The 57671-nt window shown below is 28.3% G+C and carries 66 protein-coding genes, 1 pseudogene, 1 riboswitch and 1 other annotated feature (1 of these 69 running past the window's edge); of the genes and pseudogenes, 10 read left to right on the top strand and 57 right to left on the bottom strand.

All coding sequences use genetic code 11. The features are described 5' to 3' along the window. The 12 genes from CHL78_RS06250 to CHL78_RS06195 all read right to left on the bottom strand — a co-directional run. On the bottom strand, positions 1–1993 hold the 5' portion of the coding sequence (locus CHL78_RS06250) for an ABC transporter permease (protein ID WP_094369422.1). The gene continues 86 nt to the left of window position 1, outside the view; only the first 1993 of its 2079 coding nucleotides appear in the window; it begins with the start codon at positions 1991–1993; the stop codon falls past the left edge of the window. Continuing rightward, positions 1993–2748: an ABC transporter ATP-binding protein gene (locus CHL78_RS06245; protein WP_094369421.1), complete on the bottom strand. Its 756-nt coding sequence runs from the start codon at positions 2746–2748 to the stop codon at positions 1993–1995. The genes CHL78_RS06250 and CHL78_RS06245 overlap by 1 nt, the downstream gene beginning before the upstream one ends. Before the next feature lie 121 nt (positions 2749–2869). Next, positions 2870–3865, bottom strand: a complete 996-nt coding sequence (locus CHL78_RS06240) for a sensor histidine kinase (RefSeq protein WP_094369420.1) — start codon at positions 3863–3865, stop codon at positions 2870–2872. Then, positions 3840–4535, bottom strand: coding sequence for a response regulator transcription factor (locus CHL78_RS06235; protein ID WP_094369419.1), 696 nt, complete (start codon positions 4533–4535; stop codon positions 3840–3842). The genes CHL78_RS06240 and CHL78_RS06235 overlap by 26 nt, the downstream gene beginning before the upstream one ends. Before the next feature lie 215 nt (positions 4536–4750). Then, the gene (locus tag CHL78_RS06230; RefSeq protein ID WP_094369418.1) at positions 4751–5425 is read right to left on the bottom strand and encodes a DNA alkylation repair protein; all 675 of its coding nucleotides are present in this window, start codon (positions 5423–5425) and stop codon (positions 4751–4753) included. A gap of 252 nt (positions 5426–5677) precedes the next feature. Beyond that, complete coding sequence (locus CHL78_RS06225; RefSeq protein ID WP_094369417.1) at positions 5678–6991, bottom strand: Na+/H+ antiporter NhaC family protein; 1314 nt, start codon at positions 6989–6991, stop codon at positions 5678–5680. Positions 6992–7188: 197 nt separating this feature from the next. Then, positions 7189–7442, bottom strand: a binding site (T-box leader). 121 nt (positions 7443–7563) lie between these two features. Beyond that, complete coding sequence (gene sstT, locus CHL78_RS06220) at positions 7564–8787, bottom strand: serine/threonine transporter SstT (RefSeq protein WP_094369416.1); 1224 nt, start codon at positions 8785–8787, stop codon at positions 7564–7566. Between the two features lie 192 nt (positions 8788–8979). Beyond that, positions 8980–9390 (bottom strand): PH domain-containing protein, encoded by a 411-nt coding sequence (locus CHL78_RS06215; protein ID WP_094369415.1) that lies wholly within the window; start codon positions 9388–9390, stop codon positions 8980–8982. Between the two features lie 137 nt (positions 9391–9527). After that, positions 9528–9812: a hypothetical protein gene (locus CHL78_RS06210; protein WP_094369414.1), complete on the bottom strand. Its 285-nt coding sequence runs from the start codon at positions 9810–9812 to the stop codon at positions 9528–9530. A 127-nt stretch (positions 9813–9939) separates the two neighbouring features. Further along, entirely contained in the window at positions 9940–10722 is a 783-nt protein-coding gene (locus CHL78_RS06205; RefSeq protein WP_094369413.1) for a hypothetical protein, read from the bottom strand. A gap of 197 nt (positions 10723–10919) precedes the next feature. Then, the gene (locus CHL78_RS06200) at positions 10920–12326 is read right to left on the bottom strand and encodes a glycoside hydrolase family 1 protein (protein ID WP_094369412.1); all 1407 of its coding nucleotides are present in this window, start codon (positions 12324–12326) and stop codon (positions 10920–10922) included. A gap of 90 nt (positions 12327–12416) precedes the next feature. Next, positions 12417–13820, bottom strand: a complete 1404-nt coding sequence (locus tag CHL78_RS06195) for a PTS transporter subunit EIIC (RefSeq protein ID WP_094369411.1) — start codon at positions 13818–13820, stop codon at positions 12417–12419. Positions 13821–14067: 247 nt separating this feature from the next. After that, positions 14068–14154: riboswitch (cyclic di-GMP riboswitch) on the top strand. A 242-nt stretch (positions 14155–14396) separates the two neighbouring features. Here CHL78_RS06195 and CHL78_RS06190 point away from each other — a divergent pair. Continuing rightward, positions 14397–15191 (top strand): hypothetical protein, encoded by a 795-nt coding sequence (locus CHL78_RS06190; RefSeq protein WP_094369410.1) that lies wholly within the window; start codon positions 14397–14399, stop codon positions 15189–15191. 59 nt (positions 15192–15250) lie between these two features. Here CHL78_RS06190 and CHL78_RS06185 read toward each other — a convergent pair whose 3' ends face one another. From CHL78_RS06185 to CHL78_RS06165, 5 genes are all read right to left on the bottom strand, one after another. Beyond that, a complete protein-coding gene (locus CHL78_RS06185) occupies positions 15251–16027 on the bottom strand; it encodes an ABC transporter permease (protein WP_116041264.1) in 777 nt (258 codons plus the stop codon). Between the two features lie 15 nt (positions 16028–16042). Then, complete coding sequence (locus tag CHL78_RS06180) at positions 16043–16972, bottom strand: ATP-binding cassette domain-containing protein (protein ID WP_094368660.1); 930 nt, start codon at positions 16970–16972, stop codon at positions 16043–16045. 551 nt (positions 16973–17523) lie between these two features. After that, entirely contained in the window at positions 17524–18663 is a 1140-nt protein-coding gene (locus CHL78_RS06175; RefSeq protein ID WP_243446385.1) for a deaminase domain-containing protein, read from the bottom strand. A 246-nt stretch (positions 18664–18909) separates the two neighbouring features. Then, positions 18910–19272 (bottom strand): hypothetical protein, encoded by a 363-nt coding sequence (locus tag CHL78_RS06170; RefSeq protein ID WP_094368661.1) that lies wholly within the window; start codon positions 19270–19272, stop codon positions 18910–18912. A 122-nt stretch (positions 19273–19394) separates the two neighbouring features. Then, on the bottom strand, positions 19395–20138 hold the full coding sequence (locus CHL78_RS06165; protein WP_094368662.1) for a metallophosphoesterase family protein: 744 nt from the start codon (positions 20136–20138) through the stop codon (positions 19395–19397). 266 nt (positions 20139–20404) lie between these two features. Here CHL78_RS06165 and CHL78_RS06160 point away from each other — a divergent pair, with 266 nt between their 5' ends. Together CHL78_RS06160 and CHL78_RS06155 are read left to right on the top strand one after the other, a co-directional pair. Further along, complete coding sequence (locus CHL78_RS06160; RefSeq protein ID WP_094368663.1) at positions 20405–20677, top strand: ArsR/SmtB family transcription factor; 273 nt, start codon at positions 20405–20407, stop codon at positions 20675–20677. Between the two features lie 118 nt (positions 20678–20795). Next, positions 20796–21152, top strand: coding sequence for a permease (locus CHL78_RS06155; RefSeq protein ID WP_094368664.1), 357 nt, complete (start codon positions 20796–20798; stop codon positions 21150–21152). A gap of 349 nt (positions 21153–21501) precedes the next feature. On the opposite strand, the gene CHL78_RS06150 is transcribed toward CHL78_RS06155, so the two are convergent. Further along, positions 21502–22359 carry an alpha/beta fold hydrolase gene (locus CHL78_RS06150; protein WP_094368665.1) on the bottom strand — a complete coding sequence of 286 codons (858 nt, stop codon included), beginning with the start codon at positions 22357–22359 and terminating at the stop codon, positions 21502–21504. Between the two features lie 323 nt (positions 22360–22682). Here CHL78_RS06150 and CHL78_RS06145 point away from each other — a divergent pair, with 323 nt between their 5' ends. Next, on the top strand, positions 22683–23270 hold the full coding sequence (locus CHL78_RS06145) for a TetR/AcrR family transcriptional regulator (RefSeq protein ID WP_158540644.1): 588 nt from the start codon (positions 22683–22685) through the stop codon (positions 23268–23270). Between the two features lie 69 nt (positions 23271–23339). Here CHL78_RS06145 and CHL78_RS06140 read toward each other — a convergent pair whose 3' ends face one another. Further along, the gene (locus CHL78_RS06140; RefSeq protein WP_094368673.1) at positions 23340–24554 is read right to left on the bottom strand and encodes an MFS transporter; all 1215 of its coding nucleotides are present in this window, start codon (positions 24552–24554) and stop codon (positions 23340–23342) included. A 477-nt stretch (positions 24555–25031) separates the two neighbouring features. On the opposite strand from CHL78_RS06140, the gene CHL78_RS06135 reads away from it, so the two are divergent. Next, complete coding sequence (locus CHL78_RS06135) at positions 25032–25916, top strand: methyltransferase domain-containing protein (RefSeq protein ID WP_243446384.1); 885 nt, start codon at positions 25032–25034, stop codon at positions 25914–25916. A gap of 235 nt (positions 25917–26151) precedes the next feature. Here CHL78_RS06135 and gshAB read toward each other — a convergent pair whose 3' ends face one another. From gshAB to CHL78_RS06075, 12 genes and pseudogenes are all read right to left on the bottom strand, one after another. After that, positions 26152–28455, bottom strand: coding sequence for a bifunctional glutamate--cysteine ligase GshA/glutathione synthetase GshB (gene gshAB / locus CHL78_RS06130; RefSeq protein WP_094368667.1), 2304 nt, complete (start codon positions 28453–28455; stop codon positions 26152–26154). Further along, positions 28448–29767: an MATE family efflux transporter gene (locus CHL78_RS06125; protein ID WP_094368668.1), complete on the bottom strand. Its 1320-nt coding sequence runs from the start codon at positions 29765–29767 to the stop codon at positions 28448–28450. Before CHL78_RS06125 ends, gshAB begins: the two co-directional genes overlap by 8 nt. A gap of 45 nt (positions 29768–29812) precedes the next feature. Next, positions 29813–29944: pseudogene (locus tag CHL78_RS21475) on the bottom strand (gamma-glutamyl-gamma-aminobutyrate hydrolase family protein); the annotation flags it as partial. 402 nt (positions 29945–30346) lie between these two features. Further along, the gene (locus CHL78_RS06115) at positions 30347–30565 is read right to left on the bottom strand and encodes a hypothetical protein (RefSeq protein WP_094368669.1); all 219 of its coding nucleotides are present in this window, start codon (positions 30563–30565) and stop codon (positions 30347–30349) included. Positions 30566–30634: 69 nt separating this feature from the next. Next, positions 30635–30886 (bottom strand): 4Fe-4S binding protein, encoded by a 252-nt coding sequence (locus CHL78_RS06110; RefSeq protein ID WP_094368670.1) that lies wholly within the window; start codon positions 30884–30886, stop codon positions 30635–30637. Positions 30887–30910: 24 nt separating this feature from the next. Next, the gene (gene trxA, locus CHL78_RS06105) at positions 30911–31222 is read right to left on the bottom strand and encodes a thioredoxin (protein WP_094368671.1); all 312 of its coding nucleotides are present in this window, start codon (positions 31220–31222) and stop codon (positions 30911–30913) included. 35 nt (positions 31223–31257) lie between these two features. Continuing rightward, positions 31258–31737, bottom strand: coding sequence for a C-GCAxxG-C-C family protein (locus CHL78_RS06100; protein WP_243446383.1), 480 nt, complete (start codon positions 31735–31737; stop codon positions 31258–31260). A gap of 33 nt (positions 31738–31770) precedes the next feature. Beyond that, on the bottom strand, positions 31771–33591 hold the full coding sequence (locus CHL78_RS21040; protein WP_116041261.1) for a TRC40/GET3/ArsA family transport-energizing ATPase: 1821 nt from the start codon (positions 33589–33591) through the stop codon (positions 31771–31773). Position 33592: 1 nt separating this feature from the next. Beyond that, positions 33593–33901 (bottom strand): arsenite efflux transporter metallochaperone ArsD, encoded by a 309-nt coding sequence (gene arsD, locus CHL78_RS06090; RefSeq protein ID WP_094368231.1) that lies wholly within the window; start codon positions 33899–33901, stop codon positions 33593–33595. 156 nt (positions 33902–34057) lie between these two features. Further along, positions 34058–35152 (bottom strand): ACR3 family arsenite efflux transporter, encoded by a 1095-nt coding sequence (gene arsB / locus CHL78_RS06085; protein ID WP_094368230.1) that lies wholly within the window; start codon positions 35150–35152, stop codon positions 34058–34060. Between the two features lie 91 nt (positions 35153–35243). Then, complete coding sequence (locus tag CHL78_RS06080; protein WP_094368229.1) at positions 35244–35987, bottom strand: metallophosphoesterase family protein; 744 nt, start codon at positions 35985–35987, stop codon at positions 35244–35246. Positions 35988–36004: 17 nt separating this feature from the next. Next, positions 36005–36391, bottom strand: coding sequence for an ArsR/SmtB family transcription factor (locus tag CHL78_RS06075; protein WP_094368228.1), 387 nt, complete (start codon positions 36389–36391; stop codon positions 36005–36007). Between the two features lie 314 nt (positions 36392–36705). Here CHL78_RS06075 and CHL78_RS06070 point away from each other — a divergent pair, with 314 nt between their 5' ends. The 3 genes from CHL78_RS06070 (at position 36706) to CHL78_RS21605 (ending at position 38032) form a co-directional block, all read left to right on the top strand. After that, on the top strand, positions 36706–36888 hold the full coding sequence (locus tag CHL78_RS06070) for an ArsR/SmtB family transcription factor (protein ID WP_199534003.1): 183 nt from the start codon (positions 36706–36708) through the stop codon (positions 36886–36888). A gap of 153 nt (positions 36889–37041) precedes the next feature. Continuing rightward, positions 37042–37536: a permease gene (locus tag CHL78_RS21610; protein WP_330408588.1), complete on the top strand. Its 495-nt coding sequence runs from the start codon at positions 37042–37044 to the stop codon at positions 37534–37536. Continuing rightward, entirely contained in the window at positions 37523–38032 is a 510-nt protein-coding gene (locus CHL78_RS21605) for a permease (protein ID WP_330408591.1), read from the top strand. Before CHL78_RS21610 ends, CHL78_RS21605 begins: the two co-directional genes overlap by 14 nt. 264 nt (positions 38033–38296) lie before the next feature. Here the strand turns inward: CHL78_RS21605 and CHL78_RS06060 are convergent, their stop codons facing one another. The 14 genes from CHL78_RS06060 to CHL78_RS05995 all read right to left on the bottom strand — a co-directional run bounded on the left by CHL78_RS06060 (position 38297) and on the right by CHL78_RS05995 (position 49122). Then, positions 38297–38839: a GNAT family N-acetyltransferase gene (locus CHL78_RS06060; protein WP_094368227.1), complete on the bottom strand. Its 543-nt coding sequence runs from the start codon at positions 38837–38839 to the stop codon at positions 38297–38299. A 121-nt stretch (positions 38840–38960) separates the two neighbouring features. Further along, positions 38961–39458 carry a hypothetical protein gene (locus tag CHL78_RS06055; RefSeq protein WP_094368226.1) on the bottom strand — a complete coding sequence of 166 codons (498 nt, stop codon included), beginning with the start codon at positions 39456–39458 and terminating at the stop codon, positions 38961–38963. Between the two features lie 88 nt (positions 39459–39546). Beyond that, a complete protein-coding gene (locus CHL78_RS06050) occupies positions 39547–40365 on the bottom strand; it encodes a class I SAM-dependent methyltransferase (RefSeq protein WP_094368225.1) in 819 nt (272 codons plus the stop codon). A 178-nt stretch (positions 40366–40543) separates the two neighbouring features. Beyond that, the gene (locus CHL78_RS06045) at positions 40544–41659 is read right to left on the bottom strand and encodes a DUF4179 domain-containing protein (RefSeq protein ID WP_094368224.1); all 1116 of its coding nucleotides are present in this window, start codon (positions 41657–41659) and stop codon (positions 40544–40546) included. Positions 41660–41671: 12 nt separating this feature from the next. Continuing rightward, positions 41672–42193 (bottom strand): sigma-70 family RNA polymerase sigma factor, encoded by a 522-nt coding sequence (locus tag CHL78_RS06040; protein WP_094368223.1) that lies wholly within the window; start codon positions 42191–42193, stop codon positions 41672–41674. A 258-nt stretch (positions 42194–42451) separates the two neighbouring features. Continuing rightward, on the bottom strand, positions 42452–42841 hold the full coding sequence (locus CHL78_RS06035; RefSeq protein ID WP_330408587.1) for a VOC family protein: 390 nt from the start codon (positions 42839–42841) through the stop codon (positions 42452–42454). Between the two features lie 42 nt (positions 42842–42883). Then, complete coding sequence (locus CHL78_RS06030; RefSeq protein WP_094368221.1) at positions 42884–43594, bottom strand: hypothetical protein; 711 nt, start codon at positions 43592–43594, stop codon at positions 42884–42886. Between the two features lie 119 nt (positions 43595–43713). Continuing rightward, a complete protein-coding gene (locus CHL78_RS06025; RefSeq protein ID WP_094368220.1) occupies positions 43714–44655 on the bottom strand; it encodes a hypothetical protein in 942 nt (313 codons plus the stop codon). Between the two features lie 192 nt (positions 44656–44847). After that, positions 44848–45738 carry an SPL family radical SAM protein gene (locus CHL78_RS06020; RefSeq protein ID WP_116041259.1) on the bottom strand — a complete coding sequence of 297 codons (891 nt, stop codon included), beginning with the start codon at positions 45736–45738 and terminating at the stop codon, positions 44848–44850. Positions 45739–45863: 125 nt separating this feature from the next. Beyond that, the gene (locus CHL78_RS06015; protein ID WP_094368219.1) at positions 45864–46991 is read right to left on the bottom strand and encodes a DUF4037 domain-containing protein; all 1128 of its coding nucleotides are present in this window, start codon (positions 46989–46991) and stop codon (positions 45864–45866) included. Between the two features lie 61 nt (positions 46992–47052). Continuing rightward, positions 47053–47898 (bottom strand): GNAT family N-acetyltransferase, encoded by an 846-nt coding sequence (locus tag CHL78_RS06010; RefSeq protein ID WP_094368218.1) that lies wholly within the window; start codon positions 47896–47898, stop codon positions 47053–47055. 110 nt (positions 47899–48008) lie between these two features. Then, complete coding sequence (locus tag CHL78_RS06005) at positions 48009–48218, bottom strand: PspC domain-containing protein (protein WP_094368217.1); 210 nt, start codon at positions 48216–48218, stop codon at positions 48009–48011. Positions 48219–48240: 22 nt separating this feature from the next. Further along, entirely contained in the window at positions 48241–48639 is a 399-nt protein-coding gene (locus CHL78_RS06000) for a ribosomal maturation YjgA family protein (RefSeq protein ID WP_243446382.1), read from the bottom strand. A 9-nt stretch (positions 48640–48648) separates the two neighbouring features. Beyond that, the gene (locus CHL78_RS05995) at positions 48649–49122 is read right to left on the bottom strand and encodes a DUF2975 domain-containing protein (RefSeq protein WP_094368216.1); all 474 of its coding nucleotides are present in this window, start codon (positions 49120–49122) and stop codon (positions 48649–48651) included. 408 nt (positions 49123–49530) lie between these two features. Here CHL78_RS05995 and CHL78_RS05990 point away from each other — a divergent pair, with 408 nt between their 5' ends. Continuing rightward, positions 49531–50205, top strand: coding sequence for a hypothetical protein (locus CHL78_RS05990; RefSeq protein WP_094368215.1), 675 nt, complete (start codon positions 49531–49533; stop codon positions 50203–50205). Between the two features lie 64 nt (positions 50206–50269). On the opposite strand, the gene CHL78_RS05985 is transcribed toward CHL78_RS05990, so the two are convergent. From CHL78_RS05985 to CHL78_RS05955, 9 genes are all read right to left on the bottom strand, one after another. Further along, complete coding sequence (locus tag CHL78_RS05985) at positions 50270–51313, bottom strand: BtrH N-terminal domain-containing protein (protein WP_094368214.1); 1044 nt, start codon at positions 51311–51313, stop codon at positions 50270–50272. Positions 51314–51466: 153 nt separating this feature from the next. After that, on the bottom strand, positions 51467–51754 hold the full coding sequence (locus CHL78_RS20530; RefSeq protein ID WP_147295799.1) for an SH3 domain-containing protein: 288 nt from the start codon (positions 51752–51754) through the stop codon (positions 51467–51469). Next, positions 51699–51845, bottom strand: a complete 147-nt coding sequence (locus tag CHL78_RS20670) for a hypothetical protein (RefSeq protein ID WP_158540643.1) — start codon at positions 51843–51845, stop codon at positions 51699–51701. Before CHL78_RS20670 ends, CHL78_RS20530 begins: the two co-directional genes overlap by 56 nt. A 153-nt stretch (positions 51846–51998) precedes the next feature. Then, the gene (locus CHL78_RS05980; RefSeq protein WP_094368213.1) at positions 51999–52256 is read right to left on the bottom strand and encodes a Mor transcription activator family protein; all 258 of its coding nucleotides are present in this window, start codon (positions 52254–52256) and stop codon (positions 51999–52001) included. A gap of 63 nt (positions 52257–52319) precedes the next feature. Further along, positions 52320–53024, bottom strand: coding sequence for an ATP-binding protein (locus CHL78_RS05975; RefSeq protein ID WP_243446381.1), 705 nt, complete (start codon positions 53022–53024; stop codon positions 52320–52322). After that, complete coding sequence (locus CHL78_RS05970; RefSeq protein WP_094368212.1) at positions 52993–53946, bottom strand: DnaD domain protein; 954 nt, start codon at positions 53944–53946, stop codon at positions 52993–52995. The genes CHL78_RS05975 and CHL78_RS05970 overlap by 32 nt, the downstream gene beginning before the upstream one ends. A 12-nt stretch (positions 53947–53958) precedes the next feature. Next, positions 53959–54348: a hypothetical protein gene (locus CHL78_RS05965; RefSeq protein ID WP_094368211.1), complete on the bottom strand. Its 390-nt coding sequence runs from the start codon at positions 54346–54348 to the stop codon at positions 53959–53961. After that, the gene (locus CHL78_RS05960; RefSeq protein ID WP_094368210.1) at positions 54323–55126 is read right to left on the bottom strand and encodes a phage antirepressor; all 804 of its coding nucleotides are present in this window, start codon (positions 55124–55126) and stop codon (positions 54323–54325) included. Before CHL78_RS05960 ends, CHL78_RS05965 begins: the two co-directional genes overlap by 26 nt. A gap of 15 nt (positions 55127–55141) precedes the next feature. Then, positions 55142–55357, bottom strand: coding sequence for a LexA family protein (locus CHL78_RS05955; protein WP_094368209.1), 216 nt, complete (start codon positions 55355–55357; stop codon positions 55142–55144). A 240-nt stretch (positions 55358–55597) separates the two neighbouring features. Here CHL78_RS05955 and CHL78_RS05950 point away from each other — a divergent pair, with 240 nt between their 5' ends. After that, the gene (locus CHL78_RS05950; RefSeq protein WP_116041257.1) at positions 55598–55783 is read left to right on the top strand and encodes a GNAT family N-acetyltransferase; all 186 of its coding nucleotides are present in this window, start codon (positions 55598–55600) and stop codon (positions 55781–55783) included. A gap of 190 nt (positions 55784–55973) precedes the next feature. Here the strand turns inward: CHL78_RS05950 and CHL78_RS05945 are convergent, their stop codons facing one another. Genes CHL78_RS05945 through CHL78_RS05935 form a run of 3 tightly spaced genes read right to left on the bottom strand, consistent with a single transcriptional unit; the run spans position 55974 to position 57553 of the window. Next, complete coding sequence (locus tag CHL78_RS05945; RefSeq protein WP_094368208.1) at positions 55974–56492, bottom strand: NUDIX hydrolase; 519 nt, start codon at positions 56490–56492, stop codon at positions 55974–55976. A gap of 34 nt (positions 56493–56526) precedes the next feature. Next, positions 56527–57036, bottom strand: a complete 510-nt coding sequence (locus CHL78_RS05940) for a GNAT family N-acetyltransferase (RefSeq protein WP_094368207.1) — start codon at positions 57034–57036, stop codon at positions 56527–56529. After that, on the bottom strand, positions 56990–57553 hold the full coding sequence (locus CHL78_RS05935) for a GNAT family N-acetyltransferase (RefSeq protein ID WP_094368206.1): 564 nt from the start codon (positions 57551–57553) through the stop codon (positions 56990–56992). Before CHL78_RS05935 ends, CHL78_RS05940 begins: the two co-directional genes overlap by 47 nt. Positions 57554–57671 lie beyond the last annotated feature (118 nt).

Below are 57671 nucleotides of genomic sequence, written 5' to 3'. Positions count from 1 at the left end.
ATTTTCTCATAAGCAACTCTGTCATGCCAGAATTTGATACCATCACATACAAGAAGTATAATCCCAATCCTCCACCTACTACTATAGGTACAAAGAAAGTTATGGCCAACTCCTTACTTATCATAGATACAGCTTCTTTTTCTAACACACCTATTCTGTATAGAGATGTCATTCTCTCTTTTTCATCTTGTATATCTGATAGAACTTTATAATATAATACTACTCCATTGGCTATTACAAATAATATACCTATAAACATCATAGTAAATAACATCATGCCATTATTATCTAATTGCAATTTAACTAATTCTTCTTTGTAAATAGGTCTATAGTCTTCTCTTACAACTCTTTCGCCTTCTCCATCTATTCCAAAAATATTTCCTTCATTCCAATAAGAATCATCAAAGCCATTTTTATCTCTTAAATAATTCAATAAATTTTCAAAAACTTTATCTCCATTTTTAATATTTATTAAATGAGCACTCTTAAATGAAGTTTCGCTTAAATTGCTTTTTAAAAAATCATAATCACTATCATCTATAACAAGTGCTGAATATGTTGATAGAATTGATGTAGCTCTAGCATTTATAAATGGAACATTTTTTTCTTCTTTTATATTTTTACTGTCTAAGTATAAAGATGAACTTGTTCCTGCAATTTGTTTATAGTTTTCTTTGCTTAGTTTATAATTATTTCCTGCTGATACTATTTGTACTTCTTCTAGTTGATTTTCATCCATAACAGTTAATATACTCGATTGATGCTCATAATCCATTTTTTCATTTGCAACTGTTATATACATACTTTCATTTGGATTTAAGTTAATATCAGATTTCATATGCATGTTGTAATTACTTTCACTTATAAGAATCCTTTTGTCATCCCAAAAAGTTAAAACATCCTTTTCTTCTTTAAACATAGGAACTTCTATAAATTCTAATACATTATATTTTTCTATTTTATTTTTACTTTCTCCTAAAGCATCTTTTACTTCTTCTTTTTCTACTTTATTGTATTTATCACTTTCAATAAACATAATATCATAAGGATTATCTAAGTTTACATATTCTTTTGAAGATGAATAAATAGAATAACTATATCCTACATAAAACATCGCACCAGCCATTAATAGCGAAAGTATATACAAGAGGTTTCTATAATCTAAAAATCTATGTGATAGACTTGATAAAACTAACAAATTATTATTGTATAGCTTTGGAAATTTATGAAGTATTTTTTTAATCAATGATATAGAAGAGCCCAGTAGCATATAAGGACATATTAATAACAAAAATACAAATACACCTATCATATATGATTGTTCTTTGAAAATTTCTCTTAACATTGTTTTTGGAAGACAATACATTGATATTACTAATAATATTAAGCTTATAAAACCTACTGTTATATTAGCATTTCCTATTCCCCTTTTCTTGTCTGCCTTTATTGCATCTATTATTGATACTCTTTTTATATAAAATATATTAAAAATAATATTACCTATGAATATTAGTACAAATACTCCTATGCTTAATAAAAAACTTTTATAATTCAAATCATAGACAATATTAGTATCTACTAATATTTTGTTTAATCCCATATAGAATAATCTTCCAAATACACAACCACTTATAATTCCTGTGATTAACGATGCTACCATTACACCAAAATTCTCTATTAGTATAAGTTTTATCAAATCTTTACTAGTCATTCCTAAAGTAAGATACATACCAAACTCTTTACCTCTGTTTTTTAAGAAAGATATATTAGTGTATGTTATAAAAACTATAGAGAATAATGTTATACCCATTAGTGCCATATTAACAGTATAATACAAAGAAGATGTTCCTACTTCCTCTACAATCGCAGAATTAAACATTAAGCTTCCATACATAAATAGCATGGCTATAATTAGTGAATTAACAAAATAAAAAGATATGTATTTTTTAAAATTATGAGAAAAATTCTTTTTTACTATAGAAGAAAAAGTCATTAGTTTTCCCCTCCTATAACGCTTTGAACCTCCAGTATTTTATCAAAGAATCTCTTACGATCTCCATCTGACGTAATTTCCATTTTTACTTTACCATCTTTTATAAAAATAATTCGCTTACAAAAAGATGCTGCAAATGGATCGTGAGTTACCATTAGGACTGTACTATTTATTTCATTATTCATTTTTGATATTGTGTTCATTATAGTATTTGCAGACTTTGAGTCAAGATTTCCAGTTGGCTCATCTGCAAATATAATCTTAGGGTCATTAATAAGTGCTCTTGCTGCTGCAACTCTTTGTTTTTGCCCTCCTGAAATATTATAAGGATACTTTTTCCCTAGATTTTCTATATTAAAAAATCTCATAAGGTTGTCCACTCTTTTTTCAATTTCATCTGGACATTTCTTATCTAGTATTAGTGGTAATGATATATTTTCTTTCACGTCCAAGCTATCTAGTAAATTAAAATCTTGAAATATATAACCTATATTTTTTCTCCTAAACAATGCTAAATTATCTTTTTTTAACTTACTAATATTTTGATTATCTATTATTGTTTCTCCTGATGTACTTTTATCAACCCCAGATAATATATTTAGTAAAGTAGTTTTTCCACTACCACTTGGTCCCATTATTCCAACAAATTCACTCTTATTTACAGTAAAACTTATTCCATCTAATGCAGTTACCTCCTTTGCACCTTTATAGCTACTATAGACTTTAGTCAAGTTGTTTATCTTTAATATTTCCATCTTTGTGTTGCTCCCCTCATTAATTTTCATAAGTACTTATTACTTATAAAATTAATATATAGTAAAATCCATAATCCTCAAATTGATTTCACTTACAAAACCTTACATTTATGAAAGCTTTCTAAAATATGATTTTTATAATAGTACCAACATTAGTTGTTGACTCAATCTCAATCTTGTGACCAAGCTTTTGTGATACAAGCTTAACCATATAGAGACCAATTCCTGTAGCATTTCTATCTTTTCTCCCATTATTTCCTGTAAAAAATGGGTCAAAGACTCTTGGTAAATCTTCTTTAGATATTCCTACTCCTGTATCTTTTATAAAAACTATTGTTGTATTGTTATTATTCTTATAACTTATTTCAACTGTATCTCCGCTTTTAGTTTTAGAGTATTTTATGGCATTTGATATTATTTGCTCTATTATGTATGAACACCATTTTTTGTCAGTATACACATATACATCATCAGGTATATTTACCTTTGGAAATACACCTTTATATATAAAATCTCTTTTTTTAGAATTTACTACACCATTTACTAATTCTCTTAAACTACATCTACCGGTTATGTAGTCTCTAGAGAAGTCATCTAATCGTAATAGATTTAAACATTCTTCAAGGTTTTTCTTAAGCATGTTATTTTCTTCTTTAATATCCTCTATACTTTTGTTATTTTCATTATTAATATTACTTTGCTCACAAGCTAAATCAATTACAGTTATCGATGTTTTCATATTATGAATCCACTGAGAAAATAAAGTTTCTCTTTCTTTTATTTGTTGGTTTAAGGTATATATTTTATTTTGATAATCTTGGTGAATTTCACTAATATTATTTAGAATCTCTTCTTCTGAGTATGTTAAATTACTTCCATCGTAGTTTGGACTTCTTTTACTATCGTATAATTTTTCTTGAAAGCTTTTGTATCTAATAACTTCAATAGAAAAGTAAATAGATACTATGAAAGCACTTAATATTAAAGGATATATAATCTCGCTATTATCAAATAATAGATAGTAAAAAAATATGATTACTATTGTGTTTATTGCATATAACAATAAATCTCTAGATTTTGTTTTTGCAACTTTAGTTATTAGATTTATTAAATACATATCCTACCCCTCTTTTAGTTACGATTGTATTTTCTATTCCTAAATCGCTTAACTTCTTCTTTACCCTTGTCATATTAACTGTTAGAGTATTATCATCAACAAAACTCACATCATCCCACAATGCTTCTAACATTTCTTCTCTTGTAATAATCTCTCCCTTTTTACGAATGAGTATATTTAAGAGTCTATACTCATTCTTTGTAAGCTCTACTATTACATCTTTATATTTAAGTTTCATACTTTCATGAATTAAACTCAACTCATCATTACTTTTGTTTATCTCATATTCATCAATTTCAGTCTCTTTATATTCATTTATTCTTCTGAGTAATGCATTTATTTTGGCAAGCAATATACCTACTACAAATGGTTTTGTTATATAGTCATCTGCACCAAGTTCCATCCCCCTTATCTGCTCTCCTTCATCACTTCTTGCTGAGAGTATAATTACTGGTGTAGTATAGATTTTTCTTATAAGTCTTAAAAAATAAAATCCATCAAATTTAGGCAAGTTAATATCTAATATAATTAAATTTGGATTTACTTCTCTTACCCTGTCCATTACATTATCAAAATCCTCTATTGTTTCTACACTGTAATCATATGCTTGTAAATATTCACTTATATATTTTTTTAATTTTATGTCGTCTTCTATTAATAAAATATTCATAATTTCCTCCAATTTATACATATCTGACTTTATTATACTTTATCTGATAAATCCGTAGTAATTTTTTCTAAATTTGAAACAATAAAAATTCGCTCTGATCAACATGTTGGCGAACCACTTTTATTTTATCAGATAAAAAATAAAAAGGAGTTGTCCTTAAATGATAATTAATCATATAAATACAACTCCTTTTTGAGTATTAACTTACTACTGCTCTATTTTCTTTTACTTAGCCCCACTTTTATCCATTCTGGAGCATAACTTGAATAACAACCTTTTGCAACTTTTATATCTTTATAAACTCCTAGTTTTTCACCCATTTGTATACATCTTTCTGTGTAATCGTCATGCTTGATACCTATCTCACACAAAGTACGATTCATTGCAAATTGTGTAACATCTGAAGCCTCTTTAAGATTAGCTTCTACTTGTTCTAAAAGATTATCCATTTCTTGCTTATCTAATTTATTTTTTGAGTTTAATGTAATTGCTAAATCCCAGCCTGCTCTTTCATATTTTTCATTTTCACTACTTAACAATTTTTTCATTAAGTCTTTTGCTATATAACTCTTAGAAACCCCATGAAATATTAGCTCGTCTACTAGAACTAATAATTCTGTGCTGTCCATAAATTTATGTACCTCTTCTTCCGTTAATTTCTTAGGATCTAATAGCATAGCAGATAGTATTCTTGCTTCATAATTTTCAGTGTTCCATAGCTCTAGTGCTAGTTGGTGGTTAGTTTTTATTTTCTTAGCTAAAGGGCGTAATTTACCAAGTGTAATTCCAAATTGATTATCTCCGACCCCTTGTTTCTTATTATATGTAAATCGCTTTTCATCACCTAATGATTTCAAATTTTCCATTATATTTTCTATAGTAAATTCCATATTTTGCTCCTTTTATATCTCTATTTTAATATTTATTATTAATTCTAACAAAAATATCATTTTGATTCTATATCAAAATAACACTATAAATAATTTTTCAGAAATTTAATTTAAATTTAAATATCAAATATTTTAGTTAACATAAGCTTTTAAATTATATATTTCTAAAAAAAGTGTGTACATTTCCATAGATAATCGATTTAATACTCTGTTATCTAAAGAAAAAATACACACTTAGTTTTATGTTTATACTTAAGCCGCTTTTTTAGACTTTACATTTCTTATTATTGCACTAGAGAATATTATTGATAATATCCCACATACAAACATTAATCCTGGGTAGTAAAGGTATTTAATTATCTCTATAGGTGATATCCCTCCCACTCCTGCTGCTGTTAATAATTGTGCTCCGTAAGGTATTACCCCTTGCCAACATGATGAGAATATATCTAATATACTTGCTGATTTTCTCTTATCTATATCATACTTCTCTGCTATATCTTTTGCTAAAGGTCCAGCTGCAACTATTGCTATAGTGTTGTTTGCTGTACATAAATCAATAACACTTACTAAAGCTGCTATACCAAACTCTGCACCTTTTTTACTTTTTATCTTGCTAGTGATAAAGTAAAGTATATAATCTATTCCACCATTAAACTTTATAAGTGAAACTACTCCACCAATTACTATACATAATAAACTTAATTCATACATTCCAGCTATTCCACCAGATATTGCTTCTATAAATCCTAATACATCAAATGAATTTGTTACAAACCCTATAATACCTGCAAATAAAATTCCACTACCTAATAAAGCAAATACATTTACTCCACATAAAGCTCCTATTAAAACTAATAAATATGGTACAACTTTTATAAACTCAAATTCATTATTTCCAGCTAAATCTATACTATAACCTGATGTTACTACTGTTAATAAAATTGCGGTTATTATTGCTGCTGGTAAAACTATTAAGAAGTTTACCTTAAACTTATCTTTTAATTCACAACCTTGTGTTCTAACTGCTGCAATTGTTGTATCTGATATTATAGATAAGTTATCTCCAAACATAGCACCACCAACTATTGCTCCTAATACTAAAGCTACTGGTATAGATGTTTTGTCAGCTATTCCAAGTCCTATTGGTGCTAGTGCTGCTATAGTTCCTACTGATGTTCCCATTGATATTGATATGAAGCATCCTATTATAAATAACCCTGTTACTAGTAGATTTGATGGAAGTATTGATAAACTTAAGTTTACTGTTGAGTCTACTCCACCCATTGCTTTAGCTACACTTGAGAATGATCCTGCAAGTAAGAATATTATAATCATTAGTATAATGCTTGAATCTCCTGCACCTTTACAGAATTCATTTAATTTAGTTTCAAAACTTACTTTTGGGTTAAATAATAGCGCTACTCCTCCTGCTATTAAAAATGCTACTAGTGCTGGCATCTTATAAAAATCACCTGTTATTACACCACTTCCAACAAACAGTACTAAGAATACTCCTAGTGGTAATAAGGCAAATGGATTACCTTTTTTTATATCATTTTTCATATCTAATCTCTCCTTTTATTATCTTGTTAAAACTTAGTTTTATATTTGTTTTTTCTATAAATTATTTTCTTTTAACCATCTTATCTTTTATAATAAATAAGCCCGCGCGACGCTTATGTATGTTTCGATAATTAGCATATTGAAGTATTTAGGTGGTTTTGTTGCAATAAAAAAACTCCCGACCCTAAGAACTAAGTCTTAGGAACGAGAGTGTATGCTTCGTGTTACCATCCTAATTTGTTTGTATCTCACGATACAAACCTCATCAAGTACGCCAAATATTGGTTATACTTTATCACTGTAACGGGTGAACCCGTTGTAGCCTAAATCTAATAGATCTCGGTACACCGCTCCAAGGCCATTTTCTCTTTAATATCCTTTGCTCCTTCTCACCAATAGGAACTCTCTGTATAAGTATTCTTAAAGATACTTTCCTTTTCATTGCGTTTGTTGTTTCTTTTTAATTTATATTTATATAATATAATGTATTTTTTATTTTGTCAATTATTTTTTAATTTTCTTAAAATTATTTATTTTGATATATTTCATTCTATTCTACTAGAAATTAATTCTTATTTTGCTTTACTTTTTTCTTTACGATTCTTAGAAAGTTCTGCTACAGCAGTAAATAATACGTCTGTTGAAGAGTTAAGTGCTGTTTCACAAGAGTCTTGAATAACTCCAACTATAAATCCAACACCTACTACTTGCATAGCTACATCATTTGGAATACCAAATAAACTACAAGCAAGTGGGATTAATAATAATGATCCTCCAGCAACACCTGATGCACCACATGCACTTACAGCTGATAGTAAACTAAGTAGTAAAGCCATACCAATATCTACTTCTATACCTAAAGTGTGAACTGCTGCAAGTGTTAGTACTGATATTGTTATTGCAGCTCCACCCATGTTAATAGTTGCACCTAGTGGAATGGAAACTGAATAAGTATCTTTATCTAATTTTAATTCTTGGCATAATCCCATATTTACAGGAATATTTGCTGCTGAACTACGAGTAAAAAATGCTGTAAGACCACTATCTTTTAAGCATTTAAGTACTAATGGATATGGGTTTTTACGAATCCCAATAAATACTATTATTGGATTTACTACAAGTGCAACAAATGCCATACATCCAACTAATAAAACTATTAATTGACCATAACTAAGTAATGTTTCTATACCCTGAGTAGCTATACTATCAAATACTAGACCCATAATTCCAAGTGGTGCAAAGTTAATTATCCATCTTACCACTTGTGATAAGGCATCTGCAGTATTAGTTATCATAGTTTTAGTTGATGTTGCAGCTCCTTTAAGTGCAAGACCTAAAACTAATGCCCAAGATAAAATACCTATATAATTTGCATTAAATAAAGCTTTAACTGGATTATCTACAACATTCATAAGCAAGTTCTTTAATACCTCAACTACTCCCCCTGGAGGTGCAATATCATTTACTCCAGCACCTAGAGTTAATGATATTTTGAACATAAAACTTGCAACAACTGCTACAAGACCTGCTAAAAATGTACCTAAGAGGTAAAGTCCTATGATTGATTTCATGTTAGTCTTCTTACCGCTTTTATGTTGAGAAATAGCAGACATCACTAAGAAAAATACAAGTATTGGAGCTACCGCTTTTAATGCTCCAACAAACAATGATCCAAATATTACGATTGGTTTTGCAACATCTGGAATTGTTAATGCTAGAATAATACCAATAATTAAGCCGATTAAGATTCTTTTAACTAAACTTATTTTATTCCATTTGTTAAATAATTTTTTCATCTTTTCCCCTCCCTATTAATTTTTATAAGTACATATTATAGATTTATTACAAAGACTTTTAGTTTATGTATTTAATCTATAATTGTTAAAAACTAATCACAATATCTTTGAATATTCTGACTATTTTATATAATTGTATATTTTTTCATACAAAAAAGCTAGTAATATTTACTAGCTTCCATATATTTTATTCTATTTTACTAAATAGCATTGCTTTACAAGCTTTACTATTTGCTTAGCCTCTTCGCTTTGTTGCTTTGGAACTTTAAATGATATAGGTGCATTGTGAGGTATTCCACTTTGTCCTACTACTGAATTACCATCTACCCCTATTTTTATATCTACATCTAAATCAAAAGTAGATGCAGATTCAAAAGATATACTCTTTACATTTTTACCTGGGAAGAATTTTACTTCAATCTTTTTTCCAGTTATTCCTTGTACATCCATCATGTATATACCATAGTTACTTAATACTATTGAGTCTCTTATAAAAGTAAACCCCATTATTATTTCTTCCCCATCAATCATGTAATCTGCAAGCTTTTTTTCAAAAGAATTATCCATTGAACCATAACCTGCTAATTTGTTAAATAAAGACATGTTTTGCTCCTCCAATATGTTATATTATCGTCTATTTCGACAATAACATAAATACTAAAATTCATCAACAGACTTTTTTAATATTTCCCATATTGGAAATTATTAACTTGATTCTAGTGTAATGATAAATATATTTATCATTTTTCTATTTTATTAATATGTCTATTACTTGCTTTGATTTTATCTATGATTATTTGTTCTAATCCCCATAAAGGTATAGCAATTACACCAATAATTACTCCTCGTTGGATAGTAGTTGCACAGCATAGAATACCTGCTACTATACAAAATATCCCATTTATAACTCCATTATGCTGGTCTACATATTTAACATCATGGAATTCTTGATATGCCGATACACCTAGTCCGTATATAACTAAAAATATACCCACTACCATTCTTACCATTTCAACTACGTCCATCTAATCACCCCTTTTATATATAATAGTATATTCTTTAATAAACATACTATTATATATAAAAGTGTTTCTATTTTGTAAACTAATCCTCTTCTGTGCCAATAAAAAAAGAGTGCACTTAATGCACTCACTACCATTTTGATCTATTTTTCATTTTTAATTCGTAGAAATCTTTATTGCTAGATTTGTATGCTTTGTCTAATATATGCTCTGATTTAGTACTACCTATATTGATAGGTTTGTTTGTATCATGCTTTGGTGTTTTCTTTTTCATTTCTCTATTAATTTCTCTGATTTTCAATACATGCTCTTTGGTAATACCATAAAATTGAGCAACATCATTATTGCTTAATTTTAAATCTATTAAACTCTCTACCACTTCTAAATCTATTACTTTATCGCTATATACTTCAAAATATTTATTATATATTGTAAATGCTTCGTATCTACTAATTTTTAACTCTTTAGAAATAGATTTTATATCTAATGATTCATCCAGAGACTCTTTTACTTGAATTGCAGTATCTATTTCTTCTTCTACCTTTATATAGTCTTTATTATCAATCTCTCTTAATATTGCTATTACTTTGCTTTCTTTACAATCAAAAAACTCAGCAATATCACTTGTATTAATTCCCCTATTTATCATATCTACAATATTTACTTTTGTAATTCCATTTCCATATCTAAGTGAGTACTTATTGTGTATAGTTAGTACATCTATTTTTGAAATTCCAATATTTCTGGCTATTTGGTCATATCCAATACCCTCTTCTATTGAAATTCTTATTTGCTTAGCTATTTTACTTTCTCTTATTTTTTTGTACCTAATAGTTATTTGATTTTCAGGTCTGTTTATTCTATGTGGTATAAGAGCTATACCAATACTACCCTTTTTAATATTATATTTCATAATATCTCCCTCTTAATAGTATCGTCATGTTATGTATATTGTTTAATAATTTTAGTTTAAATTTTTAGCTTTCTTTTTATTATATTCCCTAGTTTCTACAAATTAATCATATCACTTTATACTAACCCAATACTAATTGATATTCAATTATAAAAGTTCTTTATAATAAAAAAAGAGTGCAATTAATGCACTCTTTTTTATAGGTTCTCTCCGTTAGATTTTATTACTTCTTGATACCAGTAATAACTATCTTTTTTAATTCTTCTTAAATCCTTAAAGTCATGATCTTCTCTATTTATATATACAAATCCATATCGCTTTTTAAATCCTTGGTGAGAACTTAATAAATCTATTACTGACCATGGGCAATATCCCATAAGCTCTACTCCATCTTCGATTCCTTTTCTACAAGCATCTATATGATCTCTTAAATAATCTATTCTATAATCATCATGTACTCTTTCATCTTCAGTTAATACATCACCTGTTCCAAGACCATTTTCTGTAATTATAAGAGGTAAATGATATTTATTATAATATTCATTTAATGCTATTCTCATACCTACAGGGTCAATTTGAGCTCCGTATTCTGTTGCTTTTAGGTTAGGATTTTTTTCAATCTTGAAGTATCCATATAAATCATAGTCGATTTCACTTTCGCGAGTTCCCTTTGGATTTTCAGTAGTTGCGTCAAGATGTCTAGCACATAAAGTGCGGTAGTAATTAAATGCTATAAAGTCCATCTTAGCTTTCTTTAGTATTTCTTTATCTTCTTTTAGCATGTTAGGTACTATGTCTAACTCTTCTAAGTATCTCATATAGTAACCTGGATATTCTCCATTATAATGCATATCAAGTAAATAATTAGTCTTGAAGTTATCATTTAATTTGGCTGCCCATACGTCCTCTGGTTTGTTTGAGTATGGGTAAGTTACTGTAGCTGATATTGATGGTCCTATTTTTCCACCTTCAACCATTTCATGACATGCATTAGTCGCAAGTGCATGAGCTAGTGACATATGATAATCCATTTGTGCACGTATTTTTTCTACTAAATAAGCATCCGTTTCATATATATTCATACGCTCTTTAACACGCATCATAAGATTTTGCTCATTGTGTGGTTGCCAGTACTTTACTCTATCTCCAAAGTTTTCAAAACAAACTTTAGCATATCTTTCAAATGCAAAGGCACACTCTCTATTTTCCCATCCATTGTATTTTTCAACTAATGCATATGGTAAATCAAAATGGTATAAAGTCACAAATGGAGTTATATCACACTCTATAAGATAATCTATAACCTTGTTGTAAAAATCTATTCCTGCTTTATTTATCTCGCCATCTCCAGTAGGTATAATTCTTGCCCAAGATAATGAAAATCTATATGTTTTTAATCCTAGCTCTTTCATAAGGTCTATGTCTTCTTTCCAATGATGGTAGAAGTCAGTTGCAACTTTACTATCTGCTTGTATTTCTGATTTTTTAAATGAGTTAAAATCAGCAACAGTCATTCCTTTTCCATCTTCATCCCACGCACCTTCTATTTGAAATGCTGAAGATGATGCCCCCCATAGGAAATCTTTTGGGAATATATTTTTCATTATTGCTCCTCCTATATGTCTATATATTTAACTAGGTTATGGCTTTATAATTTACACCATAACCTTAATAGTCAATGCTATTTATTTCTCTTAAATAGCTTGTTGTAAAGTATCAGTAGTTTCTACTGTTTCTTCTTCTATATCTTTAAATCCAACTATATAAGTAAGTATCGCTGAACCGAAAAATGCTATAGCACAACCTATTAGATATGCTAAAAATCCTTTTGCTCCTGCTTGTGCATATACTGGAATAGTAAGTACACCTTGGTTTGCAAATGCTATACCAAATGCACCTCCATATCCCATTACTCCACCACCTATTGCACCACATATTACTGCACATATCATAGGTTTTTTAAGACGTAAGTTTGCTCCATATATTGCAGGCTCTGTTATCCCAAATAGCGCTGTTATACTACCTGATAGCGCAACAGTTTTAAGTGATTTATTCTTTGACTTTAAAAATACACCCATAGCTGCTCCTGCTTGTGAGAAGTTTGCAGCCCCTGCAAATGCTAATAAGTTTTGACGTCCATTTTGTGCAATATCATTTATAGCTATAGGTAATATTGGTCTGTGCGCTCCAAATATAACTAATACGCACCACATTCCACCTATAAATGCACCGCAAAGTACTGGACTAAAGTTCATAAGTAATTGATATAACCAGTTTACACCATTTCCAAGATATATTCCAATAGGTCCAAATACTAATAAAGTAGCTGGTACCATTATTAATATTGAAAGCGTTGGTACCATTATCATTTCAATAACATCTGGAATAACTTTCTTTAAGAATTTTTCAACATATGATAATACCCAAACTGCAATTATTATTGGTATTACTGATGAGGTATAACTTGCTTTTGTAACTCCAATATTAAATAATGTTACCGCTCTTTCTTCAGCCATTAATGTAACTATACCTGGGTAACATAAGGTTGCTCCAAGTACCATGGAAATGATTTCATGTGTTTTGAATACCTTGGCAGCAGTATATCCTAATATTATTGGGAAGAAATAAAATACTGCATCGGATGCTGCACTTAATATTATGTATGTATCATTTTGCTTAATATCAATGTTTTGAGTATTTAAGTAATACATTGATACAACAGCTAGTATTCCTTTTATCATACCAGAACCAGCTAATGCGTATATTGTTGGCGTAAAGATTTGTGCCATAGTTGTAAGGGCTTTGTTAAATGCACTTCCCTTTGTTTTTTCATGCACTTGTGACTTTATATTCTTATTTACCATAGGTTCAAGCTCTTTATATACTTTATCCACCTTGCTTCCTATGACTACCTGCAGTTGATCCATACTTTCTACTACAGTTATTATTCCTTCTATTTTTGATAGGTTATCTTTATTCACTTTGTTAGAATCTATTAATGAAAACCTTAATCGCGTATGGCAATGTATTACATCTTTGATGTTTTCTTCACCACCTACGTTTTCTAATATTGCCTTAGCAATTTTGTTAAAATCCATGGTTGTCCTCCTAATTTATACCTTTATCAAACCAAAATAAGGTCTGATTTTTGTATTTAGATATTTATCCCAAATTTTTATAGTGTAATCAAATATTTTTTAAATTTTAATTTTATGTATTAGGTTACAAGAAAAATAAAGAAAAATCATATTATTTGGAAAAATTCCACATTTAATCTTGAATATTTTTATATTGTAGTATAATATATACTCAACAGAAAGAAATTGATGTTAAAATATAAGTTCAAAATTTAATAGGCAAACCTAGGGAAATCTAGGGACGCAAAGCTATAGGGGTTAAGGTTTGAAAAAACTATGCCAGCCAGTTGCCGAAGAGTTAGTAAAACTTTTTGTTATCATTGTGATAGAAAAACTATGCCCTCTTTGAGGGTATTTTTTATTATGGAGATAAATTATTCATTTTAATGTCTAAATATCCTCTATACTAAGTAATCTCAATGTATTTTAAAAATAAAAAGTGACAAAGATCAAAGGCTGTACCTATACGGAACATTTTTGTAACTTAAATCATTTTCTGTTTTAAAAATTTATTAGGTGAAATGGGAGGAATAAAAAATGAACAAAATTGTAAAATCTCTATTAGTAGCAGGTGTACTTGTTGCAAATTCTTCATCAGTATTTGCAGCTACTGCTCCACAAAACTCAGTATCAATGCTTCAAAACACAACTTCTTTAGAAAATCAAATAACTTCAAATGCTACTCTAAATTCAAAACAATCACACGTTAAATACTCTAAGTTTTTAGAAAATGGTGGTGGAGAATTATGGATTGATTTAGTTCTTGATGGTGCTAAGTTTAACACTGGTGATCCTTACGAAATAAAAGATGCAATAAGTCAAAACTACGATATAGAAACTTCTTTAGCTGTAGGTCGTGATGGAAAATCTATTGAATTTGGTGTGTATGAACCAAATGCAGGTATAGAGTACATAGATAACTGGGTGATAACTATAGATTCATCTGTATTAACTACAGATGAAGATTTAACAGTTAAAATTCCAGTAGTAAATGATACTGGAGTATCTGCTACACCTAAAGTTGTTACAAATAAAACTAGTGTAAAAGTTGAAGAGCTTGAAAAAGGATTTGATATTACTCTTGAAGGTATAAACGGAGCTAAGTTTAATACAGCTTGTGTTGGAAATTATGTACGTCAAAGTGTAATGAGAACTTCTAATATAGACGTATATGCTCTTCCATACTGTGATGTTAGTCAGACGAAAGTTAAATTGAATCTAAGAGCTATGAATGGAGTTTCTTATATGAGAGATGCGTTAGAGTTTAGAATAGAAGGAGATGCTACTAATTCTCCAGTTCCATTAATAGTAAAAATACCAATAGTAAGATAATATAGTTTACATATAAAAACCGTATCACGTTTTGTGATACGGTTTATTTATTATTTTACTTATGAAGTCTTACGTTTATAAATTTTCATTGATCCTATATAAAATGCAATAATAATACCTACACACCATAGTACTGCTATCAAAGCATTATTACCAACAGGTTCATTCATCATCAAAGCACGAACAGTCTCAATAATTGGTGTCATTGGTTGATTTTCTGCAAATATACGAACAATTTTAGGCATAGAGTCAGTTGGTGCAAATGCAGGACTTATAAAAATAAGCATCATTAAAATATAGATAAAAGCACTGGCGCCTTCTACGCTATTTGCTAATAGACCAAACATAACTGCTACCCATGTCATAGCAAGAGTAAATAATAATAGTATTCCTGCTATATATAGCCATCCAGTAATTCCTATATCTGATCTAAATCCCATTACTATGGCACAAACTATAATTACTATAGTTGAAAAAGCATTAAACACTAAAGATGTTAGTACATGCCCCCCTAGTATTGATGATTTTGCAATTGGCATAGAACGAAAACGCTCAATTATACCTTGAGTCATGTCACTGTTTAAACGTGCAGCAGTATAAGCTATACCACTAGCAATACACATAACTGTAATACCAGGTACTACATAATTTATGTAATCTACACTTCCAGTATCAATTGACCCTCCAAATACATAGACAAACATAATCATAAACATAAGTGGCATTGCGATTACTGTTATTAATGTATCCATACTTCTAAATGCATGGCTCATTACTCTCTTACTCATTACCATCGTATCGCTTAAAACATTATTAAATTTTGATATACTATTCATTTTTTATTTCCCTCCTTAATTTGCTTCAACAATCTTTAGGAATACATCCTCAAGTGTTGGTAGTTTTTGAGCCAATTCAGCAACTTCTATTTCTGCATTCTCAAGTTTTTTCAACATGTCTGTCATTTGTTTAATACTTCCATCTGTACTTACAGAAATAGTCTGATTATTTGTATCTAGACTTGTTTTATATTCATTAAGTAATTCAAGTGCAGATTCTATATCTTTGTCATTATTAAATCTTAGATCAATATGTCCTTTTGGAAGAAGTCTTTTTAATTCTGACGGAGTTCCTTCAGCTACAATTTTTCCTTTGTTTAAGATTGCAATCTGGTCGGCAAGTTGTTCGGCCTCCTCTAAGTACTGAGTTGTTAAAAACACAGTAATTCCTGAGCTAGAGAATTCTCTTATAATATTCCACATAGCTATACGACTTTGCGGGTCTAACCCTGTAGTTGGTTCATCAAGAAATATTACAGATGGATTCCCAAGTAAACTCATAGATATATCAAGTCTTCTTCTCATCCCTCCAGAATAAGTTGATACTGGTCTGTCTGCCGCATTTTGCAACTTAAATTTTTCAAGTAATTCATCAACTTTTTTATTTACATCTTTTATATGACGTAGTTTTCCAATCATACGTAGATTTTCTCTTCCTGTTAAAATTCCATCCACTGCTGCATACTGTCCTGTAAGACTTATTTTCCCACGTACTTCATATGCTTTGTCCACAACGTCAAAGCCGCATATTTTAGCACTACCTCTATCTGGATTTATTAGTGTTGTCAAAATTTTAATAGCAGTAGTTTTTCCTGCACCATTTGATCCTAATAGTGCAAATATACTACCTTTTTCCACTCTAAAATTTACATCTTTAAGTACCTTTATATTTTTATAAGACTTTTCTAGTCCATTGACCGAAATAACAGTATTATTTTGATTCATATTTGTATTCTCCTTGATTTAAAATTTTGATATTTAGATCTTCCGAAACATTGTTACACTCATTGTTATAGATAGGCTCTAATTCTCATTTAACTACAAACTTTCATTTGAACTTTATCAAATGATATTTAAAATTATATATATCTCTCCCTTCACAGTTTCAAAATCAAAAACAATGTTACGTTTTAAAATTGATTAAATCTATATATTTTTTAATAATTTTTTATTTAATTACATAAAACATAAAGAAGCATACTATCAATTCTGTTGTATTTAGCTTATTTATTTACTTCATAACGTATATCAGTAGTAAATAATTGTTACAAAACCTTATCTATAATATTTATAGATAAATCCCTTTTCGTAACATTGTTTTACTGAACAATTTTATATTAACAAAACAATGTTTCGTTGTCAACTATAATATTTTATCTTATTTTTATATCTTTCATTATATTTATATTTATAGGTAGTATAACTTACATATAAAAACCGTATCACTTTTTTGTGATACGGTTTTTATATCGTGACTATATTACATATCATAACTACTATGCACCATATTTTTTAATATATTTCACCTGTACATTTATATCTGGATGCTTTTTACAAAACTGATTAATTACTAAATAGCAACTTGGGCATGGCTCCCATTTACTATACAAAACAAGATTCCCATGATTTTTTAAAGTTTTATTCTCTATCTGTTTGTGTATTTCTTCAAATATCTTTTTTTCACTATCATTAACTCTATCATATCCTATACCTAATTGACCTAACTTATTAACTTTTCTACTCTTAAAAGTAGCCTTGTCTCGTTGAGGTGATTTGCAATAATCACTTATCTCATTACTGCCACTTATTGCTCTAAATTTTTTCCTATTAAACGTTGCAACTGCAATATTTATAGAGTCTTGTAATGCTTCACTTTGATTTATTTTAAATATTGAATTTTCCTTTTCTTCAACTTTAATGTATTTATTAATATTTTTTATTAAACGTTTCATTCTAGGTATGTTTTTATTTAAATATTGATAGTACTCTACAGAGCCCTTCTTTGATTTAATATACTCATAATTTATTTTATCTGGTATATTTATAGATATTGTTTTAACTCTAGATTGAGAGTTGTAAGCTTCATCTACAACTTCTTTTTTTGAAAGTATCATTTTTTTTAGCAACTCAACATCTTTTGCATAAACATAGTACTTATCTATTTCCTCTTCTAATTCTTCTAGCTTAACTTTATCTTCTTCACTCATTATTCCAGAAATCTTATTTGATATTTTTTCTATTTCTTTTAGCAAATCATCTACGTTCTCTTGAGCATTTGGGATTCGTTCATATTCAACTCTATCTATAATTAATGTCTTTATTTCCCCTATTTCTTTACATAATCTGTCGTGCTCACTTTCAAATATAGTAATTTTCTTTATATAGTCAAATAGCTCTCTAATATTATTTGATCTATACACAATTTCTTCTTTTATAAGGCACGTAAACAAATTATCTACTATACTATTATCTACATCAAAATAACTTGCAATCTCATATTTAAAATCTTCTTCATTGCAATCATCTATTTCATAACCTTCTTCTTTTAATGCATTCTTGAAGTCATTTAAATTATTGATTTTTAATCTTTCTTTTTTTATCTTTTTTGATAGAATATTTGTTTTTATTGCAGTCACCTCATCATGTCTAATCTATTCCCCCAAAATAATATTATCAATTTCTAAATGTCCCCATAGTATATTACCTCACTTATAATACATTATTTTAAGCAAAAAAACTACTCTAGTTTTTAATCAATGAATACTTTACTTACTTCCATATTTTGTATAACTCTGCTTTATTCATCAAAAGTTTTTGCTAATGTAATATAAACTAAAAAGAGTTCACTATATAAATTAAAATATAGTGAACTCTAAATATAACTATTTCCACACATATGCATCTTTCATTATGTTTTTGCGCTCTAATTCTTCAAATCTACTATTAAGATTTAAAAATGTATCTATAAATTTTTCCTTATCTTTAATATCTATCCCCAGTTTATATGACTTACTTAATCCCAAAGCAAACTTTCCCATCGCTATTCTAAATTCTTCGTAACTGCTATCATATAATTTATATTCCGTACTTAATTCTTCTAAGTCCTCTAAGCTAGATACCGCAAAATACTCATATGATTTTATATCATTTATCGTTTTAATATCCATGTAAATTGTTGCTGTGCTAGTTTTTCTTATAAAGTAATTCTTGTACTCATTTATTATTAATCTATCGCTCTTATTCATCAAAGTAGTTATCTCCTGTATTTATTAGTAGTTTATTATATGACTTTATTAATACCCATAAATTCTACTATTATAGATTACAGTTTTATAATTAATAACTAATATTTTAACTTATGTAATAGCTATTTAGCACTACCCTCTCTTATAATTCTTGCAAATTCATTTGGTAGTATTTCATCACCTTCTATTTCTTTTGCCATCTTTTCATAATCATAAGCTACTTCTACTATTTCAACCTCAACATGTGAAGAACTATTAATTTCCTCATCAGTATTTTTTATATCTATAATTACATAGTTAGCATTAGGATTGTTAGTTTTTGGTTTTCCAACACTTCCAGCGTTTACTAGTAGTTTTTCACCATAATACTTAGCATATGGTATATGAGTATGTCCACAAACTAATATATCTTCTATTAACTCATTCATAACTTCATCAGCTTCTTTAGAGTTTTCTTTTAGATATTCATTTATTAATCTTGTACTTCCATAAACAAATCTTATTGTCTTATTATTAAAAGTAAATATTGCTTCCTTAGGTAGACTTCTTAAGTATTCTTTATTTTTATCACTCGTATTACTTCCTGTAAAATGCATTGAAAGCCCTGCCTTTTCAGCATCCTTAGGATTTGGGTAGTCACATCCACATGCTATTTTTGAGTTTCCTATTGCATCATCATAGTTACCCATTATAGTAAGTATTTTGTTTTTTCTTAAAGTCTCTATTACCTCATTGGGTCTTGTAGCATATCCCACTAAATCACCTGTGCAAACAATCATGTCTACACTTCTTTTTTCAATATCAATTAAAACCTCATCAAGTGCATATATATTACTATGTATATCTGAAATTACTGCTATTCTCATAAGCTCTATTATATTCTCCTTAGTTTTTTTATATTTAGTTATAACTCTCTATAAGTAGTTAAAATTTCTGTAGCCTTTTTTAGTTTTATTGTATCTCTAGTTCATTTTCTAAATATAGAATAAATTATATAACCTTATGATATTCTTATAATTTAACTTTCACTAGCTTCTAATACTAATATATAAAATTTAATAACTATAGTTAAAAACTTTATCATTGAATATAAAATATTTGATATAATAATAAATAATATTGGAGGTAGAAGATGAATAACATAGATTTAATATTTAAAGCTTTATCTGATCCTATCAGACTAGAAATACTAAAAAAACTATATTCTGCTGAAAGTGTTTGTGTTTGTGAACTTGTAAATATATTTGATATATCTCAATCTAAGTTATCTTACCATTTAAAATTACTACTATCAGCAAATCTTATAGACAAAACTGCTAGAGGAAAATGGAATTATTATTCCGTAAATAGAGATAGTATTTCTAAAATATTGACTTACGAAGTAATTCAAAAATTATTTTTATAAATAGTTATCAAATCAAAAAAAATTGATATAATGAATATTAGATAATAATTTGATGTTTAATTAATATCTTTTTTTATTTTTAACATCAATTTTTTTTGTTGTATTTTAGGGAGGTCGTATGGACATATTTAAATTTTTCACAGAACAAGTTCTGGGTATGAAGTGGCTATCAGATTTAGTAACATCCTTTGTTGAAAGTGTATTAAATCTAGATGTAGCTTCTAGATTAGGAGGAGATATTCAGCTTTTCATATATGATACAATCAAAATTTTTTTACTTTTATCTGTACTAATATTTTTTATATCATATATACAAAGTTACTTCCCTCCTGAGAGAACTAAAAAAATATTAACTAAATTCAAAGGAATAACGGGTTCAACTGTTTCTGCACTATTAGGAACTGTAACTCCATTTTGTTCTTTCTCTAGTATTCCTATTGTAGATTATAAAAAAAGTTGTACCCTAAATTATTAATTAATTTTAAAATACAACTTTATCAATTTATTAAATTTTATAAATAACTACATTTTAATATCTAATAAAATTTTATATTCTTATGCAAAAATAAAATCATATCAGATGTAAAGTAAAGGTTCCTTATCCAGAAGGTAAAATAATACCTTATATAAAGAAAAATGAAGATGTTTTAGACTTTAGGTATATAGATTATATAGCTCTATTTGATCTTGAATGTAATCAAATAGAGTTATATAAAGTATGAAGAGTATTTAATCTAGTACTAAAAAATGGAGGGTAATTGCCCTCCATTTTTAGTGATACAGTATATTTTAACTATTTTAAAATATTTATTCTAAAACAAGTTTTACTCATATTTTGAAGTATGTTCTATGATAGCATCTATCATTGTATTCCAGTCAGAGAAGTTAATCTCATGACCTGCTCCATCAAGAGTAACTAGAGATGAATTAGGTAATTCGTTATGAAGTGCTAATGCATGTTCATAAGGAAGTATAACATCATTTGTACCATGAATTATAAGCGTAGGTATCTTTATTTCTTTAATCTTATCCTCATAGAAATCATCACCTTTTAGAGTTGAATGATTAAACATACTAAGGATATTATTTACTCTATTAACATCTTGTGTAGCTAGTTTACGTGTTCTATTTTCATCAAAGATACGCTTTGGTCCACAAAGCATTTTACCACCTTCAACTAAATAGTCAATAACTTCATTATTGTTTGTCCAATCAATTTCTGCACCTTTTGCATAATAGCTAAATAAACATTCATCTATAGATGGTAAGTTTCTTTCACTTTCATCAGATCCGTAAAGACTTGATGACATATTAGTCATACTTAGTACTCTGTCAGAGTGATTATAAGCTATTACTTGTGCAATCATACCACCTAATGACATTCCTATAATATGTGCTTTTTCTATATTATAAACATCAAGTATTCCTAGTGCATCATTTGCCATATCTGTAACTGTATAGTTAGATGTACCTGGTTCATAATTTGTTGAACGTCCAACATCTCTATTATCAAATCTGATAACAAATCTTCCTGAGTCTGCTAACTGCTTGCAAAAATCTTCATCCCAATAAACCATAGAGTTTGTTGCTCCATTTATTAATAAGATTGCTGGTTTAGACGAGTCTCCAAAACTTTCTGTACATATATCAATTCCGTTAATTCTAGTTATTTTTTCATTCATTATTTATTCCTCTTTTCATTTATTTTTTGATGTTTAATTTTAAATTTTTACAAAGGTACAATCAAATATCCCAAATGTATCTAAACAAAATTGGTAAATATAAATGAAATGTACCTAGAATTAACGTAAGCGCATAAACTTAATTATCATTTTAAAATATCTCCTAACAATATAGTATAGGAACTGGGTTCCTTAGATTTATTTCATCATAATTCTTACTAATTACGATAAACTAATAATACCACTTAACACTGTTAAGTGCAATATTAATTATTATTGAAATTTCTGGTATAATAATATATATGAGGAAGGGTGGTATAGAGATGGATGAAAATATACGTTTAACAAAAAGTTTAATAGTATCTACAGGAATTGATATATTAAATGAAGATGGAATAGATAAGCTTTCTATGAGAGTAATTGCTAGAAAATTGAATGTAAGTGCTACTTCTATTTATTGGCATTTTAAAAATAAAAGTGAACTGCTACTTTCTATTTCTGAATATATATGTCAGCAAATTAGTCAAAGTACAACAAAAGAGTCTGATGAAGACTTATTAATTGATTTAATAATTCAATATAGATTAGTATTAAAATCAATTAGAGACTCAGTTGAAATAATGCAGATGACACCTCCTATTACTCCTTCAAGACTAGAACTTATAAAAAATATAAATAAGTTAATACTTAATTTAGGCGTAAAGGAAGAAGATGTATTTATAAGCTCTACGTTAATTAATAATTATGTGCTATCTTTTGTATCAGATGAAAAAAACTTTTGTTTTGAAAATGTAGATGAATCAGATACCCTTTTCAGAAATTTAGGAATAGTTAACACTAATTTAGATTTAGAAGTTGAATTTATGAAGGGTTTGAAGATAATTTTAAATGGCATAAAAATATCTATATAATTAAAAACTACGGATGTAAAAGATCTATTTATTAGTGCTATCGCATCCGTAGTTATAATTTAGTTTGTTCTATTTATTAGTATTTCTCACACTCTTAAAGCATAACGAAACCACAGCTAAAGATATACAAGCAATACCGCATAATATAAACCAGTTATTTACACCTAGTTTATCAGCAAATAATCCTGAAAGAATTAAACCTGCTGGCATAGCAAAAGATGTTACACTACCGAAAAATCCAAATACTCTACCTAGATACTGTATATCAATTTTTTCTTGTATTAAAGCAACTTGTGGACCTGAATAAAAAGAAACTGCAAATCCCATTACTATACATAAAACTGCAAATATCCAAAATCCACTACTTGGTAAAATTCCAGATAATGTTATAGCAACACCCATTAAGGCTATTGCTGAAACAATAGTATATCCTCTATTTTTAAATCCACCCCATACTCCAAGAACCATACCACCTATAAGCATACCTATAGAAAATGTTACTTCAGTAATTGAAGCATGCATTGTACTTCCATTAAAATGACCTAGGGTTATTAATGGGAATAATGCATTTATTGGTGAGTAAATGAACATAAATATGGCACCTATACAAATTAGAGCAAATACACCTTCATTTTTTCTAATTACATTAAATCCTTCTTTCATTTCTAACAATAAATTAGTTTTTTCTTGCCTTTGAGCAGTCGGGTTTGAAGGTATTTTTACAAATGAAGTTGTTATAGAAGCAAATACTGCACCGACCACATCAAACATTACAATAGTACTAAGACTACAAATAGGATAAAGAATTGCAGCAATAGCAACCCCAGCCATATATCCAATTGACTGAACTGTTTGAGTATACCCAGAACATTTAGTAAGTTTATCTTCTGGAACAATTAAAGGTGTTACAGCATTAATTGCAGGTGTATGAATTGATGTACCAATACTTCTTACAAATAATATTACAAGAACAAGCCAGATTGGAATTTCTGCATACAAACCATATATAGCTAGAGCTAAACTTACAGTAGCAATAAATAAATCTGCACCTATCATAGCTATTTTTTTATTCCATCTATCTACTAACGTACCAGCAAAAAGACCTAATACAGCATTAGGTAAAAATGCTACTATTGATGCAAAAGATAAAATTGCTGCAGATTCAGTGCTTACAGATAAATGCCAAATTAGTGCCATTTGTAATACTGCACTTGTTAAAAATGATATTGATTGACCAAACCATATTGTTAAAAATTTATATTTCCAATTGTTATTCATATTTATATCTCCTATTATTACAAAATTTGTTTTTTTAATTAAAAGCAAGTTTTGTAATACGGGATCACCGCATCAAAACTTGCGGTATTATCTTAATCTCATAGAATGTATCATAGTTTTTACTCCTTAAATCAAGTATTAATCAACTTGGTTATTTGATAACTTATATAATACTACTTAACACCGTTAAATACAATACTAATTTATCCTTGAATTTTTTGGTATAGTAAAATATATAAGAAAAATTTCAAATGAAAATAAGGTAAAATGTATTAAATCTTTACGTTAATAAAAATCTTGCGTTCAAGATAATGATATGATATCTTTATTACACTAAATTAAGGAGGTTAGTAAAATGAGCGTACTTTCATACATGAGATTAAGAGGATAGCACACGAGTTGTGGCTATCGTTAATATAAATTTAATATAATGTCATAACTCCGTGTTATTTAATACTAACAGTTAAATTTAGGAGATTATGAATGATGAAAAAATTAAAAAAGATTGAAGTTTTAAGAATATTACTTAATGATAATATAGAAATACTTAGGTGCCCAGTTTGTAAAAACACTATAAAAACTATAAATGAAAATAGCTTAGTATGTGAAAATAACCATTGTTTTAACATATCTAAAAAAGGATATATTAATTTATTAAAAAATAATGCTAAGACAATTTATGATAAAAGTTTATTTGAATCTAGAAGTAAAATATACGATGAGAAAATATATGAGAATCTTTCTAGAGAGATAATAGATATAGTAGGTAAATATAGCGGCAATAAAGATATCAACTATGTGTTAGACACTGGTTGTGGAGAAGGATATTATTTAAACCAGCTATATTTAGAAGAAAAAATCAATAAAAAGTGCAAGCTATTTGGAATTGATATATCAAGAGAGGGTATTTCTTTTGCAACAAGACACGAAAATGATATATTATGGAGTGTTTCAGATTTATCAAACCTACCATTTAAAAATAGTAAATTTGATATAATACTAGATATACTTTCACCTTCAAACTATAGAGAATTCACCAGAGTTTTAAATAAAGATGGAGTCGTAATAAAGGTAGTTCCAGAGGAACACTATTTGAAGGAAATAAGGTCTGAAATAAAAGAAAACATAAAAAAATACACCTATTCTAATAAAGACATTATAAATGCATTTAAAGATAATTTAGACATAGCTTATGATAAAAGAATCACTTATAAAACAACGACTTCTAATTTAGAAGATTTTATAAAAATGACTCCTTTAACATCTAGCTTAAGCAAAGAACAAATTAATGAATTGATTAAATCTAATATAAAAACTATAACAATAGATTTAAGAGTTATCGTAGGGAAAATAAAAGAGAGCATATAAACTAGGAGGTACCCAAGTAACTATAAATCTATGTATATATACATTTATTTTGGTTCTGTTATATAATTTAGTTACAATAAACAAAAATGGCTAGAAGTATTAAAAACACATCAGTACCTAGCCATTTTTTATAATTACTTCTAATAGTTATAAATTGTTTAAATTTACCCGAACTGTGAACATCAATATGAGTTCATATATATTATTTATTTGTATCTTTTAAATTTGATTTATATTAGATAAATTCTAAAATATCTAATATCTCTTTAGCAATTTCTCTTTCAGTCCCAATATAAGGATATGAATGAATATGAATAGCTGGGTTAAAGTTTAACTCAATTATTCCATACTCAGAATTTTCATTAGCATAATCATCTATCATCATATCAACCCCACAAATATTTGCACCAATAGCTTGAGAGGATTTAACAGCTATATCTTTAAATATTTGAGGTATATCATCAGTGTAATCAATACTATCTCCACCTGTACTAATATTTGAATTTTCTCTTAAATACACTACTTCATCTTTTTTAGGAATATAATCAAAATCTAATCCTCTATGCTTTAAAAATAACGCTGCATTTTCATCTAAATCAATTTTTTCTAATGGAGTCTTATACCCCTTGCCTCTTAGAGGACTTTGGTTTTTAATCTCTATAAGCTCTCTAATAGACTTTACTCCATCACCTACTGCATTTGCAGGAACTCTATGAAGTATTCCTACCACTTTATCTCCTATAACTAAGAATCTATATTCTTTACCATTTATAAATTCTTCTACTAACACTGTAGTATCATATTTAAATGCTATTTCAAATGCACTCGTAACATCTTCTTCACTAGCACCTTGAGGGAATATACTTATACCTGTCCCAAAATTTGTAGACTTCGGCTTTATAACTATAGGCTTATTTGTGAAGTTATCAATTTCACTTATTGCATCTTCAATATTATCAAATTCACTACCATCAGGTACTCTTATATTGCTCTTTTGTAGTATTTTTTTAGTAACCACTTTATTTTCCATAGCAAGAACAGTTACATAGTTATCTTTTGATGTTTTTGTTGCTTGCTTTACATACTCTATTTTATCGTCTTTAGTAAGAGATATAAAATTATCACTTCTATCAATTAATTCTGTTTTGATACCTCTTTTAATAGATTCTTTCATTAAAATCTGAGTTGATAGTTCTAGGTCTTCATATCCTTCCAATTTAAATCTATTGTTATAAGCTAAATCTTTATATTTTTTAGCAATATTTAAATGAGCATTTATATATCCTTCTTCTTTTACTTTTTCAATAATTTTATAAGTATAAGTTTCTTTATAATCTTCGACTCTTTTTCTTGTTTCCTCTATTATGTCTTCATACCCTAATTGTAGCTCATCATTTATAACCTTAACTTTATTTAAAATTTCAAGTCCCCATTGTACCTTAGATATAGACTTTCCATCTTTTATTAACTCAACATCATGTTGTCCACGAGTTGCTATTATATTCTGATTGTTTAGTGCTTCTTGTTGCCAATTTTCATAACTACTTTCATCTTCAATTAATAAAAATAAGTTAAATACATTTATAAAATGCAAGTCATTTAAAGTAATTCCGCCTTTTTCAAATGGGTTTATATCAATACTTCTATATTCTAAATAATTTATTCCATCACTTACTAAAGACTTAAGTAATGATTTAGGATCTTTTGCCTTTAATCTTATTGGAGCATATAATTCTTTATGACTATCAATAAAATCTTCATCTATAAACTTATTGATGCTATTAACATACTCTTCTACACTGTCATAGCTTGGGAATAGATCTATTTTATTTTTATAACCACATTCACTATTTCTATAAGATAGCGCTCCTTCATTTGAAAAACTTCCTTTTGATATTTCATCAAGTTGTTTTACGCAGTCCTCATTATAACTTTCATGTACAACGCTTGTACATCCTAAAAGGTATATAAGTAACCATCTATATCTTAGATAATTTCTAGTAACCTTTAAATATATATCATCTTTAAAATCTTTATAATCACTTGATTTATTGCTATTTTCATATAGTTTCTTTATTATGTTTTCATTAAATGAAAAATTATAATGTATTCCTGATATTAATTGCTTTTTTCCTCCATATTTTAGAAGTAACTCTTCTCTATATTCTCTTGCGATTTTTCCTTCTTCACATCCACAAAACTCTGCTATTGGTATATCTTTATCTTCTGGTATTATAGCTGGCATAGATTGTGGCCATAAATACTCATCTTCAAGTTCCATAGATACTATGTCATAAAGTGCATTTAAAAATTTATATGTCTCTTTAGTACTTGAAAATGCTGGTGTTATAAGTTCTAATTGACTTTCTGAAAAATCTGTTGTTATATATGGATTACACATTTTATATCCAAAAATAACTGGATGTGGTTTCTCTGATAATTTTCCTTTTGGATCTACTCTAAGTCCTTCTCTTTCAACTCCAAAATTACCTTTTAATAGTTCTTGTTTAGTAAATAAATTCTTCATTGTCTTAAGCATATTTGTCATCCTTTCTAACCTTAATTCTATACATTATATATGATGCTATTCCTTTTAAAACACTTGATAGTGATATACTAATCCATACACCATTTACACCGAAATACTTTATAAATACTAGTGCCATTGGTATTCTAAGTACTGTAAATATTATACTTATCATAGCTGGAATATTTGGCATTCCAAGACCTGTAAACATACCATTTGAAACCATTTCAATAGCACCAAATATTTGTGAAATTGCAATTATTCTTAAATACATACTAGCGATTTCTATAGTGGCAGTATCCTTTATAAATATAGTGACTAAATACTCTGGTATTAATAAAAATACTACTGATGTTATAATTGCATATACTACACCTATTTTTAGAGATGTATGATACCCTTTTACAATTCTATCGTATTTTTTAGCACCATAGTTTTGCCCTGTAAAGCTTGCTATCGCACCATTCAATCCACCAATTACCATAAATGTTATTGATTCTATTTGAAGTCCTATCTTTTGACCTGCTATTGCATCTGATCCAAATATAGATATTATTCTAGCTAGTATTATATTTACTATAGTAAATAGTACTCTCTGAAATGACATCGGGAATCCTAGTTTTATTATTTCAACAACTTTATCCTTATCTATTCCTATTTTAAAATCAAAGTTAAATAACCCTTTTGAGCTTACCCTAAACATTATATACATAACTATATTTGCTATTAGTGTAGCTATAGCTGCCCCTAATACTCCAAATTTAAATACATATATAAATATTGGATCTAGTATTATGTTTAAGATTATACCAACAGCACTTATTTTAAGTGCTCCTGAGTTCTGTCCATAACTTCCAAGTATTCTTATATACATTAAGTTAAAGAATGAGAAAAATAACATTGGAGCACTTATAGCTAGATATAAGTTAGCACCATTTTCTACGACTTCATTTCCTAGATTTAAAAATCCTATAAAGTACTTTCCAGCCAATATCAGAATAAGTGCATATATAAGACCTAATATAAAATTAATAAATATTCCTGAGTTTATATATGCTTTAACCTCATGTTCTTCATTTTTACCTAATGCATGCGAAACCTTTATTCCTACGCCTATAACTACTAGCGTATTTATAGAGTACCCAAGGCCTATAAAAAAGCTTGATGAACCAACACTGGCTACGGCATTGCTTCCAAGTCCTCCAACCCAAAACATATCTACTATATTATAGGTAAATTGTAAAAGTGAACTACCCATTATAGGTATAGCCAACGCTGCTATTACAGATAGTACCTTTCCTTGTGTCAAATCCACTTTTTTCATTTATTTCTCCTTTATATTTCGTATTTTACATATTCTTTTTACATTTTATTTAGATGCAGCTTCAATTAACGCCATAAATATTTTTTTCATTTTAGGAAACTCTTTCGTCATCATTTCTGGGTGCCACTGAACTCCTATAACAAAGTCTTCTCCTACTTTTTCTATAGCCTCAACTACTCCATCTTTTCAAGTTGCAGATACTATATATTCTAGAGCAACTTTATTTACACCTAAGTGATGAAAACTATTTACTTGTACCTCCTGAAAGTATAAGAACTGTATTTTTTAAATTCAAAGTATGCTATTAAATTTTATCCTGGTTTAAGTTAAAATATATACATTATACTAAATCAATTTTTTTTGATATTACCTTTTCAATTAATTACTATTTAGAATTGATTTGTGTGATATAGTTTATCATAAGTATACCATATAAATCAATTTTTTTTGATGTTAGTTTTTTCTATATAAGTTTCTACTACTATTAATTTCAAATAACTTAAAATAAAAAAGTATAATCCCTATAAAAAAATAGAAATTATATTTTTTCAATTAATCTGTACATAAATGCTTTATTTATTATATTGTATTTTTCATATGCTTTGATTTTAAATCTTGTTCCTTTAAAAGAAGATGCTGAAGTTGATTCAAAAGCTCACCATCTTCGTATATAAAGTCTATATAGTATAAGCACGCATCACTACTAGTTTCTTTGTCTTTCTCAGTATTATATTTAAAACATTTGACTTTATTACCTTCTATTAACACCCCTATACCACAACTGCTACAAGTTTTCATTAATATTCCTCCATACATAAAATGAAAGAGGAGAATTATCAAATTAATTCTCCTCTTTATACAATTTAATTAACAGCATCCACCTTTGCAACTACATCCTGGCCCACAATATCCACTTTCTCTTGTATCTCTATATTTAATTGCTCCATTTGGGCACAAGTTTGCACATCCGTTGCAACCTTCTATGCATCCTTCTATATTAATTACTTCTGGCTTTGGATATTGATCTTTATCATACACTCCAAAATTACAATTCTCTACACATTTACCACAATTATTGCACTTACTATAATTAATAACTGGATACCAATTTTTAGACATTTATTATCCCCCTAATATTTTAATTTATATGTGAGCCTCTACCTTAGCCTTTATAGAATCTTTAGGCATAAAACCTACCATAGTATCTACTTGCTTTCCATCTTTGAATATCATCATTGTTGGAACTGTCGATACCATAAACTTTCTAGCAATTTCCATACTTTGATCTATATCAACTTTAACAAATTTAGCACTTTCATTCATTTCATTACCTAGCTCTTCAAATACTGGCGCTAACATCTTACAAGGACCACACCAAGTTGCAAAAAAATCTACTACAACTACTCCATTTTCTACTTCTGATTCAAAATTATTATTGTTTAATATTTCTGCCATTTTCTTTTTCTCCTTAGTTGATCTTTATACTGTTTTTATTTCGTGTCTATATTTAACTCTCTACATATTATCTTTGCCGTTTCCTCTGCTACTTGACCTGTAAAGAATACACATTGATCCATATGTTCTTTTTCTCCAAGTGTCATACCTTTTGTTAATACTCTACAACATACCGATTTATTTTTTCCTTTAAAGAAATCATGTAATTCTTTAGATAATTCCATAGCTTTACCTACTTTTTCATCCCTTGCTTCACTTCTTCCAAAGAATAGTCCAAGTGCCATTATTCCACCTGCAACAGCTCCACAAGTACAACCTGAACCACCCATTCCTACTGGAAATCCTGATGCCATAGATATTACTTCATCAGATATATCTACTTTAAATTCATCTCTTATTACTTTAACTATTGCTTCTGAGCAATAGAAATCTCCATCTCTATAGTAATTCTCTGCTGTAACTCTTACTTTCTCTAAATCTATTACTCTTTCTAACTCCATAGTATTGTTATTCATAATATGTTTATCCCCTCTGTTATTTAAAATTCATTAAAATATTACATTGCCTATCTTAGTTAGCATATCTATTCCTTTTATTTCTTTATCATACATAGGTACTCTCACAACCTCAGAATTTTCAAAGTCACTTTTTATTTCACCTAAATACTTTTCTTGCATATTTCTTCTATTTCTAAAGAATGGTGTAGTTGCTTGTTCCTCTGGTATTATAAGGTTTACTATAACCATTTGAGTCTCAATTCCAACAGTTCTAAGCTCTTCACTAGCTCTATAGGCTTCTATTATAGGAGTCTTTTCAGGGTACATTACAAAACTAAAAGTAGTTTTTTCTTTATCCTTCATAGTAGCGATAACTCTATCAAACTTTTCTTTTTGCTTTTTATCTTCTTCACTTATCTCAGAAGTAACTCCTGCCTTCATTTGGATTTGCTTTGACCAATCCATAGGAAGTTCTAACAGTCTTAAAGTATGACCTGTTGGAGCTGTATCAAACACTATAACGTCATATTCTTCCTCTGAAGCATATGATATAAACTTTTGGAAAGCTGCCATTTCCTCAGTACATGGAGAATTTAATTCTTCTTCCATAGTAGCTATTGTTGCTCCACTAAATTTAGATTTAGCATCTTTTAATACTGTTTCTTTGTATTCTTCAAAAGCAACCTTTGGATCTATTTTAGCTGCATATAAATTAGGGCATCCATCTATAGGAGCAGGACTATCTTGTATTGGCTTATCTAATACTTTACCAATATGAGCTGCAGGATCAGTAGTAAGAAGAAGTGTTTTTGATCCTTCATTGGCACATTTGACTGCTGTAATACAAGCCATTACAGTTTTTCCAACTCCACCTTTTCCTGAGAAAAATACATTTCTTACCGAATTTTTATTAGGTAATATAAGATTTTTAGCACCTTCATTTTTATCTATTTTTATATCATAAATATTTTTGTACTCTGCCTTAGTAGTTTTTTGTGGCTTATTACCTTCAAATAATATAGAAGCACTTACTCTAAATCTATCTACACCCTTAAGTTCACTATCAAATAGCTCCATAGTATCTATTGGTAAATTATCAAAAATGCCTTTCGCCTTATTTAAATAGCCTTGTTGCATTTCATATCTTGATTTGAAGAAAGGTGTTAATGCTTCATCTTCTGGTATAAATCCATTTATTATAACCTTTGTAGTTGATATTCCAAGCTCACTTAGTTCATGCGATGCTCTTATAGTTTCATCTAGTGATGTTTGTTCTGGTTGCATAACGAATATAAAGTCTGTTTGAGAAATATCTCTTAGTTTTGATATCGCTCTGTCAAATTTATCTTTGCTGTCTTGTATCATTGATACTGGTCCCATACAAGTTTGTCCACTACCTTGTGCGCTTTCCTCTATATGCTTAGACCAATCTATTGGAAGTTCTAATAATCTTATAGTATGACCTGTTGGAGCTGTATCAAATATTATAACGTCATATTCATCTATTTCCATAAAGTCAATAAATCTATCAAATGATGCCATTTCTTCTGTACATGGACCACTTAATTGTTCATCTGCTATTTTTATCATTTCTTCATCAAAAATTTCTCTCATAGGAGCAAGTAAATTTTCTTTATACTCATTTGTTGCTTCATCTGGATCTATTTCCATAGCATAAAGATTTTCTATATTATTTATTTTAGTTATTTTGTGACCAATTTCTTGTTCGAAAACATCTGATAAGTTAGCAGCAGGATCTGTTGTTACTATTAAAGTTTTTAAGCCTTTATCTGCATTATATACTCCTGTTGTACATGCCATTGAAGTTTTTCCAACTCCACCTTTTCCTGAGAAAAATAAAAACTGTGTCATATTACTCACCTCTTAAGCTCGATTTTAATTCTTCTAGAGTTGGATATGCTCCAGCTTTTATTACTTTTCCATTTAAAACAGTTATAGGAAGTATCTTTTGACCATTTTCTTTTACAAGCTTTCCAACTTCCATATTAGCCATAAACTTCATTGAATGAGTTTGTGGCTGATATCTTTCAATAACTATTCCTTCGAATTCATTCTTTAATGCTTCTATATCTTCTCCTATTTTAACTAAATTTTTATCAACACTAGGACCACATATACCTGTAGAACAACACATTGTAGGTTCAAATATTTCTATTTTCATAATAATTCTCCTTATAATTTTAATTTATTGCTTATATTTAAAAGGAATTTTGAGTTTTCCTAAACTATCTCTAAAAATTTATACAATTATGGGAAGCCTTGCCTAACATAATGTTAAATTTTGACTTCCCATGAATAGTTAATTATATTTTGATATTTACTTTGCAAACCAGTGTCTAGTTTTATTAGCTATTGCTACAAGTGCAAGCATTACAGGCACCTCAACTAAAACCCCAACAACAGTAGCAAGTGCCGCACCTGAATTAAGTCCAAATAAAGCTATTGCAACTGCAACTGCTAACTCGAAGAAGTTACTAGCACCAATCATAGCACCTGGTGCTGCTATATCATGAGGTAACTTCCAAACCTTAGCCCAAAGGTATGCTACAAAGAATATAAAGAATGTTTGTATTGTAAGTGGTACAGCTATTAATGCTATGTGCAGAGGATTATCGATTATCTTTTGCCCTTGGAAAGCAAATAATATTACTAATGTTAATAATAATCCAATTACAGTTACTCCATTAAACTTAGCTAAGAATACATTTTCGAAATAGTCTAATCCTTTTTTCTTTATTATCATAGTTCTAGAGAAGTATCCTGCAACAAACGGTATTATAACGAATAAAACTACTGATAATAATAATGTATCCATTGGTACAGAAACATCTGTAACTCCTAATAAAAGTGCAACTATTGGAACAAATCCTACTAAAAGTATAAGGTCATTAACTGCAACTTGAACTAATGTATATGCAGCATTTCCTTTTGTTAAATGACTCCAAACAAATACCATTGCTGTACATGGAGCCGCTCCAAGTAAAACTGCTCCTGCTAAATATTCTTTTGCTAAATCAGCAGGTATTATATTTTTAAATACTACTAATAAAAAGAAATATGATATTGCATACATTGTGAAAGGCTTTATTAACCAGTTAGTACCACAAGTAACTGCTAAACCTTTCTTTTGCTTTGCTGCATTTTTTATAGATGTGAAATCTATCTTAAGCATCATCGGGTAGATCATAAGCCATATAAGTATAGCTACTGGTATTGAAACTTGAGCATAAGTAAACTTATCTAAAGTTTGAGGTATTTGAGGTAAGTACACCCCTATTAAAACTCCTGCTACTATGCACAGTGCAACCCATATGGTTAAATATTTTTCGAAGAACCCAAGTCCCCCACCTTTTTCTTTTTCACTAGCATTAACATCAACTGCTATACCAGCTTTTTTCTTGTTATTACTCATTTATTATTCCTCCTATTCATATTCTCATATTCACATATATGAATATGAGTTTTTATAATTTAAGATAAATTAATTTATCTTAAATATATATTTACTTTGAACTTCCAAGTCTTATAAGCCTTGCAAAGTCATTTGGAAGTGTATCATTCTCTTCAATTTCCTTTGACATTTTTTCAAAATTATAAGCTACTTCTACTATTTCAACTTCAACACTTGAAGAAGTTTTTGATACTTCATCTTCATTTTTTATATCTATAATTACATAGTTTGCATCAGGCCTATTAGTCTTCGGCTTTCCAACACTACCTGCATTTACAAGTAATTTTTCTCCATAATACTTGGCATATGGGATATGTGTATGGCCGCAAACTAATATATCTTCAACTAATTCACTCATAACTTCATCTGCTTCTTTTGAATTTTCCTTTAAGTATTCATTAATAATTCTTGTACTTCCATGTACAAACCTTATAGTTTTGTTGTTAAAAGTAAAAGTTGCTTCTTTAGGTAAGTTTCTTAGATATTCTTTATTTTTAGATGTAGTTTCTTGACCTGTAAAGTGCATTGAAAGCCCAGCCTTCTCAGCATCCTTTGGATCTGGATAGTCACATCCGCATATTATTTTTAAGTTACCTATTGCTTCATCATAATTTCCCATTATAGTAAGAATATTTTCTTTTCTTAAAGTTTCTATAACTTCATTTGGGCGAGTTCCATAACCTACTAAATCACCTGTACATACTGTCATATCTATATCTTTTTTTTGTATATCAGATAAAACTTCATTAAGTGCGTACACGTTACTGTGTATATCAGATATTACTGCTATTCTCATTGTACTACCTCCAAAGTTTATTTTCTTTTGTTTATACTTGAAATTATATCTTTAGTTTGTGACACTGTTTCACAATTAAGTCCTGCATCTTTATATGCTTTTAAAATTTCAATGTCATATTTTAATATTTCATCTTTTTCTAACTCATTTCGTAAAATAAGTTCTATAAAAGTATAATCTTTTAATGTATTTTCATCTAACTTATAATAAACATACTTTGCTTCTTTGTAATAAGTTACTAAATTAGCATTCGTAAGCTTATTTAAGTGCCTAGATGCATTAGATTGTGTTATTTGAAGTATAGATTCTATTTCACAAACACATAATGGTCCATCTCTTAAAATATTAACAATTCGAAGTCTAGTTTCATCTCCTAGCGCTTTTAACTTTTGTATGATGTTCATAAATTCTCCTTTTCAGATTATCATATTCACCTTTAATCATATGATATGCTAAAACTTTTATTTTGTAAACAATTAAATCAAAAAAAATTGATTTAACTGTCGACAATTTCTATTATTTATAATTTACATAAGTATCTATATTATTATTAAATTATACTAAATTAATATTTAATTTAATTAATAATATAAAATTTGTTATAATAATATAAAGCATTGGAGGTTATTAACATGAATAATATAGATTTTGTATTTAAAGCATTATCTGATCCTATAAGGATAGATATATTAAAAAAGCTATATTCTGCTGAAAGTGTGTGTGCGAGTTAACTAACATATTTGATATATCTCAATCAAAACTTTCTTATCACTTAAAATTACTACTTTCTGCAAATCTTATAAATAAGACATCTGAAGGAAAATGGAATTTCTATTCTGCTAATAAGGATGCAATTTCAAAAGTATTAACTTATGAAGTCATTCAAAATTTATTTTTATAATAGAATTGTCAAATCAAAAAAAGTTGATATAATGAATAGTATAGATTCCAAAATTTAACTAATTCGTTATATCAACTTTTAGTTTTGTTAAAAAGCTACATTTTTATATTTTTAACATCAATTTTTCTTGATGTATATGGGGGGGGCGTTTTTATGAACATATTTAATTTCTTTACTAATCAAGTATTAGGGATGAAATGGTTATCAGATTTAACTACTTTGTTAGTTGAAAATGTATTTAACCTTGATGTAACTTCAAGACTTGGAGGTAGTATTCAATTTTTTATATATGATACTATAAAAATATTTATACTATTAGGTGTTTTAATATTTTTCATATCATATATTCAAAGTTATTTCCCACCAGAGAAAACTAAAAAAATTCTTACAAAATTTAAGGGAATAACAGGTGCAACAGTTTCAGCGCTTTTAGGGACTGTAACTCCATTTTGTTCTTGTTCTAGTATTCCAATATTTATAGGATTTAGCAATGCAGGTTTACCACTAGGTGTTACTTTCGCCTTCTTAATATCTTCTCCAATGGTTGATTTAGCGTCACTACTATTATTAGCTGGGTTCTTTAGTATGAACGTATCTATTTTATATGTAGTTCTAGGACTTATAATTGCAATAGCTGGCGGAACTTAAATTAGAGGATCAAATTCAAACATATACTGAACATACTAGGGATCTTTATGATGAATCTGAAAACTTTAACCAAAAACAAAGATTAAATTATGCAAAAGAAGATACTTTGGCTATTATAAAAAATGTTTATAAGTATGTTTTAATCGGAGTTGGTATAGGAGCTTTAATACACAACTGGATACCACAAGAGGCAATACTTGCAGTACTTGGACACGATAATCCATTTTCTGTTATTATAGCTGCTGTAATAGGTATTCCAATGTATGCTGATATATTTGGTACTATACCTATAGCTGAGGCTTTATTTATGGCAGGGGTACCTATTGGAACAGTACTTGCATTTATGATGAGTGTTACCGCATTGTCTCTACCATCAATGATAATGCTTAGTAAAGTTGTTAAGCCAAAGTTATTGGCTATATTTATAGCTATAGTAACAATTGGTATCGTTATTACTGGGTATTTTTTCAATTACTTTAGCTTCTTATTAATGTAGTACATTTTATTGTGTATATTTATAATAACTCGATTTGCCTGTTGTTGATTTTATTAACTATCTTACTTAGCAACAAAATAGGGCGCATATTAATATGCTCCCTACCTTCAAGTCCTCATTATATTAAAATTGTGAATCTAATATTTTGTTAAAGAAAACCCCATTTTTATTTCTTTAACAATCCCTTATTGAGCTAATCTTATTTATAATAATGATATTTAATCAGAATAAAATAGCAATATTTAAATATTACTCTTCATTTTACTACTTATTTATGTACTCAGATTTCAAAATATTATAATAAAGTGTCTTAACTTCTTTATTATCTAATAATTTTAATTTTTCATCTTTTGTAAATTTATATTTAAATCCACATTTTTCATTTACTCTCTTAGAGTTATTATTAAAATCAAAGTGACCACACCAAATTAAGTCTAAATCAAGTTCATTGAATGCATAATTTATCAAGCAATTTACAGCCTCTGGAATATATCCATTCCCCCAATATCTTGGGTTTAGTACATATCCAATCTCTCTTTGCTCTATATCATAAAGTTTTTCATCTGGCTTTCTATTGTGCAATCCGATTCCACCTATAACTTTATTTTCTGACTTTAAGACTATCGCATAAGTATCATTATTATCAATAAACATTTTAATTATTTCTTTACTTTCACATTCACTTTTATGAGGTTTCCACCCAGCATTTGGACCAACTAAATCGCTTTTAGCATATTCATATAAGTCTGAGCTATCCCTTTCCCCCCATTCTCTTAATATCAACCTTTCACTATTTAATATCTCCATAAAAATTTATTCCCCTTATTTTAATATTTAGTTAATTATAGCACAATATCACAATTATAGAATGTCCACTAACATATATGTTTTATTGGACATAAAAAACACCTAGATTTTAACTAGATGTTTAATTCGTATTTTTCAACTTTAACCACTGTACTATTTTGTATCCATCGCTTGTAAAACCTTTGTAAGGACTATTATCACCATACTTCATTGGCAAAATTGTTACTATAAACTGACCTAAGCTAAATAACAACATTGCGTTAAATACTATTATCATCAAGTAAGATAGTTCTATTTTATATAAACTAAAATACAATAATCCTGAGGTAAACAAAGATGCTATCGGACCACCTGCAATCATTATAATTGATTTTAATTTACTATCTATAGGTTTCCAATTAATATAACCATAAGACACATCTATTATAGACCTATATCCATAAATATTTATAACCAACCGGTTAAGTTTTATTTGTTTTTTTAGATTAGAATTTCCAATATTAACACTTACATCCCCTTTTGTAAATATCAAAGCTGGAATAGCATGACCTAGCTCATGAATCATTGTCAATATAGGTGTAAATAGAATATATACCAATAGGTATACTATAAAATCCATAATTTCACCCCTAAATTAAGTATAGCACATCATATGTCCACTAAAACAAATGTTTTATTGGACAATTTATAATCAATACTTATACTAATTATTTTTTTGAAACAATCATAAAGTGTGGGCTCATTCCCATAACTGAATCTTCGGTATCTGTAAGCCTAACTATATTTAAAAGTTGTTCCTTACTTTTTTCCTCTTCCCATTTCTCATCTAGGCTCGGTGTAAACCAAATTAATCCTTCTATCGCATGTTTTTGTATAGTTTCAAATCCTATTAATTCAATTTCTTTTTGAAGTTCTATCGGAGTATGGAAATAAGCTTGAGTTATGAAGTATGGATATTCTTTTGGTCTTAAGTGAACTCCTGATAGAAGTTCTTTTTCTATCATATTTTTATAAATAGCATCATCTAAGAAATTGTTCGTTTTACCATAGGTTGATAATGCCCAGGTTGTAGAACTAAACTTTGATATACCTACTGAAAATAATAGTCCTCCCTTTTTTAAAACTCTTTTAGCTTCGTTTAATACCTGTGCTCTATCACATTTATTTTGTAAATGATACAGAGGTCCCATTAGTAAAACTATATCTGCACTTTCATCATCTCTATCTAAATTTCTTGCATCACAAACTTCTGCAATAAACATCGTTTTACTTTGATTTTCAATAGCAATTTTTACAGCTGAAGGTGCTAGCTCTAATAGATGAACATCATTGCCTTTTTCTGCAAGCCAAGATGAATATACACCTATTCCTCCACCTACATCATAAATTGTATTATTTTTGTTTTTAATATAATTATTTAAGATTTCTTTAGTTCTATACAATTCTATTTTCCCAAGTCCTCTTTCTAATCTTCCATTCTCTGCTCCATTCTCATAAAATTCTAATACATTATCTATATTCTCCATAGTTCCCCTCCTAATTATGAAAATAATTTAATTTAATTATATCAGAATGTATAACAATCAAGTGTCCACTAAAGTAGATCTTTTTGTGGACACCTAAAATCACTATAAATGTAATAAATCAAAAATACAGCAAATCCTAAAAATTAGGTTGCTGTATTTTTATTTGTACTTTAGATTCTTAATTATCCAATTTTATATTAAAAACAGTATCCTTTGCATCTTTTATTCCTACTGCTTTAAAACTAATCTTTAATTCTTTAGGAGTTTCTTTCACTAAATCTGGATTAAGAAATATACATGCTCTATCTCTAACCACACCATCTTTAAAACTTATAAGATTATCTTTTTTATCCCTTTTAACCTCTTCATAAGTATAACCCGTATAATAAGCTTCTTTATAATTATCCACATCCATTTTTACTCTCTTTAAGATATTATTTTTCTCTTCTTCACGTGTAGTTATAAAACTTTCTTTAAACTCATAATCTACAACTATACTATAAGGGCTAATACTAACATTATTTATTTTGAAAGCATCTTTTGTTTGATTTATATCTATTGTTTTTATATTAGATTTTGTATCTATATTTAAATTGAATTTCCAATTACCTTTTATCATCTTTTCATAGTCCAGTTCTGGATATCCAATTGAATCTATTTCTAACTCTAAGTTAACTGAGTCTGGAACTTCAAATTTATTACTAGAAATTTCATATCTAATCATACCCATAAAATTATAATCATCTTTGAAGTATCCACTATCATATCCTCCACTTGCTATAGATAATCCTTTTGTTCTAGTTTTTTCTTTTCCATAAAAAATTAAATCTCCTACGTCTATACTGTTAACCCTGTATTCTTCTGGTATACTTTCACCACTTCTAGGTAACTTTTTATCGCTTCTTATGCTATATGTTAAAAACACATTACTTCCATCACTTATTGCTTCTTCAATAGTAACTGTAGTCCCATTTGATGTTTCTGATACTCCAATTGGTTGAATATCATTGTAATCAATATATCCAAGCTTTAACATATAATTTAACTCTTTAAATATATTATGTACTATTGGAATCTGTTCTGCTAGTGATGGGTTTATTATACCTGCACCAATTACTCCAGCACTTATAATTCCAATACTTGCCGCTGCTATTATACTTTTCTTAAACTTGCGTTCTTTTTGTATTTTACTTTTCATCTTTAGTTTAAGCTCTTCTTTATTATCAATTTCTAAATCTGTGTATTTATCTAAATCAATTTCTACTTCATTTAAAAGTTTAAAGTTATCATTCATATCTCAACTCTCCTATCTTCCAATATTTTCTCTTATTTTTTTCCTACCTCGTGATAGTCTACTATGTAAATTTGATACGCTTGTCTTATTTTTTATAGCTATTTCACTTAATTCATATCCCTCAATATAATACTTAATAAAAAGTTCTTTATCTTTTTCATTTAAACAATCTAGTATCTCTTCTATGTCTTCCTCTACTTCAGACTTTATGAGTTCTTCATCCATATAATATATATCCTCAGTTATATCTACTGTTTCACTTTTAGCTAGATATCTTCTTCTATAGTTGATTGATTTGTACTTAGCAATAGCACATATCCAATTTTTAAATGAATTTTTTTTCTTGTCGTATCCTTCTATACTCTCCCATATGGATAAAAGAACATCACTTACACATTCTTCTTCGTAATTTTTAAGCGATCCTAAGTGACTTCTTACTACTGATGTTATAATACCACTGTAATTATCAATTAGAATTTCCATCCCTTTTGGATTTTTCTTTCTTATATATTTAATCATCAATCTATCTTGCAATTTATTCTCCTCCTCTAATGTAAAAGCTTCTACATTAACTAATTCACATTTAAATCAAAAAACCTGACAAATTTATCTAAAATTTTTATTATAATTTTTAATATATACTAACTAAGCACTTTTTTAAATGATCTATTAGTTGAATACTTTGAGAACTAAAAAGGTAGGGGCATATTGATATGCTCCTACCTTTTTAGTTCTCAAAGTATTAATATTGTTTGTTTAATCTATTTTCTAAATTGGAATTTATAGGATAGCTTAATTTGTGAATCTTAATAAATAACCATTTGGGTCTTGTAGTAAAAATTCTTTTTGTTCAATTATTTTATCCCCAACTTTATAATTACTAACCATCAGCTCTCTAAAAAGAGTAACATTATTACTAGTCAGTTTATCATATAAACGATCGATATCCTTAACTTCAATAGAAAAATTAATTCCTCTTCCTAAAGGATATTTCAGATCGCCTATATTCCAACCATCATCATGCAATTGTTCAAACATAAATTGGCTGTTTTCAAAAGATACAAAAATAAAATTATCTTCTATCCTTTCATACTCCAGTTTAAAACCTAAAATATTCAAATAAAAACCTCTTGTTTCTTCTATATTAAATACTGTTAATTCAGGTATTAACTTATTAAACATCAAATATATCACCCCCTAGATATAGTAGAGTATTTTTACTACTTACATTAAGCTTTCTAATAACTTAAATAGTTCTTTGCTTGTTTTTAAGCTACTTATATAATGTATAAAGTTGTCTTCAAATTGCTTAAAACCTATACCAAAAACTTTATAAAAACATCCTTCAAAATCACTATCTAGAACTTTATAAAACTCTATGTATTTTTCTATTCCATATATTGTTATGAGATAGTCTGTAAATGCTCCTGCTATTGGATATGTTATATTCCATGGATATTTATAAAACTCTTCATTTGAGATTAGAGCTGATATGCTTATATATTTTTTACTAGCAGTAAAATAAGATACCCAATTAGAGTTACTAATACCCCAATGGTGTTTATCAAAGTACATAGCTAGCCCTTCTCTGATAAATACTTGTTTTGGAGTTGATATAGAGTAAGATAGTATATGTGAATCTTCATGATAGCCGATGCATTGTACTTCTTCATTTACAAGTGCAAATATTTCATTTGGTTTTCTTGCAAAAGCATTACATGGTTCATTATCTCCATAAATAGCACCTACTTCTTCTGATGAATTACATAGGTAATACTTGATTTTAGTACCAAAATTTATATTTAATACTTTTGATATATGATTAAAACAATATTCTTGGTTATTTATTATTTCATCTATCATATTTTCCGCTACAGAGTCTTTATGATAATGAAATATGTAATTCTTACTTTCTTTTATACTCCAACTATGCATCTAGAGTCCCCCTATATTTAATTAAAATTTCAACAAATAATCCTTTAACTTGATATAATAGCAAACCATAAAGAAATAATATTTACTAAATATATATTTTACTTTATAATTTATAGATCTTATTTCACTAAGTAATACCCTTCGCCTACTCCTATAGATATAGTATTATTTATTAGGTATTTATCCCTAAATATTATTTTTATCAAATCGCCTTCTGTTTTGTCTAATTTAGGTATTGAAATAACATATCCATTTCTAAAAATATTTTTCCCATTTATTTTTCCTAAGAAATCATCTAATTTAGAGAATGATACAATTTCAACACTGTTGTTATTGTAATAAACATCTATATCCTCTTTCTTTAGATAAGGCCAAGAATCTTTATTTGATAAAATATCTACTTCTTCTTTAGAGTCTTCTAATCTACTATATACGTCATTTATTCTAGTTATAGACATAGGTATAAAATGTATACAATCACTATGTTCTTGCTCCCACATTCTAATTCCATATACTTCGCATTTATCTATCTTAACATCTAGCCTTATATCTTGTTTTAGATCTACGTTATAAATCCACACTTCTAGCATATCTACAGAATACCTATTGTCAAAAATACCAATGCTATTTTCCTTATCATTTAGTAAAAGTTCAAAGTTTCCATTTTCATCTCCTACTGCTACTATATCAGAATTTGTGCAGTTAATTATTGGATACTTTACAGAACTGTTATCTAGATATTTTACAGTACCAAATATTTTATTTAAACTAATATTAAATACCTCTTCATAATTATCCATAAATACCTTAATATTATTAGTCTTATTCAAGGCATCCTTTAACTCAAATTTAATCATAAATGAATTATTATTTATTTGTATAAAATCACTAAATAGTTCTTTATTATCTTGAGTTACTTTAATACTTGTGTAATCTTTTTTAATATTATTTCCTTCAATTTTTATGTATGGAATATTTTCAAATTCCCAGACCTGTTGCTTTACTTTACTTTCTAATTTACAATTACATCTAGGATTATTATTTAAAGTTAAATTAAGCATAGTTCCTCCCTCTTTACATCTCATGGTATTAAAACTACTTAAATAAACATACTCTGAATACTTAAATTAATATTAATTTAAGTATTTTAGATAGTGCAAGCTAAGTAAATTGAATATATATTTAAAAATAAAAAAGATCCATAAGCTATGCTATAAATCTATGATTCTCTTTTACTTATATTTTTTAATCAACTAAAAAAATGATAACTGAGAGCCTTCTTGTTTACTAAGTTTTTCTTTCATTGGCTTTGAGTAACTACTTGAAATACCATACTTAACTTTGATTTCATTTACCATTTTATATAACTTATTTTTATACTCTTTATCTGCTCCTCCCGTTTTGTATAATAAATTTAAAGGTTCATACAAATTTGGATATTCTTCTTTTATAAAATAAAAAAATTCGCCTCTTGTTTTACCTCTTAAATATAGAGTTCCAGGCAGAACATAATCTACGTCACTATCTTTTGCATTATAATATAAAGTATCTACATTTTTATAATCATCTGTCAAGTAAGGTATTATAGGCATAAAGTGTACGCCTATTGATGCATTTGTTTTAGAGAATTCTTTTAACATATTAAAACGTCTTATAGATTCTACTCCATTAGGCTCTATCTTAGTTCTTATATTTTCATCCATACTTGTGATTGTTGCTGCAACATTTACATATGTAATATTAGCAAGTTCTTCTATTAAGTCATAATCTCTCAAAATCAAATCTGACTTTGTGGAAATAATACAAGGTGTTTTGTATTTTATCATTAATTTAAGTATATCTGGCATCAATTTATACTTTTCTTCTATCTGTTGATAGCTATCCGTTACCCCTCCTATATTAACTATTTCCCTTTTCCATGATGAACTTTTTAATTGCTCTTCTAATTTATCGACAACATTTGTTTTAACATATATATCACTAAAATACTGATTTGAACCTAGGTAGTCATGAGAATACATTGCATAACAATATTTACAACCATGCTCGCATCCTCTATATATATTTAAGTCCCAAGTATAGGGCATTTTTCTTTTTAATTTATTACACGCTGCGGTACAAGTTATTTCTTTGTAGTTTGCCATGTATCTTTAACCATCCTTAGATAAATTTTCAATACTTTTATATACCTTTATATATAGTATAGTAAATTGTAGATTAAAAAACCTCTCATTTTATGCATAAATATGAGAGGTTAGTATATTTTTAATTATATAATCATATCTCCGACTCTATTTCTTTCTAGCATTTTACCTTCTTCATAAATATGCTTTAAGTCTGTAAATTTCTCAGACCATATTAGTAAATCTGAGTTACTAATCCATTGATCACATGAACCTCTTAATCCTAAATCCTTTAATTTCTCTGTTAAGCTTTCTTCTATAATATCAGGAATATGTTTAACAGATATATCACATAATCCTCTAGTAGTTTTATTATTTTCAATACTTATATGTTTTGTGATACACATTTTGTTATGTTCTTTTAGTAAGTGTTTTACTATATTCTTTAGATTGTTCATAATTAAATTTATATCTGATGAGCATTGGCACTCTTTTATTTGATTTTCTATATCTTCGGCTACCTTGGGCAGCTTTGAAAATTCATATCCAAACCATTTTATATATCCTGGATAATAAGTTTTATTATATAAATATGCTATTCTTATTATATTTTCAATGACTTTATTTAAACAAACCTTTCCTCCAATTTCATCTCCTCTAGCAAAACATAACGGAATTAATTCTAAATTTGATATTTCCTTCCAACAAAACAAAAGTTTGAACTTCCACACTTCATCATCATAGTATTTAAACTCATTTCTTATGTATGTAATTTCTCCTATTGGATCATAAAAAATCTTTCCTCTGGTAAGCTCTAATAGCTTTTGTTCCGGAATGCATAGCCATTCTATATCTGTTAGAGGATACTCTCCATTCTTTTTACTTATACCAAATTGAATCTTCATATATCTTTCTGTTGTTGTTATTGCAATATGATGAATAGAGTTTCTCTTTGTATTTGCTCCTACTAATGCTTTATAATCTTCATCGTAAACATATCTTGTCTTATACCCCTTATATGATAATGGTAGTTTATCTAGTAGGGTTTTATCTATATCTAATGCATATTTTTCATAATCATCATTACTTAACCATATATAACATCTTGGTCCCCATTCATGATCTCTTGATAATTCATCATCATTTTCAAGTACATCAGATCCATATCCTATAAGTCCCGCAGAGTATTTATCTTTTAGCATTGGAAATTCATTATCGATTAATGATTTTACTACCTCAAAGTAAAACCTTTCACTAAGTTCTAAACCTTTCATATTGTCTCTCCCACATTTAGTCTACTTACATGTAAATTACACTAGATATTATCTATAAAGACTATTTCTCAGTAAACTGCCTACATACATTTATTTTTTGAACTATATCAAAATCAAATTTTTTATAGATATGAGTTGCAGAGACATTCCAAACTACTACATCTAAAGTTATTTTATCTACTCCAGATTTAATACACTTATTTATAGCAAACTTCGTAGTTTCTTGCCCTATACCCTTACCTTCATAACTTTTACTAACTATTAAATCATCTACGTATCCACCCTTAATTTTAACAGTAGAAACTATCTCATCATTATCATCTATACATAAATATATATCATCTTTTTCTTTAATAGTATTTTTCCTATCTTCTTCATTAGGATTACTACATATATATGGCTGTATATCATTTTCTGCTCTCAAATCATAGAAACCATCTGCACATAACTGTACATACTTTTCATAATATTTATCTTCATAATTTACAAATTTAAGTTTACTTTCTTCTTTTGGATCACCATTATAAGTCATTTCATAAAATGAAAACCATTTTTTGTATCCTATTTTTTTATAAAACTCTGACACATTTTCCTTATCTACATATTTAGTAGATAAAGTGTTTGGCTTTACTTCATCTAAATAACTTACAGCCTCATTATATAGTTTAGTTCCAAGACCATTCTTTCTACAGTTAGGCTTTACATAAATATTAATATTGTAAAACTTAGTAACCTTATTACGTGGTTCAATGAGTGCAAAACCTTTGATTCCTTCATCTTCATATACTAAAATAGTATTATTCTCTGATGAAAAATCTTCATTAATATATGACATATCTAAAACTAAACCTTCTTGTAATATTTTGATAATGTTTTCTTTATCCTCAACTTTATATTCTCTAATCATTATTTTCACCCCAATAAAAAAACTTCTCTATTTATATATAGCGTATACCTCTATATTCCAATATATTCTATACTTAACCTATCAACTCACAAAGTATCTAATGTAGAGTACTATTGAATATTTTTTATTTTCTCGTCTTTCCTATTAGGCATAAGAAATATTAAAGCTATATAAATCGGTACGCTTGCAAAATCCATTAAAATAAATAATACAAAAATCACTCTAAGTACTGTTGAATTAAATCCAAAAAATTCAGCAATTCCTCCACATACCCCTGTAAGCTTGTTATCTTTCTCAGATAAATACATCTTATTTTGCATAAGTATCCCCCTATTTTTTCAACTATTGTATATTTTTTAATCTCAAATATTTATCTATCACTACTCCAAATACTATTCCTATAGAATAACTTAATATGTCTTCCCACAAAAATCCATATCCAAGTACTAATCCCCCTAAAGTAGTTCTTCTAATAGCATTTATCCAATCTGCTTGATATAGCTGACTTATTTCAATAGCAAATGAAAATATAATTGCCATACTAAAACTTTTCAATAAACTAAAATTTGGTAATAAAAATCTAAAACCAAAATAAACCATCATAGCCCAAATCATATCACCTACATATGGTGCAATATCCTTTGGAAATATAAACATAAACTTTCTTGATAATAACCCCATAACCATTACTACTAATGTAATTATAAAATATACTGCTCTCTTTTTCATAATAATAGCCATAGTACCTCCCTATATTGTTAAGTCCTGTTCTTCTTTTATTTTTATAGCTTTGTCAAATATCTCTGCCATTACAAAACACATTAAGGCCGCTAATAAACAAACAATCATAGGACCTGATATTCCTCCATTTTCAGTACCAAAGATTCTAATATTTGCATCTAGATTTAGTCTAAAATCCATAACACAATCATATATACTATTAAAAAGTAAACAATATCCCATAGTTTTAAGCCTTTTAACATTATCAAATATAAATGGTGTAGATCCTGAACTTTCTAATAATAATATCAGTTTTACTGTTACTATAAAAAAGTTACATGTATATACAACTAGAAAAGTAAATTCTACTAGCTTTAAAAAACTATAATCTGACGCTAATTCAAATATTTTTCGAATTAGTAATATTATAGTAAGTCCTCCCAATAATATTGATATTAAAAATAAAAAAGTCGACAAAGCATTTCTTATAAAATCTGATCTCATATATTCCCCCTAAATACTAAGTATATAATAAATTATAGGCATTATTTTATCGTTTTGCAATAATTAATTATCAATTAACCATATTTTATTTTTGTTTTATAATAATATCAGCCTTCTATTTTCCTAAAACAAAATATTTTACAACTTCGTTACATCTACATGATAAAACATATATTTTTGTAATATAAACTACAATTATGTATTTTTTAACTAACTTTATATATACTTAATAAATGCAATATTTAAAGCTATATAAAATTATAAAGTATCATATATATTCAAATAATTTAGATTAAAATACATAGTTCATTGATATAATATACAAAAATGGCTTAATTAAATTATTAGCAAAATATTGAAGTACGGTTTTGATAAAAGTTATTTTTAACTTTATAAAGGAGATCATTAATGAAAAAATTGTTATCAGCATTAGTAATAGTATCAATTTCTATTATATTGGTAGAAATAATTAAATTAAATTTTTCATTCAAAGAAGACTTGTTATACACTCAAAGTAGCGTATTCAACTACGAAGCAGAGATAGAAAAAAACAATAATCTTATAACAAGGCAAAAAGCAATAAGTATAGCTAAAAAAACCTTTGAGGAAGGATTGGGTATTGATTTAGATAATTCAGATATATCAAGATATATAAATCTTTCTAGAGATTCTTCAAATGAAAAACAGTATAAGTGGCATTTAGGCTGGAATAATTCTACAAGCTCTAGTGGTTACGTGTGTGTAGTAGATTCTGTAACAGGTCAAGTAGCTGAATTGTATGTTAAAAATGGTGCAAAGGCTGAAGTAACATCTCCAATATCTCCAATTGGTGATGATGAAGTGTTATCTATAATAGATTCACTGATAGATACTTTAGATATCGATATAAGTAAATTCAATATGAACAATAACAATTATACATATGATAAATTAAATTCCTACTATGACTATATATTTATTAATAAAAATGATTCTAACGATGCATTTTTTGTTAGTATTGATTCTACAACTAAATCTGTTGTAAAATACCAAAGAAACTCAAGTATAAGTCCTAAGTCTAATTTTTCTAATTTCTTTAAGTAAATTAGTATATAAAAAGCACTCAATTATATTTGAGTGCTTCTTTTAACTAATTGTTAAATTGTATTTAGCTTACTATCTCTCTAAGCTCTGTTAGTACCATTGTTTCCCTACTATGTATATCTTTTAATATATCAGACATCTTCTGTAGTAAATTAACATCTCCAGTCTCATATAGTTGCCACATTAAATCTGATATCCTATCCCACTCTTTAGAAATATCAACATACAATATCCCAAGCTCTCTCATCCTATAACTATCAAATATGTGGCTTGCCTCTATTAAAAAATCTCCATACATCTTTCTAAATATTCCTCCACCGGTACCTCCATCAGCATTTATCTGAAAATAGTTTGTAATTCCAGCCAACTTCAACTTATCATCATCAAACTTTTTCCATTTTAATACTTCCTTAGAAAACTTCTCAATACCGTTGAGTCCTAACAACTTAGCAGGAGCATCTAGCATATTGTCACAAGTTTCTTTAACTGCTTGGCGAATTATAAGTGAAGTAATCTCTCTTGGTTCATTTAGATTTATTGATAGATACTTGTTGTTTGCAGGGAAAGGTCTATGCTTACTACTTCTAGCCACTTCCAACTCCTTATAATCTACTACGTGATAATCATTAGATATGTCTCCCTTTGGGGTTGTGATAGGATAGTCCCAGTTATCTCTATCACTTATATAAAACTTCCTATTTTCATCATCATAACCAAATAATACTACTGCATGTCCACCAAAGTGATTATCTTCACCAAGATTTAGATAATCAAGATAAGCCATGTCCACATATATTAAAACTGGGTTATTACTATCAATTAACTTTTTTACCTTGTTAGAAGCAATCATATACTTACTACTACTTTTGCATTTTATATCAATATTAAGTCTTTCACCAAGTAACTTCTCAAACTCAAAGGGCTTAGTTCTACCAGATACCATTGGAGATTTTTCGAGATTAATATATACAAAAGATAATCCTGATCCTATTCCAAATATCATCTCTTCACTTAATGGATAATTGTAGTAGTCAAACACTTGTCTTAATGCTGTGGTTATACAATGCTTCCCCCCACTAGTTTTAAACCCCTCAATTAGCTTAGCCATAACATATTCCTCCATCAATGTCTCGCACTCTTATTTTTATAAATAGCTTTATCCTGCTACAAGCTACTCTTTAGTAATTAACCATATAATTTTATCTAAATTCTTATATAAGGTATAATATACAACATACTACTATCAACTACCTTCTATATACTATATAAGTTTAATATATTTACCACTTACATATCCTAATACCCCAAAATCATAAGTAGAAAACCAATTATCTAGACAATAGTTAACAGTGATTATTGTTCCTTTGGGTATTGTTGTAATGATACTAAAGTTAGTTCCTCTGCCACATCTTTTATCTAAGTTTGCAGTGGTCTTAGCTTTTTTATTGTAATTTCCATTAGAATAATCTAAGCTATTATGAATAGGTCTATACTCAACTCCAAAATAAGAACAAATAGTTAGGCTTTTTATGATTTTCCCAGTAATCATTAGCCTTATTACATCTTGTCATAAGTCCTATCTCGTCTTTTCCTTTTACATATTCGTTGTGACCACTATCAATTATTAGTAGTTTACTCATACATAATCTCCCATTTGAATGTACATCTAGTACATAATACCATTATCCATTATTTTATTTTTTATAAAGTATGTTTTTATATTACTCCTATATGTGGAAGATAATTTGATTATTTAGCGTTTAATCCTACTGGGTAATTTTCTTCTTTTAGTTTTATTTTTCTTCTTTAACTATTCTTCTAATTTGCATCTCACTTAGAGAATACTTTTTAGAAAGTTCTTTAATATTACCATTAAAATTTTCTCTTATTTCCCTATTTCTAACACATGCATTGATTGCAGATAATTGAGGAATGTATATAACCCCTCCTCCTGTAAAATCAATCAATTTCTTAAATGCTTCAAATCCAATCTCTTCTGCCAAATCCTTATAAGCATCTGGCACATCTTCTAATTTCAGCTTATTTATCATACAAATCCCTCCTTTTTTAATCTAGTCCTAGGAAATATCATCCTAGGACTTTTTTATATCAATTTACCCACCATAGATTCTGTAGTTTAGTTTTCTCCCTTTTATCTCTACTAAGTAATTCTTACTCATCTCAATAAGCCTGCTTCCAACAGCCTCATCAATATCAAGTAAGGACTCAAAAGTATGTTCACAACTAACAATTACAGATAGAGAATTAAAATATCTGTGATTTATTATTTCAAACATAATATTAATATCACTCTTTGTTATGTTTCCCTTAAACAAATCATCAATCAAAAGCACAGTTGCTTTTTTATACCTGTTCATCGCCCTTTGATAATATGCATCATCTAGCATATTTTGCTTAATGCTAGTAATCACATCCCTAAATGGCATGTAAATAACACTAATACCATTATCCATCAACCTATTTGCAACTGCCATGGACAAATGAGTCTTCCCAGAACCAACTTGTCCCATAAACATTATTGAGTTGTTTTTAGTTTTTCTTATTTCATTAAAGCTACTTACATATCTACTTGCCTTTCCAAAAGCATCTACAGTCTGAATATCAAAAGAATAATTAAAATTCTCAAAAGTCTTCTTCCTAAACTCTTCACTTATTCCGCTTTTTTTAAGTATGTTTTCAGCTTCTCTTACTGCTCTACACTCACATGGTATAGCTTCATTGTCATTTATAATAAAAGTTAAGTCTCTGCATTTATCACATCTATATCTACTTGTCACCAAGGAATTTTCTGATTTCACTAAGCTGCTCTTTGGTTGGCTTTTGGTAGATTGAGCTATCTTCATTCTCAAGTTCTCTGATATACCTTGATTTATCATTATTCTCTTCTCCTTTAAATTTATATGTTTCCATATATTTATTAAGATCAGCAAGGCTATATATGTTTTTCTCCATCCATTTGTTTAATATGCCTCCTATGTATGCCTTGGTGCAGTTATTTCTATCTGTAGCTATTTGAATTGATTTTTTATAAAGATCAAACTCAATAAAATTGCTTATTTCTACTAGCCAATCATATACCAATTCATTTACTGTACCTACATTCTTTTCATAAAATAAAACATACCTACTCGTCTTATTTTGTTTTTCTTTTTCTTTTTGTTTTTCTTTTTCTTTTTCTTTTTGTCCACCTATCGTCGATGTATCGTTATACGAATCGTGGTACGTATCGTATTGTTCACTAGGACATTCACTATTAGGTGTGCTTTTAAACTTCTCTTCTTCATTGAAATTACTCAATTTATTGTATGCTTCATCAAATATTATTTTTATTTCCTGCTTTATAATCCCTTTTGAAATATAATCTAAAAGTTCTTTATCTTTTACATCCCCAAGCTCTTTTCTTACACAATCTATAATCGGTTTTCCACCTTTATTTAGATTGTACTTTGCCCAGTTTTTTATAGCGACTTCTCTAGTATCTTTGTTATATCTAATAAGCTTATGATAATTTTCAAATCTATCCATAAGAGAATTTACACTTTCTATTGAATATCCCATTTCAAACGCAATTTGCTTTTTAGTAATTTTGTAAATACCTATTTGAGTAGTCGAAGTATTAGTCATCAGATACAGAAAAAATAACTTGTCTTCTGGAGTCATCTCCTCTTGCACCTTAGGATCTTTCCAAAACTCTGTTCTTACATGTCTGTACAAAGCCATACTCTATCCCCCTTAGCGTATCTTAAATACCCTACTTTTGTTTACCTTTATGTATTTTAAAGCAAGTTCTGGATTTTCGTCTTTAAAAACTTTGCTATCTATGCTACTTTTAATTACTGGTTTCCAAGTAATCTTTCTCTCCTTGCAAAATGCTGTCTCGCACTCTTTCATCTCACTTTGTAGAATATGTTCAATTATCTTTTTCCTTGTTTCAAGCTTTGATATGTTTTCTACTATTTCATCGTACTCATTAAGTTTTTCATATACATTTTCCTCTAAAATCTTTACCTCGTCCACACTGTCTTTGTAGGTTTCTCTTAAAAATCTACCACACTCATTGCTTCCAAATGGTAGGTTATTTTCCTTTTCACTCTTATTAAACATATTTTTGAACATTCCCATATCCAAAGTCCTCCTCAATAAGTTTTATGAAGTACTTCTGCCCTTTTCCTGTTATGTAAGTAGTTATTCTTATTTTAAATTCCTCTTCAGTATTTATTATAGTTTGTCGAGTTTTGAATAATCCTTGTTCTATGTACATTTGCTTTGGTTGATTTTCTAAATACTGACTCATTAAGTATCCATTGTTTCTAAGCCATGCAAACAATCTATTTCTTCCAATCTCTATTCCTAAACCATGTAGTACCTTTGCAAATGCACCTATACTTATTGCATCTTTACAATCACCAATAGTTTCTCCTAGAGTTTTTAGTGATTCACATTTTATTATTGTTTCGTTAAGTTCATGAACCTTTAGCTTTTCTTTTTTAAGATTTTCTGCCACCTTTATTAGAAAGTCTGGATTTTGTATTATATTTTCTATAATTTCTTCATTCATATAAACTCCATTTCTTCTAAGGTTTGGTAGCACTTCATTTACTACCCATCTTTCAAACTTCTTAGCAGATTCAAGCTTTGATCTCATTATTAATCTATAAAGATTTCCTTCATCTATAAACTTCTTTTTAACACGTTTAGTTGATTGACTTCCATCTTTTTTTATTCCAGCTACTACCACTACGTCACGAATCGTTACTCCATCATTACAATGGTCTAGTACTGCTTTTCTTGGATTTGAATATCCTAAAATCTCTGCCACCTTAGTTGCTTCAAAATACTCTCTGTTTTTTTCAACCACTACTGAAATTTCCCCAAATTCCTCATTCCTAAATATTTGCATAATTTTATCCCCTTTTTATTTTTTTACAATTATACTTCTAGATATATTTGGATGTTTTTTTATTTTACCTAGTTCCTCAAGTATTTCCAAATGATAGAACACTGTACTTGATGACCTAAGTCCTACCAAGCTTCCTATTTCTCTTACTGTTGGTGAAAATCCATTTTCATCTATAAAAGTATTTACTTCTTTTAGGATTTTATATCTCATTTTTTCGCCACGATTGTCCATGTTCCCCCATCACCTCCCTCATTTCTAACTTAATTTAATGATAGCATTATACAGTTAAAAGAACAAGTGTTCCAGTGAAATTTATTCGAACAAATGTTTCTATATTTTTTATATTGTTGAAAATAGTATAATACTCATATACATAGTAATAAGTTATAATTTGAAACTGAGTTTATTTATTTTTAGGAGGTAGATGAATATAATTCAAGAAATCAAGTTGTTACATTTTTTGAAAATTATATGAACAACAATTACTTTATAGGCTATATTTTAATGAGGCATGAAGATATTGTTGCCTTAAGTGTAGGTGCTAAAAAACCTTGGATAAATGGAATGGAATACTATATTGACCAATTTTGTGTTAAAGAGAGCCTTCAAGGAAATGGTGTAGGCAGTAAGTTTTTAAGCCACTTGATGAAACAATAGTCCTTGCTAAATGAGTTTAATTACTAATTTTTTAGTTTAAGTTTGCCTAGCAGTTAGTCTACAGAGATTGACTGCTCTTTCTGTACTTAGGTGAGGTTGTGAGATAAAAAAAGGGTAGGAGCTCTGCTCCTACCCTTCTGCTTCGCAATATATTAAATTTCTTCATTAAAACTACCCTACAAATTGGAATTTATCGAGTATGTATACCTTTGCTATTTCTCATAAAAAATAACAATTCTATTAAACTTTTATGATACGGTATAAAGGTTTCTTCATCAATCATAGATAATATTTCTTCCTTTGAAGCCCATTTAACTGATTTAACTTCCTCATATTGCAGATTTAGTTTTGATATATCTATATCTTGTTGGATTAAATACACATCATCAAACCCTCTATCAAAATTTATTGTAAGAGCTGGTCTTATTCCATCCAATGATAACTTGTACCCAATTTCTTCATAAACTTCACGTTCTGCTGCTAATTGACTTGTATCACCTGATATAGCACTCCCTCCAACAGTAATATCCCACATATTTGGCCATCCCTCTTTAAATGGCTGCCTTTGTTGAATTAACATTTTGCCTTCTAAATTAAAAATACATACATGAACTACCATATGATAAGTATTTTCTCTAAATTTGCTACCCCTTACCATTGTTTCACCAGTTTTAATTCTATCTTTATCATAAACATCCCAGATTTCCATATTTTCACCTCTCGGAATATATACTTATAAATTATTAATAGCTCTTTCTAAATCCTGTAACTATTCTGAATTTATTACTTTTATAAAACTCATCTGCACTTTCAGATGATAACAAATCAAACCTTGTATTTGGATATAAATTATGACATACCTCTAATAATGCTCTCCCTATACCTTTGCCACGATAGTTAATATCAACTATAATTTCAGCTATATAAGTGGTTATTTTTCCATCACTCAATGCACGAACTAGCCCAACTATATTATTGCCATCAATAGCAACAAGTGCAACAGTTGAATTTTTCCACGCTTGCAATGCATCAACTTCTCTATTTATAAAGGTCATCCACCCCTCTTGTTCATACAAATTTTTAATCAAAGGAAAATCCGCTTCAGTAAACTGTCTAATCAAAATTCCTTTCGGTAATTTTACCTGTAAATCTAAATACTCACTTGTAGAAGTTTTATTCATACTAAACAACTCCATTCTTAAATTCCTATTTTCCTTTGCCATGTAAATTGGAGCTTGTAGGAAACTTATCAAAATAATCTTCTCTAGTAATTAGCAATTCAACAATTCCATTAACTTCATTAATCATATTAAATCCAACAGCCTTATGTATTGTAATAGCAGATTGTCTTGTAATCTCAAAATAATTATGAACTGCTAAGGCATTATATTCATTAAAAGCAACCTTCATCAACTTTTTAAGAGCCTCTAACGAATATCCTTTTCCACGATACTTTGCTTCAAGTACAATCCCCATATCATACCACTTCTTATTATCATTAAAATAAAGATTAACCTCTCCAATAAAAGAATTGTCTTCTTTCTTTGCAATATAAGCATAAAAATATTCTGGTTTATTATTAACCCTATTAAAATACCAATCCATCCATTTGTTTTTTGGAAAATCTATACATCCTGTATCTTTATGATACCCCTCATAAGAAACATCATATCCCTTGTTATAACTCATCGTATCTGGTTGGCTCATTATTTTTTGACGATACGTTAACTCTTCAACTTTTGGAATATAAAAATATACTCTCTCCTCCATAATATCCCCTCTCTAAATTCTAATTTTTATACCATGATATCAGAACTATTTGTATTTCGCATTATATTAATATTCCATCTCAAATCTACTCGATAAATTGGAATTTATAACTAATCAC

Origin of the sequence: Romboutsia weinsteinii, from assembly GCF_002250835.2 — a bacterium.
GTDB lineage: Bacteria > Bacillota > Clostridia > Peptostreptococcales > Peptostreptococcaceae > Romboutsia_A > Romboutsia_A weinsteinii.
The sequence above is the reverse complement of the archived record's forward strand: the minus strand, read 5'-3'. Positions and strand labels throughout refer to the sequence as shown.

Bases quoted from the DNA above. Each gene is read 5' to 3' on its own strand.
- CHL78_RS06245 (WP_094369421.1), bottom strand. From the start codon at position 2,748: ATGGAAATATTAAAGATAAACAACTTGACTAAAGTCTATAGTAGCTAT.
- CHL78_RS06240 (WP_094369420.1), bottom strand. From the start codon at position 3,865: ATGTATTTAATAAATCTAATAACTAAAGTTGCAAAAACAAAATCTAGA.
- CHL78_RS06235 (WP_094369419.1), bottom strand. From the start codon at position 4,535: ATGAATATTTTATTAATAGAAGACGACATAAAATTAAAAAAATATATA.
- CHL78_RS06230 (WP_094369418.1), bottom strand. From the start codon at position 5,425: ATGGAATTTACTATAGAAAATATAATGGAAAATTTGAAATCATTAGGT.
- CHL78_RS06225 (WP_094369417.1), bottom strand. From the start codon at position 6,991: ATGAAAAATGATATAAAAAAAGGTAATCCATTTGCCTTATTACCACTA.
- sstT (WP_094369416.1), bottom strand. From the start codon at position 8,787: ATGAAAAAATTATTTAACAAATGGAATAAAATAAGTTTAGTTAAAAGA.
- CHL78_RS06215 (WP_094369415.1), bottom strand. From the start codon at position 9,390: ATGTCTTTATTTAACAAATTAGCAGGTTATGGTTCAATGGATAATTCT.
- CHL78_RS06210 (WP_094369414.1), bottom strand. From the start codon at position 9,812: ATGGACGTAGTTGAAATGGTAAGAATGGTAGTGGGTATATTTTTAGTT.
- CHL78_RS06205 (WP_094369413.1), bottom strand. From the start codon at position 10,722: ATGAAATATAATATTAAAAAGGGTAGTATTGGTATAGCTCTTATACCA.
- CHL78_RS06200 (WP_094369412.1), bottom strand. From the start codon at position 12,326: ATGAAAAATATATTCCCAAAAGATTTCCTATGGGGGGCATCATCTTCA.
- CHL78_RS06195 (WP_094369411.1), bottom strand. From the start codon at position 13,820: ATGGATTTTAACAAAATTGCTAAGGCAATATTAGAAAACGTAGGTGGT.
- CHL78_RS06190 (WP_094369410.1), top strand. From the start codon at position 14,397: ATGAACAAAATTGTAAAATCTCTATTAGTAGCAGGTGTACTTGTTGCA.
- CHL78_RS06185 (WP_116041264.1), bottom strand. From the start codon at position 16,027: ATGAATAGTATATCAAAATTTAATAATGTTTTAAGCGATACGATGGTA.
- CHL78_RS06180 (WP_094368660.1), bottom strand. From the start codon at position 16,972: ATGAATCAAAATAATACTGTTATTTCGGTCAATGGACTAGAAAAGTCT.
- CHL78_RS06170 (WP_094368661.1), bottom strand. From the start codon at position 19,272: ATGAATAAGAGCGATAGATTAATAATAAATGAGTACAAGAATTACTTT.
- CHL78_RS06165 (WP_094368662.1), bottom strand. From the start codon at position 20,138: ATGAGAATAGCAGTAATTTCAGATATACATAGTAATATATATGCACTT.
- CHL78_RS06160 (WP_094368663.1), top strand. From the start codon at position 20,405: ATGAATAACATAGATTTAATATTTAAAGCTTTATCTGATCCTATCAGA.
- CHL78_RS06155 (WP_094368664.1), top strand. From the start codon at position 20,796: ATGGACATATTTAAATTTTTCACAGAACAAGTTCTGGGTATGAAGTGG.
- CHL78_RS06150 (WP_094368665.1), bottom strand. From the start codon at position 22,359: ATGAATGAAAAAATAACTAGAATTAACGGAATTGATATATGTACAGAA.
- CHL78_RS06145 (WP_158540644.1), top strand. From the start codon at position 22,683: ATGGATGAAAATATACGTTTAACAAAAAGTTTAATAGTATCTACAGGA.
- CHL78_RS06135 (WP_243446384.1), top strand. From the start codon at position 25,032: ATGATGAAAAAATTAAAAAAGATTGAAGTTTTAAGAATATTACTTAAT.
- gshAB (WP_094368667.1), bottom strand. From the start codon at position 28,455: ATGCTTAAGACAATGAAGAATTTATTTACTAAACAAGAACTATTAAAA.
- CHL78_RS06125 (WP_094368668.1), bottom strand. From the start codon at position 29,767: ATGAAAAAAGTGGATTTGACACAAGGAAAGGTACTATCTGTAATAGCA.
- CHL78_RS06115 (WP_094368669.1), bottom strand. From the start codon at position 30,565: ATGAAAACTTGTAGCAGTTGTGGTATAGGGGTGTTAATAGAAGGTAAT.
- CHL78_RS06110 (WP_094368670.1), bottom strand. From the start codon at position 30,886: ATGTCTAAAAATTGGTATCCAGTTATTAATTATAGTAAGTGCAATAAT.
- trxA (WP_094368671.1), bottom strand. From the start codon at position 31,222: ATGGCAGAAATATTAAACAATAATAATTTTGAATCAGAAGTAGAAAAT.
- CHL78_RS06100 (WP_243446383.1), bottom strand. From the start codon at position 31,737: ATGAATAACAATACTATGGAGTTAGAAAGAGTAATAGATTTAGAGAAA.
- CHL78_RS21040 (WP_116041261.1), bottom strand. From the start codon at position 33,591: ATGACACAGTTTTTATTTTTCTCAGGAAAAGGTGGAGTTGGAAAAACT.
- arsD (WP_094368231.1), bottom strand. From the start codon at position 33,901: ATGAAAATAGAAATATTTGAACCTACAATGTGTTGTTCTACAGGTATA.
- arsB (WP_094368230.1), bottom strand. From the start codon at position 35,152: ATGAGTAATAACAAGAAAAAAGCTGGTATAGCAGTTGATGTTAATGCT.
- CHL78_RS06080 (WP_094368229.1), bottom strand. From the start codon at position 35,987: ATGAGAATAGCAGTAATATCTGATATACACAGTAACGTGTACGCACTT.
- CHL78_RS06075 (WP_094368228.1), bottom strand. From the start codon at position 36,391: ATGAACATCATACAAAAGTTAAAAGCGCTAGGAGATGAAACTAGACTT.
- CHL78_RS21610 (WP_330408588.1), top strand. From the start codon at position 37,042: ATGAACATATTTAATTTCTTTACTAATCAAGTATTAGGGATGAAATGG.
- CHL78_RS06060 (WP_094368227.1), bottom strand. From the start codon at position 38,839: ATGGAGATATTAAATAGTGAAAGGTTGATATTAAGAGAATGGGGGGAA.
- CHL78_RS06055 (WP_094368226.1), bottom strand. From the start codon at position 39,458: ATGGATTTTATAGTATACCTATTGGTATATATTCTATTTACACCTATA.
- CHL78_RS06050 (WP_094368225.1), bottom strand. From the start codon at position 40,365: ATGGAGAATATAGATAATGTATTAGAATTTTATGAGAATGGAGCAGAG.
- CHL78_RS06045 (WP_094368224.1), bottom strand. From the start codon at position 41,659: ATGAATGATAACTTTAAACTTTTAAATGAAGTAGAAATTGATTTAGAT.
- CHL78_RS06035 (WP_330408587.1), bottom strand. From the start codon at position 42,841: ATGTTTAATAAGTTAATACCTGAATTAACAGTATTTAATATAGAAGAA.
- CHL78_RS06030 (WP_094368221.1), bottom strand. From the start codon at position 43,594: ATGCATAGTTGGAGTATAAAAGAAAGTAAGAATTACATATTTCATTAT.
- CHL78_RS06025 (WP_094368220.1), bottom strand. From the start codon at position 44,655: ATGCTTAATTTAACTTTAAATAATAATCCTAGATGTAATTGTAAATTA.
- CHL78_RS06020 (WP_116041259.1), bottom strand. From the start codon at position 45,738: ATGGCAAACTACAAAGAAATAACTTGTACCGCAGCGTGTAATAAATTA.
- CHL78_RS06015 (WP_094368219.1), bottom strand. From the start codon at position 46,991: ATGAAAGGTTTAGAACTTAGTGAAAGGTTTTACTTTGAGGTAGTAAAA.
- CHL78_RS06010 (WP_094368218.1), bottom strand. From the start codon at position 47,898: ATGATTAGAGAATATAAAGTTGAGGATAAAGAAAACATTATCAAAATA.
- CHL78_RS06005 (WP_094368217.1), bottom strand. From the start codon at position 48,218: ATGCAAAATAAGATGTATTTATCTGAGAAAGATAACAAGCTTACAGGG.
- CHL78_RS06000 (WP_243446382.1), bottom strand. From the start codon at position 48,639: ATGGCTATTATTATGAAAAAGAGAGCAGTATATTTTATAATTACATTA.
- CHL78_RS05995 (WP_094368216.1), bottom strand. From the start codon at position 49,122: ATGAGATCAGATTTTATAAGAAATGCTTTGTCGACTTTTTTATTTTTA.
- CHL78_RS05990 (WP_094368215.1), top strand. From the start codon at position 49,531: ATGAAAAAATTGTTATCAGCATTAGTAATAGTATCAATTTCTATTATA.
- CHL78_RS05985 (WP_094368214.1), bottom strand. From the start codon at position 51,313: ATGGCTAAGCTAATTGAGGGGTTTAAAACTAGTGGGGGGAAGCATTGT.
- CHL78_RS20530 (WP_147295799.1), bottom strand. From the start codon at position 51,754: ATGATTACTGGGAAAATCATAAAAAGCCTAACTATTTGTTCTTATTTT.
- CHL78_RS20670 (WP_158540643.1), bottom strand. From the start codon at position 51,845: ATGAGTAAACTACTAATAATTGATAGTGGTCACAACGAATATGTAAAA.
- CHL78_RS05980 (WP_094368213.1), bottom strand. From the start codon at position 52,256: ATGATAAATAAGCTGAAATTAGAAGATGTGCCAGATGCTTATAAGGAT.
- CHL78_RS05970 (WP_094368212.1), bottom strand. From the start codon at position 53,946: ATGGCTTTGTACAGACATGTAAGAACAGAGTTTTGGAAAGATCCTAAG.
- CHL78_RS05965 (WP_094368211.1), bottom strand. From the start codon at position 54,348: ATGGGAATGTTCAAAAATATGTTTAATAAGAGTGAAAAGGAAAATAAC.
- CHL78_RS05960 (WP_094368210.1), bottom strand. From the start codon at position 55,126: ATGCAAATATTTAGGAATGAGGAATTTGGGGAAATTTCAGTAGTGGTT.
- CHL78_RS05955 (WP_094368209.1), bottom strand. From the start codon at position 55,357: ATGGACAATCGTGGCGAAAAAATGAGATATAAAATCCTAAAAGAAGTA.
- CHL78_RS05950 (WP_116041257.1), top strand. From the start codon at position 55,598: ATGAACAACAATTACTTTATAGGCTATATTTTAATGAGGCATGAAGAT.
- CHL78_RS05945 (WP_094368208.1), bottom strand. From the start codon at position 56,492: ATGGAAATCTGGGATGTTTATGATAAAGATAGAATTAAAACTGGTGAA.
- CHL78_RS05935 (WP_094368206.1), bottom strand. From the start codon at position 57,553: ATGGAGGAGAGAGTATATTTTTATATTCCAAAAGTTGAAGAGTTAACG.